Genomic DNA, 52,868 nt, shown 5'->3' with positions numbered 1-52,868 from the left:
GTATTAAAAATCGAATCATTCGTTGGCTAGATCGCTACTTTCCAGAATTTACTCAAGTCTTTCCGAATTTCGGGAAGATGGCACTTGCAACACTGGAAATGACGCCATTACCAAAGGATATTCAAGGGAAAACAGCTGAAGAGCTTGTATTTCTTTACCGTCAGGTAGAGGGGATGAGAGTTCCACAGTTACCTAAAGCAAAGCTTCTTATTGAAGTAGCGAAGAACTCTATCGGATTATCAGAAGGGACACAGATGGCACAACATGAAATCGCCACGCTCCTACGTCAGTATCGCTTATTAGAAAGCGAAATTGAATCTGTAAACAATGAATTAGCCGAAATGGCTAAAACAACGATGGAATATGATCTACTTGCATCAGTTCCTGGTTTAGGAAATGCGACAATCGTTGATTTACTATCAGAAGTAGGTAGCTTTTCACTTTATGAAAATCCACGCCAACTTATCAAACTAGCGGGATTAACATTAAGAGAAAGCTCGTCTGGTCAACATAAGGGACAAAAACATATCTCTAAACGTGGACGAAAGAAACTTAGAAATATTCTTTTCAAAGTAATGGTACCACTGATTCGTCATAACGCAGCGTTTAAACTGCTTCATGAATATTACACCACACGCCAGCAAAATCCCTTACGGGGAAAGCAGTCGATGGTAGTACTCTGTGGTAAATTACTGAAGGTATTACATGGTATTTGTAAAAAGAAAGTCCATTTTAACGAGCAACATATGATGAACGACCTCTACTGTCTCGAAGAGGCAGTGTAAACTTTTTTCATCGAACTATAACAAGAAGGATGACACGGAGAAGCCAGCAAAATAACTAAACTCAGACTATGAGTCTCCGGGGCAGCTTAGCAGGCCTCTGCCTTATGAATAGACCGAACGAAGGAATGTAAGCGCATTGACGCTAAGAGACATGGGAGGGTACGTCGTCATAAGCATCGCAGAGATCCATTGTGCATCACATAATGGATAAAAAAGCTAATTATTTCCATTAGTTTTAGCGAAGCGTACGCTTTATTTGGTAATAAAAACTATAAATTCAATCATCTGTCTACAAAAGAGATGAAAAAATATTTTTCTTACATCAAGAAGTGATGAAAACCGTTGATACTTCAATGTTTATAGAGGGAGGTTAGTTGAAGAGTATTGTTGAATTGTTATAGGTAAACAGATAATTGTGTGCGTTATACAAGGGGGTTTTGAGGTGAATGTAATTGCGTGGCTGATCGTTGCTTGTGAAATAGGGTTTTGGGTTATTATCGCTTTAGGTCTATTCACACGATATATTCTAAAAAGAAATAAATTAGGATTATTTTTCCTAGCTTTAACACCTGTTATTGATTTAATTTTATTAGTTGCCACGGGTATTGACTTGTATCGTGGTGCGACTGCTACCCAAGTGCATGCAATTTCTGCTGTATATATTGGAATCTCAATCGCATTCGGTAGGAGTATGATTGAATGGGCTGATATACGTTTTCAATATTATGTGATGAAACAAGGAGCGAAACCATTTAAGAGATTTGGCATCGATTATGCGAAACACTATTTTAAAAGCTGGGGACAACATGTGCTTGCTTTTCTAATAGGTGCCGGGGTTTTATTCACCTTAATCTATTTAATTAACGATTCAGCTCGAACAGAAGTGTTGGCTGGATTTTTAAAAATATGGACACTTGTGTTAGGTATCGATTTTTTGATTGCCATAAGCAATTTTATTTGGCCGAAAAGGGCAAAGGGATAACAATATCATAATACCGCAATCGGGCGCGATTGTTTAATAAGCGTCGCTGTTCTAATTCAACTAACGGGTGCTTAGTTCAATAACTGAGTTAGAAAAATCATCTTATCTAAGGTGGTTTTTTTATGCTGTTTTATTGGGTTCTTCATTTCGTGATACACTAACATACAAAATATGTACGAAAATGTATGAAGTGAGGGGTTTAGATGGCCAAAGAAAAAAACGTGCAGCCATTGCGCACGAAGGCAGAAATTGAAGATTTTCGGTGGGCGCTGTCCAAGTATGCGAGCGCTCGGGATCTGTTTCTTTTTAATTTAGGGATTAACGTTGGACTGAGGGTGAGTGATCTGGTTCCATTGAAAGTGGACGATGTACGAGGGAAAACGCATTTGGTCATCACTGAGCAAAAGACGAAGAAAACAAAACGCTTTTTGATTCCACGTGCCACAAGAGAACTGATTGAGTCGTATACACGTGATATGAGTCCGTCAGCGTGGTTGTTTCCCAGCCAGAAGGGGAACGGACCGGATTTCCACGACACAAGCGTATAGAGTCCTGCAGAAGGCTGCGGAGGCGTTAGGGCGTGAAGATATTGGCACGCATACGATGCGCAAGACGTTTGGGTATCATCATTACAAGCAGCATAAGGATGTCGCGGTGTTACAGCAATTGTTTAATCATTCTGCACCCTCGATCACGATGCAGTACATAGGGGTCACAGAAGATGAAGTAGATGCGACCATGGAGGGTTTTTCTTTATAATAATTTTTACATATGTTACTGATGTAGGAAAAAAACATTAATTAATGTTTTTGAGAGTTAGAAAAAAGTGAGCAAATAATATATATTTGCTCACTTTTTTATTTTTTAGTGATGTAATTTATAAAATTAATTTTCATTTTTTTTAAATTTATTTCTATCTAAAAACATTAAAAATAATGAACCTAAGAAACTAATAATTAATAAAACTAATGCCCAAGTTGTTTGATAGTTTACTATGATTCCAAATAGAGCAACTAAAGATAAACAAAGGTATGAATAGGGTGTTTTAAGTAATTTCATAATATTTAAGCTTCCTTTCTTTTTAAAAGTATATTTTGATTATATTGTAAGAAGAAAATTTTTACAAAAATGGGAGATAGGGTGAATTTAATAAAAATGATTGATTCTTTAAAGAAATTTGTTTTGATAGGTTGCTGTTCTATGTTGTTATTAGGAACTTTTGCTTTAAGTGAAACTAGTGCAAGTGCGGAAATTATTAATGAAAATTATTCAGCTTATCAATATGATCAAACTTTAAATGAATTAGGTTTGAATAAAGAAAGTGATTCTTATAAATTATTATTGGCAGTTGATAAGCTTCCTTCTGATATAGAAGAACAGGGTGCTGAAAAAATTGCGAAGTGGCTTTCTAATGAAACGGGTATTAATATTATAGCTGAAAATGATAATTTGGTTTTTCCGGATTATCAAGAAAAAGCGGCTGGAATTGAAAATGATAGTTTGGTTTCTATAAGAAGTTATTCAGCTTATCAAATTGCAGCCTGTGTTGGCGCAGTTGGTGTAGCAGTATTATCAACAGCGATTCCTATAACAAAGATAACAAAGCTAAAATCTATTTTTAAGGCATTAGGTGGTGTTACTGACAGTATTAGTATGATTCATATGAATTATAAATACTATAGAATTGAGAAGAAGTTATCAGTAAACAAATCATTGGATAAGGCCATTAATGATATTGTGAATAAAAATAAATTAGGTGCTGACGCTAAAAACTTATTACTTGATTTCTTTAATCTTAGTTTAGTAGCTGGTTCATGTGGACCTTTATTTGAATAAGTCTGTGAAAAGTTCACTCACTTTTTTTCTACCTGTCAATTTGTAATTTAAAGGATACGTGCGTAGTTTTTTAGCTATTGTACATTTGAAAAGTCGATAAATTCCCAAATGGGGGCAATCGGCTTTTTTATTTTTAAAAACTAAACTGAAAGGAGTAGGATTTCAAAAGAGAATGTTATTTGGTTGATTGCTAGTAAGAAATGGTTAAGAGGTGCTTTTTTTGCGTCAAAAACGAATGAAGGGAACTTTTTTTGTTTACATTATAATTTTCCTTCTTTAAAATGGGGTTATACTATTTTATTAGCTTTCAAATACGTAATTAGCGGATGATTTTTAAAATTATTCCGTATTTGTTAAGAAGTCGTCAAACCAAATTTATTTGGAGATTCGGCATAAAAACCAAGTGTCTATATACTCGTTTACGAGAAAATAGATCGGCATAAAAGTATGCCAAAAACAGTGTTTTTTGCTATGCGAAAAAACATTCATAGAGGTATTTACGCTATGCGTTTTATAATACGTACGTTGAGTGGGTAGAAATGTATCATAGGGAGAGTACACCCCTAATTAGCAATTGGCTGATACAAAAACAAAATAAGAGGACAGATCAGGTAGGTCACTAACCAAGTAAGGGATGGTTAAGAGGGCGTGCTTTTTTTTGCGTCTCAAAAAACGGATGGAGGAAAAGTAAAAATGAGAGATGAGGAGAATTAGCAATCGCTGAGCGATTGCGTGCAGCTGAAAGCTGCACATAGAATTTGCTTTGCAAATTCGTTTGCGCGTCCCAGCGCAAAATGGGCGGAGATTGATTGATGGCATACTCCGATAACAAAGTGCGGAAGGTTGAATTGGATTTACCAGGCACATTGATAATTACATATTTCGTTCGAAGAATGAATCCGACACCTTATTGCATGAACGAGCTTGCTCGTTGGTGCAATAAGGTGGATGCGTAGCGCAGCGGAGCACGAAATTTTGAAGGAATGGGGTGTTTAAATGGAAAGACGAGGACGTACATCGATCGTAAGAGAGGTCAAAGAAAGCATTGAGGCGATTGATAAAATCGGTATTTCAAAGCGTGCAGCAACAGAAAGCCATTGTACTACAGAAAAAAATGGATGAAATTTTTCTTTAAACTATAATTAAAGGTTCCCTAACTATTAATTTAGTCGGGGTCCTTTAAAGATAAGATTCAACATTATATATCGAGCTGATGTTATTTTACTGAATTTCCGATCTGGAATATGTAATCCGAAAGAATACTACTAATAATTCTTTGATTCTGCTGTGTTTTTCGTAAGAAGTAATTAGTCACATATACAAAGTTGTCCTATTTTAAAAATAGAGTCTCTATTTTTTAAAAGGTTCTATGTAATCAATCTCTTTTTCAGATATTTTATTTAATATACTCTTTATTTGTTCGATAGATATGTTTGTTTGTTGTTCTTTTAGTAAAGCAATATAGCCTGAAATAATTGCTGTAGCTTGGGATGTTCCACTTGATGTAAATTCATCATTATTTGTATCTCTAACAGTCACATCTACTCCAGGGGCATTAATATCTACTTTATTTTTAGCATTGCTATTTTTCCAAATTACATCATTTTTATCAATAGCACCTACTGATATTACCTTTTCCATGTTAGAGGGGAAAAGCGTTTCTGAAGTACCATAGTCACCAGCTGATGCTACGATAACAATGTTTTTTTTAATTGCTTTTTCCAATGCTTTTTTAACCATTTTATTTTGGTTGTATGACCCTAAACTAAAGTTGATAATATCTACATTTTTTTTAATTGCAATATCTAATGCTTTAACTATGGTATTAGGGTTTATTGATTCATCGTTATTCATAATTTTTATTACTAGTATTTCGCAACCTGGACATATTCCTACTCTTTTTTCGCTTCCTTTAATCAAACTATACATCATGGTTCCGTGGCCATTTTCATCAAATCTTTGACTACTATTAGATAGGTTAATATTGTCTATTAGATTTGTTGATTGATCTTGTGCTACTCCGCTGTCTATTATTGCTATTTTTTGGTTTTCGCCAGTAGAAAAGTTGTGTAATTTTTTATAATTTAGTTTTTTACTTTCCCATGTTGCTGTAAATTTTTCAGGTTCTATAGTATCTGTAGTTTTTTGATAAAAAAATATTATTAAGATTAGAGTAATACAAATAATAGGGATTAAATAAAATAGTTTTTTTTCAAAAAAATTCTCCATTCTAATATAAATAAAAAGAAACGCCCCTAAAGAAATTGGGACGTTCTGTACAATGACTAACTAAAAATGTACCTTCACATGATTTTTATTATTGAGTTTTTACGTTATAAACAAAAGCTTTTGTGATAGATGCTACAATTCCTCGTTTTGATAGACCATTATAATAATTAAGGCTATTAGCAAACATAAAGTACCAGCTACTAGCTACACCGCCAACTACAAAACCAAGACCTCCTGAAAAGAAACCTATAGCTCCACCAGCTACAACATGTCCGATAGCTAGTTGATTTGCTTCATATGCCCATTTATTTGCATTTGCAGTACTCTTATAGTAATCAGTACCCCACCAGTGGTTCACTGCTTTTGTTGAGCCACCTTGAACATAAAAATTCTCATCATTTTTTTCAATTAATTCACCATTAGTTAAGACTGTAAGTTCATTATTACTAATAGATTCATTTAACTCATCAATGCCTTCAGTAAATTTTTCTACTAATGATTCTTTAGTGTAAACTACGTTTACATTTTGTTGCTTAGCTAATTCATTTATCTTTTGAAGATCTTCATCACTAATATCATTGGATATTTTAGCAACATCTTCAACTATAAATTCTTCATTAGCGGCATCAAACTGAATATTTTTACCTATTGTATCAATTACTGTATCAATTACATCTGTCTCTGGAATAGCAGTCATTTGAGTAGAGCTTTCAGCTGCTGAAACAGGACTAGTTACAGTAAATACAAGCATAAAAGACAATAAAATAATAACAGGTACGACTTTCTTCATATGTATTACCTTTTCCGATTTTTTAATATTACTATACAATAATAACAAAACTTCCAATATATTGATAGATTTATATTATAAAAAGTTATAGAATTTAAATAAAGGGAGGGATTCTATGAATAAGATGTTTTTATATTTTCTTATCGGCATTATTGTTTTTCTATCTATTATTATGGCAAGATATATTGGGTTTATCAGTGATATAGCGTTCTTTATCATTATGTTGTTGTTTATTGGTGGATTATCTATTTTGAGAAAGAAACTAAATATTTCATTTTTTTCTTAGTTATTAGTGAATTTAGATTATCTAAGGATAAAAATGTGATGTGTTTTCTCTAATGAAAATATTCATGCTAAATAGTATATTAAATTCATAAATTCAAATTCTTATCTTATTATCTATCAAATTTCATGACAAATATCATGCATGTTCAGTAGTTCAGTTCACATCGGAAAAAAGCACAGTCATTCGGGACTGACCCCTGTATTTAAGACAGAGATCAAAAAAGCATTTATCCAACCAGTTGTCGGTATTGTACCGGCGACTGGTTGTTTAGTTTCGGGAAGAAAGAGCATAAGGGAAAAATGCCCCCAAATTTATTGTGGGGTTAGGCAGAGCCTAGCTTTCCAATGGGTACACGATTTTCTCTAAAATCACATGTTATGTACACGTTTTTTATATGAAAAACGTGCGAATTTGCTTGTTAATAAATTTAAAATCGATCCTAGTAGTTGAGTAGAAACATTGGGGTGAACGAGTTATATTCAGGAGCGTTCTGCAGTTAAATAAATATGTACTAGAGGGGAAAATATACCGAGTAAGGAGAATAATAGTTTCCAATTTGAAGTAGTAATGTTACTATTTATGTAACTTAATCGAACGAAATCAAAAAAGTCAGCATCTATAACAGTACGCCAATACTGAAATAGACCGCCAGATCACATATAGGGTGTGATTGACGTTGCTAACTTCTTTAGATATATTCATATGTCATTATTTTATATGATGAATATCAATTTATCAAGGAAGTATTATTAGGTCAATTTAATTAATTGTCATTGATAAGAAGCATAGTCATTCACTACACAGTGTTTGATTATGCTTTTTTTGTTTTCTTAAAGGGAGAAGATAAAAATGACAATTAAAAATACACTAACAGCAACTCAACAGAGAACACAATTTTATATGACATACAGCGGAAATAAACCGAACCGATCTGTAAAAGAAAGCCGTTTAAAACAATTAGAAGTAGATTTGTTGCAACAAAATATATTTATGGATGAACTATTTCCACAAAAACAATACTTAGTATTAGAACAGATTGCATTCTGGTTGTCTGCTAATGGCTTATGTAAGGTCGGGACTGACACGTTGGAAGAAAAGCTTGGTGTATCAGTTAGAACGGTTAGAAATGCTATTAAAGCGCTTAAATCAACGAATCAATTTGTAGTTGGCCGTTTACAATCGACTAAAACAAATTGTGGTAAATACATAATTGTAGATAAGAAACATGAGAATTTTAAATCCATTATGAAGGAAGTATTCTTGTTGTCTGAAGTATCTATTACACAACTAAATGCACAACAGAAAATATTGAAAGACCTTGATATGTCTACGTTTGAACAAGAAAATAAGAGTCCTAACCTTTATTTATCTTTAAGTAATTCAAAACAAGCTATTTAATAAATATATTCATAGTTTTGATATGTAAGAAGCAATTAAGAGAGAAACTGAATCTCAACAGCCGAAAACAGCCGAAGAACAACGTATATTGCTTTTAACGTACACAGACAACGAGTATCAGCGTTTGTTTTTCGATTTCTTACAGGAGAGTAACTACGAAGCGGCTAGGCGCCCGTCCGCGGTAAGTTTCGGAAAACCTAATCTATCCTATATAAAAATAAAAAGACTGTAGAAAACTCGTTTTTTCGAGTTTGCCTACAGTTTGAAAGGGAATACCTCTAAATTAAAGAGGTATTTCCTTTTTTCTTTTTTTAGTTAAAATAATTAATTAAACCATTTGTAATTCCATTTGCAGCAGAATTACGGAATGTAGCCGTTTTTAAAGTTTGTACTTCTTGTAGATTCGTGATAAATCCTAATTCAACAAGGACTCCGATTTGTGGATTTTCTCTTAATACATATAGATCTTGATATTTTTGTCCACGATTAATCATGTTCGGTAGAGAGTTACCCATTCCTTGTTTGATATACGAGGCAAGAGTACTATCTTTACTTTTTGTATATAGGACGCTGAAACCGCGAGCTGAAGCTGTAGCTGAATCATGATGGATACTTATAAAAGCATCAGGCTTCATCATATTTGAAAAGGCAACACGGTCATATAATGTTGGGAAAATGTCCGTAGTTCGTGTCATTTTCACTATAGCACCAGCAGCTTGTAATTTTGATCGCAAAGCTAATGCAGCTTGGAGATTTAGATCTTTCTCAAGTACGCCATTTGAGACTGCACCTGAATCTGATCCTCCATGACCTGGATCAACGACAATAACTTTACCATTTAAAGAACCACCAGATGTATCTGTACCATCATTTGATACTGGCTTTGTTGGTTTAGATTGCGTAATTTTACCGTAGCTACCAGAAACCCAACCGGTTTTACCTGAAGTATATGTAATTTTAATCCAGTTATTGCTCGACTTATCTAAAATTTTAAATGAGTTACCGTATTTAACAGCACCCAATTTTGTTGCAGTTGCTGAAGCGCTTGTACGTACATTTAAAGAATCAGCTGTAATAGTAAAGTATTTTCCAATGTCAGTTGAAGGTACTACTGACCCAGTATTCGAATTACCGTTAGATGAAGTGGTTGTTGGCTTTGTTTTAGTGATTTTACCATAGCTAGTACTTGCAGACACCCAACCTGTTTTGCCTCTAGCATATGAAATGTTAACCCAATTATTGCTAGATTGAGCAAGAATTTTAAATGAGCTATTTTTATTAATTACTGCTAATTTTGCGGAACTAGCTGAAGTGCTTTTTCGAACGTTTAAAGAATCAACTTTTACAGTAAAGTATTTACCAACATTAGCAGTCGAAGTTGCAGCAGGTTTTACTGTTGAAGCATTCGAACTGTTAGTAGATGTGCTTGGTTTAGTCGTAATAGTGACATACGATTTACTAACCCACCCTGTATACTTGCTCGTTTTAATTTGTACCCAGCCATTTTTTTCGGCAAGGACTGTGCCGATTGTTCCTTTAGATAACTTCCCAAGACTTTTGTACGATGTACCGGCTCCGTTACGAATGTTCAAATTACTAACATTAGCGACGGCTTTTTTCGTATTACTTGAAGTGACTGTAGTTGAGACTTTGTTGACATACTTAGAAGAAACCCAACCTGTTGTATTACTAGATTTCACTTTTGTCCAAGTACCCTTTGTAGAAATCTTTGTAACCTTGTTACCTTTTTTTAAAACTTTAACAACTTTGTAGTTTGTACTTGGACCTGAGCGCATATTGAGTGTTTCAGCATTCACTTTCATAGTAACGGTAGATGCAGCGCTTGCTTGTTTTGTACCGGCAAAGGAAGGAATGATTATTATGCAACATAGGAGAAGTAAAAACATGAATTTAAATCTATTCTTTTTCATTCTATACCTCCTCATTCGCTATATTAATGGTTATTTAGTAAAAAAGGCGTATTTTAAATGAAGTGTGACGTTTTTTTATTATTTGTTACACAAATGTAATGAATATTTAATGAAATTAATCGATATATAACTATGAAATTATAATGAAAAGTGATATATAAAAATGAATATATATAACCAAGTAAATATATAAAGGTGACTAAAGTATTGATTATGGTTAGAGCGTTTTGGTAAGTAAATAGAATCATTTGACTTAAACTTTTTATATGGAATTATTTATTTTTTGGAGGCTTTTTGATGAAATAAAAAGTTAAATTTGAAGACGTCTAGAAACAGATGATTTCAGCGTATAAATGTAGGATGTGCACTATCCATATCTGTGCAATATAGTCTACAGTGCAATACATGAAAAGAGGATAGGTATGAGAATAAGAGTCAACATCGCGGTTGTATTTTAACGAAAAAAGGAAATGTTTTAATCGCTATACGCTAGGGGTTAAAGTGCAGTGACTCACTGGAATTGTTAGTGGAATATGGAAGCTATCATTATTTTGTAAACTATATATAATAGTAAATTCTTATTTTACAACTGATTACATACTTTATTTTTTAACATACTACATTACAGAAAAAATAGCACTATAATATTATTGGTAACTTATTCCGGCCGTGAAAATAATACATATTTTGAAATGAAAAAACACTTAAAAGAGCGTACCGAGACTCGGTCTAAAACTATAAAAAGTTGCTATTTAGGTTTACGTTGAAATAATATAGGGAAAGCATTTTTGTTGGTTATAATTTGAAAATAAATAGGTGAAAGTACTTTTTGAAATTAAGTAGTTATATTTATGAATAAATAGAGAGTTTACTATAAAATGCTAGAAGCAGTATAGAAGTAACGTGATTTAACTAATTAATAATTATAATTTTTTTGAAGAAAAAACAATATTTTAAAAACTATTCTTTTGATTAATTCGTCAAATATAAATAGATAACAGTGTTGCGTATTAGGGGGTAGTGTAATGCCAAAGCCAGTGAAAGATAATCGCAGATATATAAGTGGTTTGGACGGACTAAGGGCTTTGTCGGTGTTGGCGGTCATTTTATATCATCTACATTTTAAATCAGTAGAGGGTGGATACTTAGGTGTAACCATTTTCTTTGTTTTGTCAGGTTATTTAATAACAGATTTACTAGTGAGCGAATGGGATAAGACAGGTAGGATTGATTTGAAAGGGTTTTGGATTCGACGATTTAGACGGTTAATTCCTGCATTGTTTATAATGTTAATCTTAGTCGGAACATGGATTACTCTTTTCCAAGAAGAACTATTAGTAGGGTTACGGTCAGAAATTGTAGCTGCTGCAATATATTTTAGCAATTGGTTTTACATAGCACAGGATCATTCGTATTTTACATCGTTTGCACCGCCATCACCATTGCAACATATGTGGTCATTGGCAGTAGAGGAGCAATTTTACATAGTATGGCCAATTATTATTATGGTTGGTTTAAAGTTAGTTAAGAATAGAGGAACCCTTGCTTTAGGCATTTTCGTAGCGGCACTTGTATCTGCTATTTTAATGTTCGTAATGTATGAACCAGGTGTGGATCCAAGCCGTGTTTATTATGGTACGGACACTCGTGCATTTTCGGTTTTAATAGGGGCTGCGTTGGCGTTTGTATGGCCTAGTAGGAAACTTGCTAAGAATGTCACGAAGGATGCTGAAAAATTTCTTAACATTATAGGAAGCATTAGCTTTGCTTTATTAGTATTGATGATGATGACGATGGATGAGACAGGTTCATTTTTATATATGGGCGGTATGTTATTTGCTTCAGTTGTGACTGCTATTTTAATTGCAGTTATAGTACATCCGGCAAGTTATATAGGTAATCTATTTAGCTTTAAGCCACTTATTTGGATAGGAGCTCGCTCTTACGGCATCTATATTTGGCATTTCCCAATCGTTGTTTTAATGGGAGCAGGGGTTGGAAATGAGGCAATTGGTTTTACTAAATTGTTAATAATTATTGTTCTAACACTTCTATTCGCCGGTTTATCTTGGCGATATGTGGAGGACCCGATTCGCAGAGGACAATGGCGAGTTTGGCTAAATAAATTTCAATCAAAAGAATGGTCTTGGTCGTGGAATCAGTGGGATTTACCTTATCGTATAGGCTCAGCAATAGCTGGATGTGTAATAATTATTTTCATCATGGGGATGATTTTCACGCCAGATAAGCAGTCTGCGAGCCAACAATTGGAAGACCATTTAATAGCAGAACAAAAAAAACTTGAAAAAGTACAGCAGGAACAGAATAGAGAAGCAGAGAAAGCTAATGAAGAGAAAATGATAGAGGAAGAAGAGCAACGCGAAGAAGCAAAGGCGAAAGCTGAAGCTGCAAAAGAACACGTTGAAGCTTTAGAAAAGGAAAAGGCTAAAAAGGCTCAAGAAATACCAAATGAAGTAACGGTTAGTGCAATTGGTGATTCAGTTATGTTAAGTGCTGCTACAGAGTTACAAAAGAAGATACCTCAGATTGTCATTGACGCACAAATAGGACGTCAAGTATATGATGCTTCGAAGGTTGTTACTAACTTAAAAGGCCGAGGAAAACTTGGACAAGTTGTCGTGATAGGTCTTGGCTCTAATGGTGATTTTAGTACAACACAATTAGATACATTATTAAAAGCTATTGGTAAGGACCGTACAATTTACTTAATGAATACAAGGTTGCCAAGGGATTGGCAAGACGGGGTAAATAAAAAATTAAGTAAAGCTGCAGAAAAAAATAGTAATGTAACATTAGTAGATTGGTATAGTGAAACAAACAATGATAAAGACATTTTCTATCCTGACAAGATTCACCCGAATGAAAAAGGTGGGGAATTTTATGCAACACTTGTACGTGAAGCTATAGCGAAATCTGTGAACAATTAATAATAAAGAAAAACGCGCTTTTAAAAAAGGAGCGTTTCAGTATGTCAATAAAAGACATCCTGAATGTCTTTTGTTATTTTTATATATTTTGATTATTTAAATCCTCTTTTATAGATAAAATACTCTTTGAGTGTTAACTTTTATGCTATTAAATTTTTGCCAAGTCCAATTGGCGAATTTCTTTAAATTTATAGCAGCAATAGTAAGCATCACCTGCATGAATACTTTTTTAAGACCTTTTTAGCTTGTCCACCGCATACTCAATATTTCATAAGATGTTCTTGAAGTACTAGTTGATCCAAAGCAGCAGAAGTTTTGTTTATATTACATATGTAGTTGATTGGAGCGAAGGTGGCGCGCGCCTGCGGAAAGCGTCCACCTTAGCGAAAATCACCGGTCTTATCTAATTGTCTACATCTAAAACGCTCCTATAAAAAAAGGAGCGTTTTTCTATTCTACTACTTCATACAAAGATATGCTCTCAATATAATTTACAAATCGGCGTAGTTCTTTTTCTTCTGCTCGGTCAATCTCACCGGCTTCGTACATCTTTTGGATTTCTAAACGTTCCGTTTCAATTAAAAGAGCTCGTAATTCCTCTTTAATTTCATCATGGCATTCAGAATTTTGAGTGACGGACTGCTTCATTCTGTCCATAATTTTGCGATATTCATAAATAATAGTATTAGCAAGGTCAGGATTTTCTTCTGATTCAGCGTGTTGTTCTAAAGCATCCATACCTGCCCCAAGAGCACGCATACGTAACTCTTTCTTTTGACGGAAATAATCAAAGCGTTTTTCTTTATTTAGACCGTATTTTTTTCGGGTACTTCGCCAGTGAAGTAAAATTCTATAGAGAATGGAGATTACTTTAGACGATTTGGATTATTAATATTCTTTTCGCGTTCTTTAAAAGCAGCTTGGCATGCAGAGTATATATCAGGGTCTAAGTTTTGCTCCTTTTGAGTCTTTTCTATATAGTCCTGTTCTGCTCTTAAACCGATTAAACGTAGTTTTTTTATTTGATTCTTTCGTTCTTTAGAAGCTAATTTTTCTGCATTAAGCTCTACATCAATTTGATTAAACATCATTTTATATTCGTCTATTAATTCAAAAGCGACAGTTTGATTTTCTTCAGTCATCACTGTATTGATTTTACGCACTGAAGTAAGCAGCAATCGTCTTTTGGCTTCATTGAAAGTGAGTTTACCTTCTCGCATTTCTAGAATTTCTTCTTCATCAATTAATAGAGGTAAGAAAATTGTAGCAATTATCAAAGTAAATAAAATAACACTAGATGCTAAAAATAATATCAACGAGCGCTCTGGAAATAAATCACCATTATCAACTAGCCTGCCATCGTTACAGCACCGCGTACGCCTGTTAAGCTCGTCAGTAAACTCGTTTTCAGACTAGGCTTTTCCATTTCTTGAATAGCGTCTTTTTTATACTCGTAGTGAGAAAAAGCATAAGACCAAATGAAGCGAATACCTAATATAACGAAGCCAATCGCAATAGAGTAGCCGATAATTTGCCAGTTATTCATGGATGGATTTTCAAGCGTTTCTGTCATAGAAAGTGGAATATTCAATCCGAGTAATAGGAATACGACCCCGTTTAAAATGAACAGTACGATAGACCAAGTATTTTCAGTAATTAGTTGTTCCTCTGCAATTAAAGTCTCCGTATGATCTTTTACAAGTGCGTGTACAATTCCTCCTACAACAACAGCAATAACTCCGGATGCATGGAAGACATCCTCTGCAATGAAATAAATGATAAAAGGTGTTAATAGCTGTAATAGTGAATGAAAAACGACATCATGAATGCCTTTTTTCCTAAGTGTAAAGCGCAGTTGTGTAATAATGATACCTAAAATTAGACCAAGAATAGCTCCAGCTAAAAATGTATAAGTAAACTCAAAAAAAGTTTCCTTAATTGAAAAATAACCTGTCACAACAGGCTGCCACGGCGAATTTGAAAGCAACTAAACCAGAAGCATCATTGATAAGTGATTCACCACGAACAAGATTTAAAATCTTCTCCGGTATTTGTATACGCTTTGCAATACCGTTTACTGCTACAGGATTAGTGGGCGATAAAATAGCTGCAAGTGCAAATGTAGCAGCAAGTGGTATCTCCGAAATTAACCAGTGAATAAAGTAGCCACCACCGAGTGTCGTTAGAAGGACTAATATAATAGCATTCCCGAGAATTGGAGCGCGCATTTTCCATAGTTCTTCTCTAGGGAAATTGCGCCCATCATTATACAAAAGTGGAGCAACAAAAAGTAATAAAAACCACTCAGATTCAAGCTGAAGTGTCATCTCATTAGCAAATATAGCTAGTGTGAATAAGTGCTGTAGGTATAAATGATATATAATGTCCAATTACATTCGACAACAACAAGCAAACTAATAGTAAAAGTATTGTAATTAATAAATCCATAATAAGCTCCCTTCAAAAAAAGTATCGATATAAAAGTAAGTATTTATTCATTACCCTTTTACAGAAATAAATGTGTTGTGTAAAAAAATCATGAGTATGAATGAAAAGTTCATGTTAAATTTGACAAAGCTGTAAACGTTCGAAAATATGTACGTGAATATGTGATGGATATCATGACAGTTTTGAAAATGAAAGTTTATACTAGAGCTACAAACAATTTAAATAAGACAGAATCCTTTGTGAGGAGTGAACATATTGAAAACAGTTGTTGTAGTCGGTGGCGGTATAACAGGCCTGTCTACTATGCTTTATTTACAAAAGGAAAAAGTAAATAAAGGCTTAGATATAAATTTAATGTTAGTTGAAAAGAATGACTTCTTAGGCGGTAAAATGCTTTCTGTAGAACGTGAGGGCTTTATTTTGGAGACGGGGGCAGATTCGATTGTTGCTCGCCATGCAAGTGTTATGCCTTTAGTAGAAGACTTAGGGTTACAAGATGACCTCGTATATAATGGTACAGGTATTTCTTATATTTACACAAATAATACATTGCACGCGATTCCAGCGGACAGCGTTTTTGGCATTCCTACAAGTGTAGAGTCTCTTGAAAGTAGTACGTTAGTTTCAGCGGAAGGAAAACAAGAGGCGTTAAAAGATTTAGAGTTGCCGAACGAGCATTTTACAAAGGACAGTTCAATTGGTTCTTTCCTTGAGTATTTTTTAGGAAAAGAGCTTGTTGAAAAGCAAATTGCTCCAGTGTTATCAGGGGTCTATTCAGGGAAATTAGATACATTGACAATGGCATCGACTTTACCTTATCTACTCGATTATAAAGATCAGTATGGAAGTATTATTAAGGGGTTTGGCGCACATAAAGAGAAATTTCAAAAAGCGGCAAATAAAAAATTCATCTCTTTTAAAAATGGTTTATCTTCATTATTTAATCGTTTTGAGGAAAAGTTAACAGACGTTACAATACTAAAAGGCATTTCAACAAATGATATCGAAAAAAATGGCGATAAATATAGAATAACATTTAATAATCATGCAGCAATTGAAGCTGATTTTATCGTGTTAACAACACCCCATGATGTAACTCAAAAGCTATTAAAGGATCCAAATTTGGACGAGGACTTCAACGAATTTAGCAATGCATCACTAATTACGATTTATTTAGGTTTTAATATTCCTGATAGCCAATTACCTGCAGACGGTACAGGATTTATCGTGTCTGAAAATAGTGATGTAAAATGTAATGCTTGTACATGGACAAGTCGTAAATGGAGCCATACTTCAAAAGACGGTAAATTACTTGTACGATTATTTTATAAAAATTCAAACCCAGCTTTTGAAGAGATGAAGCATTTAAGTAAAGCAGAATTAACTAAAATCGCATTAGAGGATATTGCAAAAAGCTTAAAAATAGAAGCAGAGCCCACTGTTGTAGATGTGACAAAGTGGAATGATTTAATGCCAGTTTACCATCTTGGACATGCAAAAACAGTAGAAGCTTTATCAACTAAAATGGCTTCTTCATATGAAAATATAGTACTTGCAGGTTGCTCTTATTACGGTGTAGGTATTGGCTCTTGTATTAAAAATGGAAAAGAAACCGCAGAATCGATACTAAATAAAATACAGTAAAGAATGATCATTAGATTGGAAAGAGCTATTAGAAATAACAATTTCTTTAGCTCTTTCTTTTTGCACAAATTTTTAGTTTAAACAAATTGGAAAACTACTTGAAAGTGCTAAATGAATTGTTACTATAAAATGAATGAGTAAAAAAAGGGAAGTTTGATTATAGGTATTCTATTTTTGGTAATCGGGTTGGTTAGTATTTATTTTCTATAGACCAATCATGGGTTATTTCATCTCGCAAAAGCAACGATCGAACAACAAGACATAGAGATGGCTATAATAAACCTAGATACGTATTTATTTTGAGTAAGTAGCTGATTTAAATGTCAAAGATGTTGTCAAGGTACAATTCAATCAAAGGAAACTTAATGCAATTGGAGCTAGTAGTATACATCATGTGAATATGCGATTGCCCCATTTTATATGTGTCGAATACAAACGTAGCAGTTGGTGCAGGCACGATGAGCCAAATCAAAAGATGGGGAAAGCTAACTATGCGCTAGCTGGACATAATATGAATAATGGGAAGGCACTCTTTAGTCCTCTTACAAATGCAGAAGAAGGTATGGAAGTTTATTTGACTGACTTTTAAAAAATCTATGAATATAAAATTGAAAAAATACATATTGTACAACCGGAGCAAATTGATGTGATTGATGAAAATGAAAAAATGATAACTCTTGTTACATGTAATTATGATGGCTCTAAACGCATGATCATTCAAGGTAAACTGGTTGAAACAAAGGGTTATGATAAAGCAGAAGGTAATGAAGTTTTTTCAAATAAACAGCAACGATAGAAAGGTCAATCTTTTAATACGAAGTCTTCAAAAGTCCTCTTTTTTTGTTTTGTAGTAAAAATATACATATAATACTGAGTTTTGCTGCAATTGCGAAAATCCACTTGACGATATTCATCTCAGGGGTTATGATTCTTTTAATTATTCTAACAATTAAATAAATATTTCTTATCAAGAGAAGCTGAGGGACTGGCCCTTTGAAGCTTCAGCAACCAGCCATTTGGTCAGGTGCTAACTCCAGCGGATTTACTGATTGTCCGAAAAGATAAGAAGGAGCGAACTTCGTAATCGTCAAGCCTTCTTATTCATAAGAAGGCTTTTTTATATAGAAAGGAAGGGATTTTAATGGGATTACTTGAAAAACTACAAACACAAGTGTTAACGGCTGACGGTGCGATGGGCACTCTATTATATTCTTACGGAATCGATTATTGTTATGAGGAATTGAATATCACTAAACCTGAAGTGATTGAAAATATTCACCAACAATATATTAAAGCTGGTGCTGACATTATTCAGACTAATACATATACAGCGAATGCCATTAAATTAGAACGTTATGGTTTAGAGAGTTCAGTAAGAGAGTTTAATGAATCGGCAATCGCAATTGCAAAACGTGCTGCGGCACCAGGAGGACAATTCGTCTTAGGGACAATTGGCGGTATTCGCGGTATTCGTAAAAGTGAAGCGACACTAGATGAGATTATAGTTGCACTTGATGAGCAGGCTGGGCATCTACTGTCGGGTAATCCAGACGGTTTATTACTTGAGACGTACTATGATTTTGAAGAGCTTTCATCCGTAGTGAAGCATTTGCGCAAAGTAACAGATATACCAATCATCTCGCAAGTATCCATGCACGAGCCAGGAATTTTACAAAACGGCTTACTACTAAATGATGCACTACACCAATTAGAAGCTTTGGGTGCAGATATTATTGGAGTAAACTGCCGTTTAGGCCCCCACCATACAATCCAAGCGTTTGAAGATGTTGAATTACCATCAAAGGCATTCTTATCTGCGTATCCAAATGCAAGTCTACTAGATGTAGAAGATGGCAAAATTGTTTATGAATCAGAGGCTGATTATTTTGGTCGTGCAGGTGTTTTACTACGTGACCAAGGTGTTCGCTTAATCGGTGGGTGCTGTGGTACAACACCGAAGCATATTGAAGCGGTTAAAAAACGTATTGCGGACCTACCACCAATTGAAAATAAAATTGTAAAAAAGAAAAAAGTGGTTGAGATTAAAGAGGCGATACCAGATCATCATGAGCCACTCCATGAAAAGGCGAAAAAGGAACGTACAATTATCGTAGAGCTTGATACACCTCGCCATCTTGATACTGCCGCCTTTATAGAAGGTGCGCAAATACTTAATGCAACAGGAGTTGATGCTGTCACTATGGCTGATAATTCGTTAGCATCTCCTCGTATTAGCAACATGGCAATGGGCTCTATTTTGAAAATGCAAAATAATATTCGTTCCCTCGCCCATATTACTTGTCGTGATCGCAATCTAATTGGCTTACAATCACATTTAATGGGCCTAGATGCATTGGGCATTAATGAGATTCTTGCAGTTACTGGAGACCCTACAAAAGTAGGTGATTTCCCAGGTGCAACTAGTGTTTATGATGTTTCAAGCTTAGAGTTACTTCAGTTAATTAAACAATTGAATGAAGGGATATCATTTTCTGGTAAACCTCTTCGCAAAAAGGCTAATTTTTCTATTGCAGCTGCATTTAATCCTAACGTTCGAGTACTTGACAGAGCTGTAAAACGATTAGAAAAGAAAATTGAGTGCGGAGCAGATTATTTCATCACACAACCTGTATATACAAAAGAAAAAATAATAGAAATCTATGAAGCTACGAAACATTTAGAAACCCCTATCTTCTTAGGGATTATGCCATTAACCGGTATCCGAAATTCGGAGTTTTTACATCATGAAGTACCAGGTATTAAGCTCTCTGAGGAAGTACTTGAGAGAATGCGTGCAACAGGTGACGATAAAAACCTTGCAACTGCAGAAGGTATTGCGATTGCTAAGGAATTAATCGATACAGCTGCAGAGTTATTCAACGGCATTTATATTATTACACCATTCACTCGTTACGACATGTCGGTGGAATTGATTCACTATATTCAAGAGCTAGACAAACGGAAAGTAGGAGATCACAACTATGCTAAAACAACCAATTAAAGAACGACTCCAACAACATATTCTTATTTTAGACGGTGCGATGGGAACTATGCTCCAAAACGCTAATTTAACACCTGATGACTTTGGTGGAGATGAATATGATGGCTGTAATGAATATTTGAATATTACAAGACCTGACGTGATTGAAAATGTACACCGTGCTTATTTAGAGGCCGGTTCAGATATTATTAGTACAAATACATTTGGTGGAACACCCGTTGTATTAAATGAATATGCACTTGGTGATCAAGCATATGAAATCAACTTATTAGCAGTACAGATTGCTAAAAAAGTAGCAGATGAATTATCAACCCCTGAATGGCCACGCTATGTTGCTGGTGCAATGGGACCGACGACTAAAACCCTTTCAGTGACTGGTGGTATTACATTTGATGAGCTATTGTATGACTTTTATGTGCAAGCAAAGGCATTAATCGAAGGTGGAGCGGACTTATTATTACTTGAAACAAGTCAAGATATGCTGAATGTTAAGGCGGGTACTTTAGGTATTAAACAAGCATTTGAAGAACTAGATAAGGAACTTCCAGTGATGATTTCAGGGACAATCGAACCGATGGGAACAACTCTGGCAGGGCAAAGTATTGAGGCGTTTTATATTTCAATTGAACATATCAATCCTTTATCAGTTGGATTGAACTGTGCTACAGGACCTGAATTTATGACGGATCACTTACGTTCGCTTTCAGAATTAGCGACAAGCTATGTTAGTTGTTATCCGAATGCTGGTTTACCAGATGAAGAGGGGCATTATCACGAAACTCCGGAATCACTGTCTAAAAAGCTTGAAGGTTTTGCAGATAAAGGTTGGTTAAATATTGTTGGGGGTTGTTGTGGTACGACACCAAATCATATTAAAGCAATTCGTAAAGTGGTGGAAAATAAGCAGCCTCGCCAAATGCCCGAAACGGAACATGGGCATGTAGTCGCAGGAATTGAACCGCTTGTTTATGATGATTCAATGCGCCCGTTGTTTGTAGGAGAACGTACAAATGTTATTGGTTCACGCAAATTTAAGCGTCTAATTATAGAAGGTAAATTTGAAGAAGCAGCTGAAATTGCACGTGCCCAAGTAAAAAATGGTGCGCACGTCATGGATATTTGCTTAGCAAACCCAGACCGTGATGAACTTGAGGATATGAAAAACTTCATGACAGAGGTAGTGAAGAAAGTTAAAGTTCCTCTTGTAATCGATTCGACGGATGAAAAAGTAATAGAAGAAGCTCTGAAATATTCCCAAGGTAAAGCAATCATTAACTCTATCAATTTAGAGGACGGTGAAGAACGTTATGATGCGGTTTTGCCTATCGTAAAAAAATACGGTGCATCTATCGTCATCGGAACAATCGATGAAAAAGGGATGGCTGTTGACCGCCATAGTAAATTGAAAGTTGCTGAACGTTCATATGATTTACTAGTTAACAAATGGGGAATTGCACCAGAAGATATAATTTTCGATCCTCTTGTATTCCCGGTAGGCACTGGAGATGAACAATATATAGGTGCAGCTGAAGAAACGATTGAAGGTATTCGCTTAATTAAGGAAAAAATGCCACGTGTACTAACTATTTTAGGTGTTAGTAATGTATCGTTTGGTTTACCTCCAGTTGGACGTGAAGTATTAAATGCTGTGTATTTATACCACTGTACACAAGCTGGATTAGATTACGCAATTGTAAATACCGAAAAATTGGAGCGCTATGCTTCAATTCCAGAGGCCGAGATTAACTTAGCAAATGATTTAATCTATAAAACAAATGATAAAACACTTGCTGATTTCACTGATTTCTACCGTGACAAAAAGAAAGAAAAGACCGAAGATGATATTCCGAAAACAGTACCAGAGCGACTAGCTTATTACATTATTGAAGGTACAAAAGAAGGACTACTTCCTGATTTAGAAGCTGCTATGAATATGTACGATTCACCGTTAGAAATTATTAATGGACCATTGATGACGGGGATGGCTGAGGTTGGACGTCTATTCAATGACAACCAGTTAATTGTAGCAGAAGTATTACAAAGTGCAGGGGTGATGAAAGCATCTGTTTCTTTCCTAGAACAGTTCATGGAAAAAAATGAAAATGACACTGGTAAAGGGAAAGTTATTTTAGCAACTGTTAAAGGTGATGTACATGATATCGGAAAAAACCTTGTCGATATTATTTTAAGTAATAATGGCTATAAGGTAATTGATGTCGGTATTAAAGTTACACCGCAAGCACTGATTGAAGTTATTAAAAAAGAACATCCAGATATCGTTGGTTTATCTGGATTACTCGTAAAATCAGCTCAGCAAATGGTTATTACGGCGCAAGATTTCAAGGATGCGGGTATCATTACACCGATGCTCGTAGGTGGAGCGGCATTATCAAGACGTTTTACAGAAACAAAAATTGCAGCAGAATACGATGGTCCAGTTATGTATGCAAAAGATGCGATGCATGGGCTTGAGTTAGCTAATAGACTGCAAAGCGTCGATAAAGGTGAATTGCTAGATGAATTAGAAGACGCAATTGAAAAACGTGTAGCATCGGAGGCAAAACGTGCTGCAAGACCAGCTATTGCAGTAGCTGAAAAACCTGTTAAAACAGTGCGTTCAGATGCACCTATCTTTGTACCTGCTGATTTACGACGCCACGTTTTAAAGGACTATTCTGTATCACATCTGTATCCGTATGTGAATATGCGAACATTAATTGGCCATCACTTGGGTTTAAGAGGATATAGCGATGAAATGCTTGAAAAAGGTGAATCCCGAGCAGTTGAGTTATACGAATTAGTAACAGAATTTCTGGAATCAGGTATGTTGAATCCATCAGGTATGTATCAGTTTTTCCCTGCACAAGCAGACGGAGATGATGTTATCATTTATGATCCAGCAGATAGTAAAACCATTATTGAGCGTTTTACTTTCCCGCGTCAAAATAAGACACCATACTTATGTTTAGCTGATTTCTTGAAAACAGTTGATAGTGGTGAAATGGATTATGTTGCTTTCATGCAAGTAACGGCAGGTCATGGTGTACGTGAAGCAGCAGCGCGTATGAAGGAGCAAGGGAAATTCCTTGAAAGTCATGCATTCCAAGCGACAGCTCTTGAGTTAGCTGAAGGTTTTGCAGAACGTATCCACCAAGAAATAAGGGACCAATGGGGGTTCCCAGATGCCACCGATTTCACAATGCGCGATCGTTTTGCGGCAAAGTATCAAGGACAGCGTTTCTCATTTGGCTATCCAGCGTGTCCAAACTTAGAAGATCAATCGAAGCTATTCGGTTTGATCAAGCCAGAAGATATAGGTGTACATCTTACAGAGGAATTTATGATGTCGCCAGAAGCATCCGTTTCAGCAATTGTCTTTGCACATCCTGATGCACGATATTTCAATGTAGAATAAGAAAAAGCGAGATGGTTTTATACCGTCTCGCTTTTTGCATTTATTTTAGATAGATTTATGTGTCATTTAAAGTGTAATAACGAAAATCCATTACTATGGTTAAATGATAGATGGTCAACAAAGTAAGTATTATCAAGTGTATATTAGATTTATTACCAAGTATTAAGACTTACTATATGACAGATGTCATATGTTAATCATGACAACTATATCTACTATCATTTTTCGATAAGTTTTAAGATGATAATATCTAAAGCGAAGAAAAGTGAGGGACATCACATGAATAATATAGAAAAGACGAAGCAATTACGTAAGGACGTTGCACCGTTCGCTAAGTCTCATTTGAAGAAAAGTATTATGCAATTGGTTAATACTTTATTGCCACTATTCAGTTTATGGACAGCTGCCTATCTATTATTCCCAGTATCTGTATGGGCGTCAGTTGGATTGAGTGTTATCGCAGCAGGATTTGTAGTTCGTACATTCATTATATTCCATGATTGCACTCACGGTTCATTTTTTAAAAATAAAAAAGCAACGGATATTGTTGGTACATTGACAGGAGTATTAACATTGTTTTCTTATGAAAAATGGAAACGTGAACATGCTATTCACCATGCAACAAGCTCAAACTTAGACAAACGTGGTGTTGGCGACATTTGGGTAATGACAATTGATGAATACATTGCAGCATCAAAAATGGTACGTTTCAAATATCGTGCTTACCGTAACCCGCTTGTAATGTTCGGAGTTGGACCACTTTATTTAGTTTTAATTTCAAGTCGTTTTAATCGCAAGGATGCAAAACGAAAAGAACGTATGAATACGTATCTATCAAATATTATTATCTTAGCATTAGCAACTACGCTTGTAATGACTGTCGGATGGGCTGCATTTTTAATCGTCCAGGGTACTACGATGTTTGTAGCAGGTTCACTAGGTATTTGGTTGTTTTACATTCAACATACATTTGAAGACTCATATTTTGAAGAAGAGTCTGAGTGGGATTATGTAAAAGCTGCAATTGAAGGAAGTTCATATTATAAATTACCACTTGTTTTACAATGGGTAACTGGTAATATTGGTTTCCATCACGTGCATCATTTATCACCACGAGTACCTAATTACTTGTTAGAAGAAGCGCATGAAAAAGTGCCACCACTTCAAAAAGCAACAACAGTAACTATCAAAACGAGTTTAGAATCATTGCGTTATAAATTATATGACCCATCACATAAAGCCTTTGTGACTTTTAAATCTGTACAAAGGTTAGTTGATGAACATGATCGCTTGTCAAAAGATCAAGATGTAACTATGAAAAAAGCAAGCTAAGTATGAAAAACGGTCATTTCTTTAACCAGAGATGGCTGTTTTTGTTTGGATGACATTTGATATAATAGGGGCAATTAGATGGGACGGTGAATAAATTTATGCTGAGCTGGTTTAGTATTTTCCCTAAAAGCCCTTGGCTAAGTATTTATGCTTGGGTTATTTTCTGTTTACTACCATTCTTTTTCATATTTAGCTCATCTTCGTTTATAGAAATAGCGATAGGAATTTCAATTTTATTATTATATTTTATTTCGTATCGTTTTTCACATAAATCACAAAACGGACTCGTGTATATGTGGGTATCTTTTGAAATGCTAATTAATGTTGCTATGACATTACTTTTTGGTTATGTATATCTGTCATTATTTACTGCGTTTTTTATCGGGAATATCCGTAATACGGTAGGGTTTTACATTATGTATGGCTTACATATCGCTTTTACAATTGGCGCGATAGTAGCAGGTTTTTTCATTGAAATTGATTTGTTTCTTCCTCAAATTCACTTTGTCATTATTTCGGTTATTGGAACGGTCCTATTACCGTTTAATTTATATAACTGGAATAGGCGTGAAAAGCTTGAAGGACAATTAGAGTCAGCAAAAGAACGTATTTCTGAACTTAGCGTTTATGAAGAGCGCCAGCGTATTGCGCGAGATTTGCATGATACGCTCGGACAAAAGCTTTCAATGATTGGTTTGAAAAGTGATTTGGCCGCACGTTTAGTGGAAAAAGATCCACAAGCAGCAGTGATAGAATTAAAAGATATTCGCCAAACAGCAAGCATTGCTTTGAAGGAAGTACGTGAACTTGTCGCAGATATGCGTACAGTCAAGTTACGTGATGAACTTGTCCGCATTCAACAAATATTAGTTGCTGCCGAAATGGAGTTGACTATTGTAGGGAATCCTAGTTTCGATAAGATTCCAACAATTGTAGAGAATGTACTAAGCATGTGTTTAAAGGAAGCTGTTAATAATATAGTAAAACATAGTGATGGAACGAAATGTGAAATTACTTTCGTCCAAAATAAAAATGAATTACAGATTATCATTGCAGATAATGGCGTAGGTCTATCAACAAAAAAAGTAAAATCAGAAGGTAATGGCCTGAATGGTATGCGAGAACGATTAGAGTTCGTCAACGGCAATCTGCAAATTACTGAACAAAATGGCACAGTGCTTAATATTACTGTACCAGTCGTCATCACACATCAAAAGGGAAGTGACCAACATGATTAAAATCGTCATAGCTGAAGACCAAGGTATGCTTCTAGGTGCTATGAAATCTTTACTCAATATGGAAGATGATATGGAAGTAGTCGGCATTGGCAAAAATGGCGCAGAAGCTGTCGCGCTTGTCGAGGAGCATAATCCTGATATTTGTATTATGGATATTGAAATGCCCTTGAAAACCGGATTAGATGCCGCTGAAGAATTACAAAATCATCCTTGTAAGATTATCATCCTAACAACTTTTGCTCGTCCTGGATATTTTGAGCGTGCACGTAAAGCTGGCGTGCGTGGTTATCTATTAAAAGACAGCCCCATAGAAGAACTTGTAAATTCTATCCGTGTAATTATGGAAGGCAGACGCTTATATGCACCAGAGTTAATCGATATTGTCTATGAAGAGGCCATTGAAAATCCGCTCACAGAACGCGAAAGCGAAGTACTTGAGCTAGTAGCGGAGGGTAAAACGACGAAGGAAATAGCGGGGGAGCTTTTTCTTTCGCCCGGTACCGTGCGAAACTATATTTCAACAATCTTAGACAAACTAGAAGTAAGCAATCGAATTGAAGCAATCGCTCGTTTTAAGGAAAAAGGATGGAATAAATAGAGCTGTGAAAATGGCTTGGCTAAGTGATTTCTATATTTTAATTTTATTAGCATCTCCTTGTGAGGTGCTTTTTTTGTTGGAAAAATTGTGGGGATAGGAGAGTTGAAGAGGTTGCATAAGAGCCCGAATGCGTTTAAAGGAAGAGCGAGTAGGTTAAATGAGCCCGAGTGAGTTAAAAGAAAGAGCGAATAGGTTAAATGAGAGCCCGAGTGAGTTAAAAGAAAGAGCGAGTAGGTTAAATGAGCCCGAGTGAGTTAAAAGAAAGAGCGAGTAGGTTAAATGAGAGCCCGAGTGAGTTAAAAGAAAGAGCGAGTAGGTTAAATGAGAGCCCGAGTGAGTTAAAAGAAAGAGCGAGTAGGTTAAATGAGCCCGAGTGAGTTAAAAGAAAGAGCGAGTAGACTAAATGAGAGCCCGAGTGAGTTAAAAGAAAGAGCGAATAGGTTAATTGAGCCCGAGTGAGTTAAATGAAAGAGCGAGTAGTCCAAATGAGCTCGAGTAACTTGTAAATCAAATAAGAGATTAAGAAACCCCCGCATATGTTTAATTCCACAAAATACAGGACAAAATAGATTGAGAAGATACTCAAGGAGGCTATTTTATGACGCATAATGATAATCATATTGAAGAGGAAGACACTCTTACCAATAGACAAGGGCATCCAATTACGAACAATCAAAATTTGAGAACGGTTAGTAATCGTGGACCGGCTACCTTAGAAAATTATGATTTCTTAGAGAAGATGAGTCATTTTGATAGGGAGCGTACACCAGAACGTGTAGTACATGCTCGTGGTGCTGGAGCACATGGCTATTTTGAAACGTTTGGAACAGTAGGTAATGATCCTGTTTCAAAATATACAAGAGCGAAAGTTTTCCAGGACAAGGGAAAGCAAACGCCCGTTTTTGTTCGATTCTCAACTGTAATTCATGGTAATCATTCACCTGAAACTTTGCGAGATCCTCGAGGGTTTGCAGTGAAATTTTATACCGAAGATGGTAACTGGGATCTAGTAGGGAATAATATTAAAATTTTCTTTATTCGCGATGCTATGAAATTTCCAGATATGATTCATGCATTTAAGCCGGATCCAATTACTAATATACAAGATGTTGAGCGCTTTTTTGATTTTTGTGCAAGCTCACCAGAAACATTCCATATGGTCACTTTTATCTATTCACCATGGGGAATCCCTGCTAATTATCGAATGATGCAAGGATCTGGAGTGAATACGTATAAATGGGTAAATAGTGATGGAGAAGCTGTTTTGGTCAAATATCATTGGGAACCAAAACAAGGAATAAAGAATTTGACGCAAGAAGAAGCTGAAGAAATACAAGCTAAGAATTTTAACCATGCAACACAGGATCTATATGATGCGATTGAAAATGGCGATTATCCTGAGTGGGAATTAAATGTTCAGATCATGTCTGATGGAGAACATCCAGAACTCGATTTTGATCCATTAGACGATACGAAACTATGGCCTAAAGATCAATTCCCTTGGCATCCTGTAGGAAGAATGGTGTTAGATAAAAATCCTGAAGATTTCTTTGCGGAAGTTGAGCAAGTATCATTCGGAACGGGCGTATTAGTCGATGGCCTCGATTTCTCTGATGATAAAATGTTACAAGGCAGAACATTTTCTTATTCCGATACACAGCGCCATCGTGTCGGAGCAAACTATTTACAACTCCCAATTAATGCACCAAAGAAACGCGTAGCTACAAACCAAAATGGTGGTAAAATGTTGTATAAGCGAGATTTAGCTTCAGGACAGAATCCGCATGTTAACTATGAGCCATCCATGCTTGGCGGCTTGCATGAAGCTAAGCAAAATGCAAAAGAGTATACTCCATTTATTGAAGGTAATCTTGTACACGAATCCATTGATCGACAAAGTAATACAAAACAAGCAGGAGAAACGTATCGCAATTTTGAGGACTGGGAAAAAGATGAGCTTCTAGAAAACCTTATCGGTGATTTATCAAGTTGTGATGAAAAGATTCAAAAGGCAATGATTGCATTGGCAGAGGATGCTGATGAAGACTACGGACGTAGATTAAAAGAAGGGCTACAAAATTCGAAAAAGCACTTGTCTACGCACAAACCGCTAGCGAATATTGATGGAGATAAAGCACCTGATAAGGCGGTTGAAAAGGGGCATGATGCAGAACCATATTAAAAAAGAAATGTGAGGTTTATAAATCTCATGTTTTTTATTAGTGTTTTCTTCCTATTGAGGTATTTTTAGTAATATAGTTAAATTGTTGGAACTTTCCATTTTAGGGGTATATGCTTTACTTGTTACAAAATTTTAAAATCCCTAATACACCCATTGATGAACCTACAATGAACCCCGGTTTATCTTTGATTGTGTAGTCACCACCACGTGATAACCAGTCAATTGCATTTTTTAATGCACCTGGAATAGGCAGTGTACGAGCACAAATTCATCTACGTGAAATTCTATCCAATCCAGCTTTAGGACCAGTATTACTACCAGGTAATGAAGTATATATTGGAGCAGTCCACACGAAATTAGACGAAGCTGGTGTATTAACAGATGAAAGAACAATTGCGTTCCTTGATACAGTAGTAGACAACTTCATCGCTTTTTACGATAAACATACTAAATAAATATATAGCTTCCCAGTACAATTATTATGCCAAAAAAGCTTCTTCTCTAGGATGTATAGAGAAGAAGCTTTTTAATTAAAATTTTCCTTTTAACATTTGCATACGATTATTAAATAACGTTGGATAAGACAAAAATCCAAGGAAAATGCTCGATACAGCTGCTGTTGTAAGCAGGATGAAAACAATTAGTAATTGAAATTGTACTGCCTGAATAGGATCAGCACCAGCGATGATTTGACCACTCATCATGCCTGGTAGCTGGACAAGTCCAATAGTTTTTTGACTCTCTATTGTTGGAATCATACTTGCTTTAATGGCATTAATTAATTGTTGATGAATGGCCTGTTTTGGTGTACCACCTAATGATAAAATAAGCTCTACTTGATCACGATGAGCGTGCATTTCAGCTGTGAAACGATTTAAAAATAAAATAGATAATACCATGGAGTTTCCTATTATCATACCGCTAATTGGAATAATATATTGTGCAGTTGCAGGTACTATTTGAAAGCCTAGTAAAATGGCTTGCGTCAATGTTTCAACAGTTAGTAACGTGACGGCGATTTTCCATGTAATTCCGTCAATGGACTTCCCTTTTTTACGCGCATTTAATGTAGCAGTTCCAATCATCAAAGCAATCATTAAGAATATATAGATAAAATGATTGGAATCAAAAACAAATTTTAATACATAGCCGATAGCAAGCAATTGAATAATGGAGCGTATCGTTGCAATAAATGTATCTTTTTCTAATCCGAGTTTTAAAGTTTTTGATAAAAATAAAGGAATCAGTACAAAAATTAATGTTAAGGATAACGCTAAATAGCTCATTTAATCACCCCTTGTACAAAGCGCCTTACAAGCTCATTTTGAGGATCTTCTAATAGCTTACTTTCACCGGTCTCAATAAGTTCACCTTTCATTAAAACCCAAGCAAAGTGACCAATTTTTAATGCTTGATCGAGGTTATGTGTAATCCAAATCATCGTAACGTTATATTTTTTGTTGATTTTAACGATTAGATCTTCGATTTCCTTGACTGACGCACGGTCGAGTGCAGAGGTAATTTCATCTAATAACAATATTTCTGATTGATTGACGAGGGTTCTAGCAATTGATACTTTTTGACGTTGCCCTCCTGATAATTCATCTGCATCTTTATGTAAAAAAGAACGTTCCAGACCCACATCTTCTAAATATGAGATAGCGTTTTCTTCAAGTAGTTCCTTATTTTGTAATGCTAACGGAAGCTCTAAATTTTCAAAAACTGTGCCTTTAATCATAGGCGCAGCTTGCAAAGCCATCCCAACATTTCTGCGTAAATCAATCGGATCATAAGTAGTAATGAGTTCGTTATGAATAAAAATTTCACCTGCAGTAGGTGAGATTAAGCCATTACACATTTTTAGTAAAGTAGTTTTGCCTGCACCAGATGGGCCAACGAGTGTTGTGATTTTTCCTCTAGGGAAAGAGCCGGTAACGTCTTTAATTATTTTAGTATCACCAGTTTGGAAATTGACGTGGCTAAAATGTATAGCTGGCTCATATACATTATCCATTTGTAAGCCTCCTGAATAAAAGTTTTTACTATAAATGTACCATAGTTCTAGAGTAATCATCTATATTAGTTCCGGTGGGTATTTATTAATATAATAAACGTCATAAATAGAAAGTTGAATATATGATTCTCATTCCGAACAGCGCTTTGCGTAATCTTAAATCCCTTTATTTGTCGGCCTCGTATTAGATTTTCGATATGTTGCTCTTTTATATACCCAATTTGTCCTTTAATCTAGAAATATTGGGTATATTATAATTACACTAAAAAGTAAGGGCTGATGTGATGAGGAGAAATGATATACTACGTCCAACTAAAGAACAAAGGAAAGCTCTTACGCATATGATAAAAACTCAATTGTCGAAGAAAAAGGAGCAATGCTAGCATGATAAAAGAAATATATTGGGCATCTTTTCAATATGAAGATTGGGAAATTTATATAGCTGCTACTAACCATGGACTTAGTTATGTAGGCATTAGTATAGATGAGTTAAAGACTATAACTGCAAAAAGGTTTAAAAAGTATAGCTTAATAGAGGCAGATGAAAAGTTAGAGGCTTATAAAAAAGAGTTGATAGATTATTTAAAAGGTGAGAATAAGGAATTTACGATGTCTCTTGATATAGGTGGCACAGAGTTTCAACGATCTGTTTGGCAAGCATTACAGGGAATTCCTTATGGCCAAACAACAACATATTCAGCAATCGCCAATCAAATTAAAAATCCAAAGGCAGTTCGAGCTGTAGGTACCGCAATTGGTGCAAATCCAATTTTGATAATCGTACCATGTCATCGTGTTATCGGGAAAGATGGCAAGCTTACCGGTTTCCGTAGCGGTATTCCTATGAAAGTGGCGCTACTTGCATTAGAACAATAAAATGTATGAAAAATAAGAATGTAAAAAATATTACCAATTTGATGCAAAAAAATTGAGTTTCTTCCTATATAAATAGTATTAATAAAATAGAATAATAATACCTGCGGAGTGCTTACATCATTTTGCATGCATTTATAGTTCACATAACTGAATAATCTCAGTCTGTTTTAAATTGTTTCGAAAAATAATATGTCATTAATTAATATGTGAAATTCTTATTTAATTTAATATGAAAATCGAATATTTTATTAGCGCTTATTTTATTTGATAAAATAAAAAGCCAATTCAAAAATGATTGAATTGGCCTACGGATTTAAAAATTATAAGGGATGAGGAAAGAGCGGCAATTCCTCTAAGAAAATAATGTCACTTCGTTGAGTAGCATCGCCTTCTGCTAAAATAGCAGCTTTTGCAATAACTCGACCACCGGCTTTTTTCACAAGCTCTTCTAAGATCTTGATAGATTCGCATGTGTTAATAACATCGTCAATGATTGCAACTCGTTTATATTTTATAAAAGCTGAGTCTTGGAAATCTAGACATAAGATTTGTCTTTCTTTTGTCTTAATTGATTTCACTTCATGGATAAGTGGTTCTAGCATATAGGGTTTTACTGATTTACGCGCTACGACATAACGTGGTAATTTTAACCGCTTTGAAAGCTCATACACTAAAGGAATTCCTTTTGCTTCTGTCGTAATGAGTAGATCTACATCAGGTAGCTTTTGGGCAAGGGCAGTAGCTGCTGCATCTACCATTTCTATATCACCTGATAAAACAAAGCTAGCAATGGATAGATTTTCTTTAATTTGAATAATGGGCAAATGGCGCTTTAAACCTGCGACATGTAATTCATAATTTTTCATTGCATAAAATCCTCCGATTTAAAATGACTAATGAGACAAATTCAAAAAATACCCGATGGCTTATAAAAATAGGTCTCTAATAGTCTTTACATTTTCAGATGATTTAAATCGTAATAATGCGCATCATCAAAAAAATTACGTGACTCATTCCTTAATATAGCAATTCACGATGACTATCTAGATACTTTCAATACACATTACTGGAAGTATACGGGATTGTTCGATTTAAAAACAATGTTAACACCTTTAAAACTATTGTTCAAACTAATAATTTATGGATTACTAAGAAAATTGAGAAATTTGCAGTGGAATTAATGAAAAAATATAAGGTTCCCGAGATAGAATAGCGTTTTCAAAACATGTTTGAAGGTAAATAGTGTATACTATGACTAATTACGATGGTGGAAGAAGGGACTAAGTATGAAATCGAAATATCCAGATGATAGCTTAGCGCTGCATACAGACTTATATCAGATCAACATGGCAGAATCTTATTGGGCAGATGGTATACATAATAGAAAATCAGTGTTTGAGCTGTATTTTAGAAAATTACCATTTGGTAACGGTTTTGCAATTTTTGCTGGTCTAGAAAGAATGCTGGACTATTTACGTGATTTCCGTTTTAGTGAAAGTGATTTAGCGTACTTGCAAAATGATTTAGGTTATAGCGAAGATTTCATTGAGTATTTAAGTGATATCCGTTTTACCGGAGATGTGTTTTCGATGGTAGAAGGTGAATTAGTCTTTGGCAATGAACCTATTGTTCGAATTGAGGCACCTTTAGTAGAAGCACAATTAGTTGAAACTGCTCTCCTGAACATTGTTAATTACCAAACATTGATTGCAACAAAAGCTAGCCGTATTAAGCAAATTGTAAAAGATGATGTGGTTATGGAATTTGGTACACGCCGTGCGCAAGAGATGGATGCAGCCATTTGGGGTACACGTGCAGCAATTATAGGTGGATTGGAATCGACAAGTAACGTGCGTGCAGGTAAGTTATTTAATTTGCCAGTTGCAGGTACACATGCTCACTCACTTGTTCAAGCTTATAAAAACGATTACGAGGCATTTCATGCTTATGCAAGACGTCATAAAGACTGTGTATTTTTAGTTGATACGTATAATACATTAAAATCAGGAGTTCCAACTGCTATCAAAGTAGCAAAAGAACTTGGTGATAAAATTAACTTTTTAGGTATCCGTTTAGATAGTGGTGATATTGCCTTTTTATCAAAAGCGGCACGTAAAATGTTAGATGACGCTGGATTCCCGAATGTCAAAATCGTTGTATCAAATGATTTAGATGAATATACAATATTGAATTTAAAAGCTCAAAATGCAATGGTTGATATATGGGGAATCGGTACAAAATTAATTACGGCATATGATCAACCCGCTTTAGGTGCTGTGTACAAAATAGTATCCATTGAAAAAGACAATGGACAAATGGAAGATACTATTAAAATTTCTGCTAACGCTGAAAAAGTGTCTACGCCTGGGATGAAAAAATTATACCGTATCATCGATAGAGAGAACGGTAAAGCAGAAGGTGATTACATTACGATGGTTGATGAAGAGCCGCAATTGGAGGAACGTATTAAAATGTTCCATCCGGTTCATACATTCATCTCCAAATTCGTCACTAATTTTGAAGCTAAAAATTTACACACGAAAGTAGTAGAAGATGGACAAGTAATTTACGAAAGTCCATCTGTCCAAGAAATGCGTGAATATGCAAGCAATAATCTAGACTTACTATGGGATGAATATAAGCGTTCTTTAAATCCAGAGGAATACCCAGTAGATTTAAGCCAAAAATGCTGGGATAATAAAATGCGAAACATTCAAGAGGTTAAAGATATGGTCGAAGAAATAGAGCTTGGTTAAGGAGATAAGTAGTATGGCAAATTTACAACAACAAATTATTGAAGAGCTACGAGTGTTACCAATAATTGATGTACAACAAGAAATTCGTCGTTCAGTAGATTTCCTAAAAGCCTACGCACTTAAGCACTCTTTCGTAAAAGGTTTTATATTAGGTATATCTGGTGGTCAGGATTCCACTTTGAGTGGTAAATTGGCACAAATTGCTGTAGATGAACTGAATGCACAAGTAGGTAAAGAGCAATACTCTTTTTGGGCAGTGCGTCTTCCATACGGAGTACAAGCTGATGAACAGGATTGCCAGGACGCGATTGATTTTATCCAACCGACAAAAGTTTTTACTGTGAATGTTAAAGCAGCTGTAGATGCTGGTGTACAAGCATTGGCTGATGCGGGAGTAGTACTTTCTGATTTTGTAAAAGGGAATGAAAAAGCACGCGAACGTATGAAAGTTCAATTTGCAATTGCTGCAACAAATGCTGGTATTGTCATAGGGACAGATCATGCTGCAGAAGCCATAACAGGATTTTACACTAAATTTGGTGATGGTGGAGCGGATGTTGTACCAATATTCCGTTTAAACAAGCGCCAAGGTAGAGCGTTACTTGCAGAGCTTGAATGCCCAAAACATCTGTACGAAAAAACACCAACAGCGGATTTAGAAGAAGACCGTCCGTCATTACCTGATGAGGTTGCACTAGGTGTAACATATGACCAAATTGATGATTATTTGGAAGGTAAAGAAATTCCTGAAGATGCACGTAAAGTATTAGAAGAACATTATTTACGTTCACAACATAAACGCCATTTACCGATTACGGTTTATGATGATTTTTGGAAGTAATTGAATAGATTGAATGAGCCGAATGCCTGAGTATGCATTCGGTTTTTTTATTTGATAAATTCTCCAAAATATGAACAATTGTATTAAAATTGTCACACTTATTCTACGGATTTTTCACAGTAACTTTCATCTTTTATCACATTTGTTAGATATAGTTATAGGTATATTGAAGGGAGAGAGTTAAGTGAAAAAGCTATCATGGTTATTATTATTATTGGTTGTTGCAGTGTTGACTGCATGTGGACAGAATGACAAGGAATCTAATTCAGATTCAGGGAAACAGAAAGAAGCTGTAGAAACAGAAACAAGTGACAAAGAAATTACGGTCACAGCAAGTAATGCAGTAGACAAGCGTTTGAAAGAACCAACTGAAGATTCGCTTTGTGAATACTGCAATATGAAAGTATATGAAGCAACACATGAATTCGGTGCATTTAGTGTGCAAGGTATAAAAAAAGACGGTGCAACTGCATTTTATGATGACATTGGTTGTATGTTAAACCAAGAGCGCGTAGATGGCGCTAAGATGGATAAATTCGTACGAGATTTTACATCAAAAGATTGGTTGAAATTAGATGACGCTGTCATCGTCCAAGGAGATATAAAAACACCGATGAGTTATGGTTTTGCTTTCTTTAAAGATCAAGAAGGTGCTGATGCGTTTATCGCTGATAACAAAGGTGCAAAGGTTGTTGATGTATCAGTAATTGATGAAATAGCACACGTGCGTTATAAAAAGAGAATGGAAAAAATGAAAAATAAGGATTCTGAAAGTAATATGGATATGGGTTCTCACGGACATGATAAATCTAAGTCGGATTCCGATAAACATAACCATTAATAATACGTCAAAGGCTAGGGAAACCTCTAGCCTTTTTGTCGTTTCAATGGAGGTGGATGATTCTTGGTGAAAAAGTGGCTTTTAGTAAGTGCATTGTTTCTGTTAGTAGCACTCCCTACGAAAGCCGAAACGATAGACTTACAGTACTTAATCGACGCTACACCAGCTGGAGGTGAGCTACATCTTCAGGATGGTATCTATAAAGGCTCTTTTCTAATAAATAAACCTATTAAAATAATTGGTTCAGAACATACGATTTTGCAAGGAACTACAAAAGAAACATTGCTAAGAATCGAAAATACTAATGATGTGAAACTTGAAAATCTCCAGCTAAAAACGGCAGAAACTGGTATCTCTGTAAAGAAGGTAAAACGTTTATATTTGAGTGGATTAAAGTTAACATCAATTTATAGTGGTATCCAGTTTTACTATGCAGAGGGTGCCAAGGTTGCTAAGACAGAAATTCAAGGGGTAGAGGGACATTATTCCAAAAAAGGTAATGGTGTAACGATTTTTAATAGCAAGCGACTACAGATGAATGGTCTCAAAATTAATCAAGTACAAGATGGCGTTTATATTGAAAACGTCTCGCAAATTGAGTTACAAAACAACATAGTAAGTAATAGTCGCTATGGCATTCATTTTATGTATACGGAAGGTGCCAAAGCTATTGAAAATACATTCAATAAAAATGTTACAGGTATAATGCTGATGATGACAAAACAGACTGATTTGCAGCGTAATGAAATAAACGAGCAAAACGGTTTGAATGGTTTTGGTGTTGTATTGTTTGATGCACAAAATATTGATGTTAAAGGTAATATTTTTCGGAATAATAGAACGGCTATTTCAGCGCAAAAGCTACAACAATCTACTTTGAAAGAAAATAGATTTCAGATGAATCAAAATGCTGTTGAACTTATTCGTTCTAATACTGATAATAGCGTCATCGAAAATGATTTTATTGGCAATATCGTCAATTTACGTTCAGATGGTTCGGAAACGACGGTTCAACATAATTATTACGATGATTATGATGGTATTGATGTAGATGGTGATGGTATTGGAGATCGTTCTTATGTAGCGTTGCAGAGTTTCGGTCAATGGATGGTCAGACAGCCGGTTTATCAATATTTTATCGAATCACCAAGTGTCGTTTTATTAAATGAAATAGATAAACAAACGAATAAGATAGAAACAGATCAATTAGTCGACAAAAAACCGAGGATGATGAGTTTGCAAAGTGTAGAGCAACCTCGTAAACAGAATATAGGGCGAATTGTAATGGGCGTTGCAATTATATTATGTGGATTATGGCTATGGAGAAGGGAAGTGACGATTTGAAAGTGAAATTGATAATATTAGTGGTGATGGTGGTCGCCATACTACAAGCATGTACTGATAAAGAATATAAACCTAAAGAAATCGTCAGTGAAACGGATGTATGTGAAGTTTGCAATATGAGTATTGTACACGAGGATTATGCAGGGCAAATTGCGTTGGCAAATGGCGATTATAAAATGTTTGATGACTTAGGTTGCTTAATTGAGTATATGAAGGAGATGGACGATGGCGATTTAGGCAAAGCTTTTATCAAAGATGAAGGTGGTAAGAACTGGGTCGATGTGAAATCAGCTAACTATGTCTATGATAAAGAAATCTGGACGCCGATGTCTTATGGGGTTATCGCATTTAAATCTGAAGCGGTGGCAAAAGATTGGACAACTAAGAACAAGGGTGGCACTCTACTAAGGTTCAATGATTTAGAAGATTTTAAGTGGGGAGTTCATAAGTGATGAATGCGCTATTTATAAGGCTTGAGTGGAAGCAAATGCTAAGAAGTCGTTGGATGCAGTTAGTTGCCGCTTTATTTGTACTGATTTTCGCAGCAATTTCATTGATTCAGCAAATTGCTCTACCAGATGTAGAAAGTTTTACGAGACAAACGGCAAGTTATTTAAATTTACTATTGTTACTATTGCCTTTGTTTATATTAACAATTGGTAGTATGGGGGTAGCTAGTGATCTAGAGTCTGGCTGGTTCTCACTGTTAAAAACGTATCCGATGACAGTGGCACAATACATTGTTGGTAAATATGTGGCATTACTATTATCTTTCTTTATGATTTTGATATTAGCATTTAGTGTTGTATTAACAATGAGTGGATTTGCAGGGCAATTGGGTTTACCTCCTGTTTTTGTAGGTGTAGCTTTTATGACGGTGTTTATTTTCGCGGCGCTTGCGGTACTTTGTGGTGTCATGGCGAAAAGTCGCTTGCATGCATTGGCGTTGTCATTGGTTGTCTGGGCTTTTGCATTATTGTTACTATCCTACGTGTTAATGGCTGTAGGGACTCTTGTTGCAGGGCATATATTGCAAAAGTTAACGATTGTTATGATTCATTTAAATCCTGCTGAGTGGATTCGCTTCGGCTATTTTATATTCTCAGGTCAATCGTCTGTTTTAGGGCCATCATTTTATAGCTTTACGAACTTCTATAGTTCAGTGTCAGGATTTATCGTGTATGCTGTTGTAACTATGTTCTGGATTGCCTCACCATTAGTGCTTGCTCAATTTTTCTTGAATAGAAGGGGGCGTCAAGTGTGATTGTTGAAGGAAAAGAACTTGTGAAGAAATATTCCGAGCATCAAGGATTGCAAGATGTATCCTTTTCTTTAAATGAAGGTCGGATTATTGCACTTGCTGGTGGTAATGGGGCAGGGAAAAGTACGCTTATTCGACTATTGATTGGCCAAGAACAGCAATCGAGCGGGGAAATTTTTTTCTCAGGCGAACGTTCGATTAGTTATATGCCAGATGATATTAATTTTCCATCTGCACTTACAGCAGAAGAAATCTTGCAGTTATTAGCCGGGCTGAAAAAGGTGTCGGTAGGTGAACGTGAAAAAGTGTTGAAGCGTGTTGGTTTGTGGGAATTTCGTAAACAAAGAGTAAGTCAATTTTCAAAGGGGATGCGCCAACGTTTAAATTTAGCTCAGAGTCTGCTTGGTGATGAGCGGTTAATTATCTTAGATGAGCCAACAAATGGACTAGATTTACTATGGATTGCAGAGTTGAAAATAATTTTACAAGAGCAAAAACAATTGGGTAAAACAATATTGTTCTCCACTCATTTATTGTCCTTTGCTGAAGAGCTAGCGGAAGATGTGCTGTTGCTACATGAGGGGAAGGTGCTAATGCAAGGTTCCATTCATAAAGTTTTAAAAGAAGCAAAATACAATCATTTAGAGGAAATGTTTATAAAGAAAGTAGGGTTAGCAAATCGAAGATAAGTGTAATACTAATGAAAGCATGGCTTATTATAGTCATGCTTTTAAATTTTGTAAAAGGGTTGTAAACGAAAGAGAGTACATGTCCATGGTATAATAAGTCCAATTGTATAAAACATTTCAGTTCATAAGACTTACTTATTGTCTAATGGCTAAAAATAATAGACTTTGTAAAGTGGAGGTTCAATTGATGGAAACACAAGAAAAGCTTCAAGAGGTCGTACGTAATATTGAAAAAGTTATGATAGGTAAAAAGCATATAGCAGAATTGAGTGTAGTATCATTGCTTGCTCAAGGGCATGTTTTACTAGAAGATGTACCTGGTGTTGGTAAAACGATGATGGTGCGTGCTTTAGCAAAATCAGTAGGAGCACAATTTAAGCGTATTCAATTTACACCGGATTTATTGCCTTCTGATGTTTTAGGTGTATCTATTTATAACCCAAAAGATATGGAATTCCATTTTCGACCGGGGCCAATCATGGGCAATATCGTATTGGCTGATGAAATTAATCGTACATCTCCGAAGACGCAGGCTGCTTTACTTGAAGGCATGGAAGAGGCTGCTGTAACGATTGATGGCGAAACTTATAGTATCCCAAAACCTTTTTTTGTAATGGCAACACAAAATCCGATTGAGTATGAGGGCACTTATCCGTTGCCAGAAGCACAACTCGATCGATTTTTGTTGAAGATGAAAATGGGATACCCATCTTATGATGATGAAATTGAAGTACTGCGACGTGCTGAACGAGGTAAGCCAATCGATTTATTAACATCTGTCATTACCTTAGAAGAGTTAATCACTTTGCAGCAACAAGTGAAAGATGTGTTTGTTGATGAAGTAGTGAAAGGTTATATTGTAGATTTATCTCGTGCAACGAGAGAAAACCAATATGTGTATTTGGGAGTTAGTCCACGAGGCTCTATTGCACTAATGAAAGCCGCACAAGCTTATGCATTACTACGAGGTCGCAGCTTTGTCACACCGGATGATGTACAGTTTTTAGCACCATTTGTATTCTCACATCGTATAATGCTACGTCCTGAAGCGCGTTATGACGGTGTTTCACCAGAAGAAATTATTGGACGCATTTTAATTAATACAGTTGTGCCCATTAAAAGGTCTGCAAATCAATGACAATAAGTAGATTACGATACGTTTCGGGAAGAATTATGCGCCTGATGCTAGTCGTTTTGCTACTGCTTACTACACTAGCATTTGGCTTCATAGAAGGCGGTTTTGTAATTTGGTTTATCTTTTTCATGTTACTTCCTTTCTCAATGTATTCATTGTTGTTGGTTTTTACACCTTTAAAAAAAATGAAGGTAGAGCGCAGTATTGAACAGGAAAATATGAGAAATGGTGATTCATTGAAGATGACAATGACTCTAAGGCGCAATAATAGATGGCCTATTGTATATGCAGTAATTCGTGAAGCGATGCCAAGTGAAGTATTGGTAAATGCAACGACGAAACCAATGCAAAGGTTACTGATAATTGGATTTAAAAAGCAAGTTAAGTGGACATATGAAGTTGAAGAAATACCGCGCGGGGAACATTATTTACATGGTGTTGAAATAACAGTAAGCGATTTCTTTGGTTGGAATAAAAAAACGCAATTCATTTCCGCAAAGCGTACTGTCGTAGTGTATCCGAATGTGACTAAAATGATTTTTAGACCACTTAATATGAGCAAGCAAACGGGAAATGGACCGGTATCTTCCGCAATTGTACGAGATACAACGATGGTGTCAGGGTTGCGCGAGTATCAAGCAGGAGATCGCATGTCTTGGGTACACTGGAAGACATTTGCGAAAACGGGAGAGCTTCGTTCGAAAGAATTTGAAGATCAACAATCACAAGATTTATGCCTAGTGCTAGATTGTACGCCATCAGCATTATTTGAAGATCAGGTTGAATTTGTTGCCTCTATTTTGAATGCGAGTGTTCGTCAGCAAATAACGATGGCATTTTTATCCGCGGGTAGAGAGCGCATATATTTTGAAGCAGTTCAAACAGAAAGCCAATTGCAACAAGCAATGTTCCATTTGGCGAGTGTACAAGATGATTTAGTAGATTCAGTCAATCGTTTGTATGGACAAGATCGTACGTTAGCGAATGCAGCTCAACTTCTTTTTGTAACAAGTAAGCTTACAACCGAGTGGCTTGATATTTTAACAAAGGCTACAATGTCATCTCGTGCCTGTCTTTGTTTTGTTATACGAAGTAAAGGACAAGCCACGTCTACCCAGGAACAGGCTATGGAAAAATTGGCTCGCATACGTGGTATAAGAGTTATTACGATTGGTAAGGAACAATTTACAGAAGCCTTTATGGGGGGATTGAAATGACAAATCACCCTATTAAGAGAATGATTGGATTAGTGGCACTTTATATAGTGATCTTCTTCATGTTAAGAGAATGGCTTCTGCCTGTTGTTGTTTTGACTAATACAGGTCATCTAAACTTATTCTTATTATTCGTAGCTATCTGTCTACTGGCGAATATAGTCCATTTAAATGGTTGGCTATCGGCTATTATTAAATTTGCCTATGTACTATGGTTTTTAATGTACGTATATACAGGTACGAAAGTATTTTCAATTGAGAGTGTACTAACATTAAGTAGTGAAATTCAAAATAGTTGGTTAGCGTTGATGCAAAGCGATTGGAATGGTGTGACGAATTCGTTCCGAAGTATCTTATTCTTTATCTTACTTTGGATGACAATTTATCTGATTCACTATTGGGTAACGGTGAAGCATACTATTATCCATTTCCTATTCGTAACGATCATTTTTTTAGCTTTGTTAGATACTTTTAGTGATTATAATACTAAGTTTGCGATTATAAGAGTTATGTTTTTAGGACTACTTTTACTTGGCACTTTATATGCTAATCATTTATTTGAGACAAATGATGTAGAGAGAAAAGGGATGAAATATATTGCTGTTCTAGTTCCATTAGCAGTTATGCTTATTGCAAGCACTATATTTGCGTATGCGATGCCCAAAAAAGGCCCTATAATAACTATACCAAAATCAATTTCTGCACTAATGGAAAAACAGGGGAAAGGCAGTTCTGCTATTGGGAGAATTGGTTATGTTGAGGATGATAAAAAGTTAGGTGGTCCATTTAAAATGGATGCTCGTATCGTCTTTAATGCAACAGCAGATAGTAAACAATATTGGAGAGTAGAAACAAAAGATATTTATACCTCTAAAGGATGGGAACGTAAAAAAGGGGACGTTTATGTTGAAGCTTTTAATCAAAATGAGAACATTCCTCTCACTATAAAGCCAGGAAGTAAGAAAGATCAAACTACTGCGGAAATTGAAATGAAAAAGGATTTTAAATTTATCATGCAGCCATATGGTTTGATGTCAGTTGGAAATGTAGCATCAGGAGTATCTTTCTACCGAGAAATAGATGGGGAAAAAATTCGACCTTTAAAGGACGAATATGAAATTGCATTAGAAGCGTATACGATAACCTATAGTTCACCAAAGTATAGTTTACAGTCCCTCAAGAAAACACGCCCAAACGATTTAGACAAATTATCGAAGGATTATAATACTTATTTACAATTACCTAAAACATTACCAAAACGAGTGAGGAACCTTACAAAAGACATTACGAAAGATGAAAAGAGCTTATACGGTAAGGCAAATGCAATTGTAGATTATTTTAAATATAACAATTATGTCTATAGTCGTGACGAAGTGGCGATTCCGGGGAAAAATGACGATTATGTTGATCAATTTTTGTTCGATACAAAAATGGGCTATTGTGATAACTTCTCAAGCTCAATGGTTGTTATGTTGCGTTCTATTGGTATTCCTGCACGTTGGGTAAAAGGTTTTTCTGAAGGTGAAGAAGTACAGAATGTTGCTGGTGAACGGAAGGAATTTGTCATTACAAATAATAACGCTCATTCATGGGTAGAAGCATATTTACCTGGAATAGGCTGGATGTCTTTTGAACCTACAATAGGCTTTGAAGGTTTTGATAATGTATTAGATGATGTAAAAAACCAACAACAACCTTCACCAATCAATCCTAAAAAAGAAGATAAAAAAGAAGATAAAGAAGAAAAGCAAAAACAACAGGAAGTTGAGAAGAAGAAAGAAGAACAGCCAAAAGAAAAGAAACAGAAACAAGAAAAAGAGAAAAAACAAGGTCAAAAAGAAAAAACAGAAGAACCTGTAATGAGCAAGAAATCTGCAATTATGATAGCAACAATAATAGGTACTTTAATAATACTTACCTTAATTGCAGTATTATTACGTAGAAAATGGATACCTAAAGCAATGATTGGTTATTATCGTATGAAGAAGCCAGAAAATATTTCGATAGACCATGCTTTTCATCAGTTGTTGAAGCAATTAGAGCATGCTGGTCTGAAAAAAGGGAATGGGCAGACATTGCAAGACTTTGCTCGTTATGTAGATAAACGCTTAGGTACGTCACATATGAGTAAAATTACTGCTTTATATGAGCAACAAATTTATAGTAATAATTATACTCAATTAGATTGGTTAGATATTAAAGAAAGTTGGGAATATTTAATCAATCGTACAAGCAGTTGATTTTAGGCGGTACAACATGTAAAATTGAGAAAAATTATATATACTGATTACCCTCATATATGTTCGAAAATAAGGTTCGGATGTCTCTACCAGGTTACCGTAAATGACTTGACTATGAAGGTGAATGACAGCGCGGATACCCGTGTGCTAGCATTCACCTTTTTTGATGAGCATAAGGACGCGTAGGATATTATTTCAGACGCGTTCTTTGCGTATATTAATGTTAAAATGAGTAGGTAAACAGTTATTAATATTAGAAGAGGTGGAAACATTGTCAGCTAGTTCAATTTTACAAGATCAAGAAAAGATTATCGTTCTTGACTTTGGTAGCCAATATAATCAGCTAATTACTCGTCGTATTCGTGAATTCGGAGTTTACAGCGAATTGCATGCGCATACTATTACTGCAGAAGAATTAAAAGCAATGAACGCTACAGGAATTATTTTCTCTGGTGGTCCTAACTCTGTATATGATGAAAATGCATTCCATATCGATGAAGAAATCTTCAATTTAGGTCTTCCTATTTTAGGGATTTGTTACGGTATGCAATTAATGACACATGCTTTAGGTGGGAAAGTTGAAAAAGCTGCACACCGTGAGTATGGAAAAGCAGAAATTCAAGTATTGAATGACAATGCTTTATTCGGCGAATTACCGAAAGAGCAAGTTGTTTGGATGAGTCACGGTGATTTAGTAACTGTAACTCCAGAAGGCTTTGAAACAATTGCAACAAGCGCTTCATGTCCAATCGCTGCAATGGCAAATGCTGAACGTAAATTCTACGCAGTTCAATTCCACCCTGAAGTACGTCACTCAGTTTACGGAAATGACTTATTACGTCAATTCGTATTCGACGTATGTAACGCTAAAGGCGATTGGTCAATGGAAAGCTTCGTAGAAATTGAAATTCAAAAAATTCGCGAACAAGTTGGCGACAAGAAAGTTCTTTGTGCACTTTCTGGCGGTGTAGATTCATCAGTTGTTGCTGTTCTTATCCACAAAGCTATTGGTGACCAATTAACTTGTATGTTCGTTGACCACAACTTAAACCGTAAAGGTGAAGTTGAACAAGTTATGAAGACTTTCACAGAAGGTTTCAACATGAACGTTATCAAAATTGATGCTCGTGAACGCTTCATGAGTAAATTAGCTGGCGTTTCTGATCCTGAGAAAAAACGTAAAATTATCGGTAACGAATTTATCTATGTATTCGATGAAGAAGCTTCAAAATTAGAAGGTATGGATTTCCTTGCACAAGGAACTCTTTACACTGATATTATTGAATCTGGTACAGCAACTGCTCAAACTATTAAATCTCACCATAACGTAGGTGGATTACCTGAAGATATGCAGTTCGAACTTATCGAACCATTAAAAACATTATTCAAAGATGAAGTACGTGCGCTAGGTTCAGAGCTTGGACTATCTGATGCAATCGTATGGCGTCAACCATTCCCAGGTCCAGGTCTTGCAATCCGTGTACTTGGCGAAGTAACAGAAGAAAAATTAAATATTGTACGTGAATCAGATGCTATCTTACGTGAAGAAATCGCTAACCATGGCCTTGATCGCGACATTTGGCAATACTTCACAGTGCTTCCTGACCTAAAAAGCGTAGGTGTTATGGGAGACCAACGTACGTACGATTACGCAATTGGTATCCGCGCTGTAACGTCAATCGACGGAATGACTTCTGACTGGGCACGTATCCCTTGGGATGTCCTAGAAAAAATCTCAGTACGTCTAGTAAACGAAGTTGATCACATCAATCGCGTACTGTATGACATTACGTCTAAGCCACCAGCAACTATCGAGTGGGAATAATAATATTAAAGCTTGGAGAGCCTACATTAGTAGGTTTTCCAAGCTTTTTTGTTTGTCTGATACCAATATACTTCATGACCTAGTCTATCTGAAAATGTTCATAGTTGTCTTCTCAGTAAAAGTAGAAAATACTTTTTCGAATTCTTTTTTCGTACAGAATTCAACTTGTGTTTTTGTTTTTTTTATATTGCCTACTTGTTTGGCACATTTGTACTTAATCATACAAAGACTATTGGCTTTTTCTAATGTTTGTGCGAATAAGCAGTAAACCATACGAGTGTAGTTTTTAGCTTAATCTCTTGTTAGTTCATTTTTCTGTATTCAAATATAAATATTTTTGGTGGGCATTAAAACCAGAGCGTTTCCATGACTCTATTGAATTTAAAGATGTAGTGAATGCATATGTAGAAAAAAATAAGGAAAACTATAATTGACAACGGAAGGATTTTTATAAAATAGATGAAAAATTCTATAAACTTTTAGCTTATCAGAAAAATATTAAGAAATATGTCGAAATTACGACTGAATTATAAATGCTGTGTAAAGAGCATGTTAAAACTCTGTAAAAAGTCAACGCAGAAAGTCAGTATTTTTTATAATAAATGTGATAAAACATAAAGGAGTGGCAGTATGGAGTTAAATTGGCAGGAAATGATTTTTCAATTCTTGGGAGGTCTAGGACTCTTTTTATTTGCAATTAAATACATGGGTGATGGTCTGCAAAAAGCAGCCGGAGACCGTTTAAGAGATTTATTAGATCGTTTTACGACAAATCCATTTATGGGTGTCTTAGTGGGGATTTTTGTCACAGTACTTATCCAGTCGAGCTCAGGGACAACCGTTATCACGGTCGGTTTAGTCAGCGCAGGCTTTATGACATTACGACAAGCGATTGGTGTCATTATGGGGGCAAATATCGGGACGACGGTTACAGCCTTTATCATTGGGATTAATGTAGGGGAGTATGCATATCCTATTATGGCACTTGGGGCAGTTCTGTTATTTTTCTTTAAGAAAAGTAAGATTCAAAATATTGGTCAAGTATTATTTGGTTTTTCAGGTTTATTTATCGGGTTAGAGTTGATGTCGAGTGGTATGAAGCCATTACGTGATTGGCCGGCCTTTATTGATTTAACATTAAATATGAGTGATTCTCCGATACTTGGTGTTATTGTTGGTACAATATTTACGCTAATTGTACAATCATCTTCTGCAACAGTTGGTATTTTACAGGGCTTGTATGCAGAAAACTTAATAACTCTTCATGGTGCGTTGCCAGTACTTTTCGGTGATAATATTGGGACAACGATTACGGCGATACTGGCAGCATTAGGGACTTCTGTTGCCGCAAGACGTGCAGCGGCAACACATGTATTATTTAATGTTTTTGGTTCAATCATTTTCTTGCTCGTGCTTGGGCTATTTACGAATTATATTGAATGGATTTCTGGTATATTAGGATTAGAACCTAAAATGCAAATTGCCTTCGCGCATGGAACGTTCAACGTTGTCAATACGCTTATTCAACTACCCTTAATTGGAGTATGGGCTTATGTCGTTACCAAGTTGATTCCGGGTGAGGATACTATTGTTGAATATAAACCGAAGTATTTAGATTACTCGTTAATTACAAAATCACCAGGTATTGCGTTAGGACAAGCAAAGCAGGAAGTGATTCGTATGGGAGATTTTGGTGTACAAGGATTATCGGCAGCTAAGGACTATTTAAAAACGCTAGATGTGAAGCAAGCAAGTACAGCGGCACAATTAGAAGAGGCGATAAATAATCTCGATCAGAAAACAACGGATTATTTAGTAAGCTTATCAAAACAATCATTATCAGGTGTAAATTCTCATATCCATCATGCATTACTTGAGAATATTCGTGATATTGAACGTATTGGTGATCATGTAGAAAACCTAATTGAGCTTATTGATTATAAAGAATCAAATCGCATAAAACTTAGTCAAGAAGCGACGCAAGAGCTAGAAGGAATGTTTGAGCTTGTCATTGAAACAGTAAAAATAGCAATGCATGCGCTTGATGCACGTGATGTGTCGTTGGCGCAACAAGTGAGAGCTCAAGAAGAACGTATTGACGAAATGGAACGTAGTTTACGTAAACATCATATTCGCCGATTGAATGAAGGTGTTTGCTCGGGTTCAGCAGGCATTGTATTTGCGGATATTATTAGCAATCTTGAACGTATTGGCGACCACGCCAACAACATTGCTGATACGATTTACGAACAAGATTAAGGTAAAGAGCATTCTTTCGGGAATGCTTATTTTTTTGCCCTAGAAGACATAAGGTATCCAAATTCTTCTAAACAACATTTTGTAGTATACTGTATGATAATACATCTAAGCCATCATCTATTCGTGTGATTTACGAATAAGAAGGGAGTTTTTTTATGTTCAAAATTAATAAGATTTGAGCTGTTTAGAGATACTAAAGTAAATGTTGCTGAAAAGAGGAAAGTTTTATTAAGAATCGTGTTTATAGTTAAGAACAATAACTGGTTTTATTGTTAGATAATCAAATAAGTATCGGGAGATACCAGATTGACAACTTACTTTATTTAATGATTTAATTTACTTAACGATAGGTAAAAAGAGGTGCGATGTGAATAAAGGTAAAGAAACTTATCAAAGGGTAATAGATACGGCTATTTATCTATTCGCGAAAGATGGAATACATAAAACGAGTTTTGCAATGATTGCGAAAGAGTTGGGAATGACAAAGCCGTCTCTTTATTATTATGTTGAATCGAAGGATGAACTGATTAAAAAGGTTTTTGTTTATATTTTTGAAGACTATTCATTTGAGAATTATTTTAAAGTAGAAGATATGACAAAAGATAATTTGATGGATCAACTATATACAGGTGGTATGAAGTATTTAAATGAGATTCAGGAGCAGGAAGTTTTGTTGAACTTATTAAGTGAATATACTTTGTATGCAAATCGTATTAAAGAAGTAGACGAGACTTATATTCAAAAGATAAAAGAAGTACAGAAAATTTTTATTGACGGCTTTGTTCATGTATTACAGAAAGCTACAGAGTTTGGCTTAATGGAGGAAAATAATATTCAAGCAAAAGCTGGAGTGTTGGCTTTAATGTTGGATAACATTCTGAATTATAAAATGCTAGATATGAAAATAGAGGAGGCTGCTATTTGGAAGCAAACAATTACAGATGTAATAAAGTGATAGGAGTGTAAATGTATGAATCATACAACCGTGCATTTGAATTTTTCTAAAGGGGATAAATTATTTCTTTGGTTGATTTTACCGCTCATTGGTTTAGTAATAGGTTATTTTTTGCCTCCAATATCAGAATGGGCAAGTAAGTTAGAGTGGATTCCATTTCAAGGACCGTTTAAGTTGGTCGCTAGTCTCAATGCGGGGTGGGTTATTTTTGCTACGATGGCATTTGGATTAGTCGCGAGCATAATTTTGACTCTACTCATTTATGATGAAATATTGAATATTTATATTAGTGAAGATACATTAGCTTTTAAAATTGGGAAAATTGATATGAGTTATGACAAAGATAATATTAGCTATATTTATGTAGATCACAAAGATTTAGTTGTAATTGGGCATGAAGGTCATGAACTTTTCAGATATAAAAAAGAACTTAGCACTAAAATATTAAAAGAAGAACTCGGTGAACGGGGTTATCTTTTTAAGGACGGAAATCCATATAAGGAACAATTTAAGAAATGGGTACCTGGATTAACTGATTTACCGCTTGAAGCAAATGCGTTGTTAAAGGCAAGAGATGTGGCGCTTAAAAATGATGATAGTGAAGAGGCTTTGCAAATTGTATTTGAATTGTGGAAGCTCCATGTTTCGGTAAAAGAGATTGAATCGAAGCAATATTATAGAGTCGTGTAAGAAAAAAATAGCCGTACCTCCTAATCGAAGGAGGTACGGCTATTTTAAAGTTTTTATTGAATATTAATGCCAAGAATAGCGACGATAGCAGTAGCTTGATCATGGCGAATAGATAAACCCTTTGCTAATGTTGGATCTAAATTGATTTGTTCGAAATAACAAGAAGATAAATCGATTCCTTTTAAATTTGTATCAGAAAAGTCAGCTGCGTTTAGTTCCATTCCTTGGAACGTTACTTGAGTTAAATTAACATCTTGTAAAGTACTTTCGTTTAATTGGCCATCTTTAAATGCAACTGCATTCATTTTCGATTCGGAAAATGTGCCATAGTTCAAAAGACAATCGAGTAATTCAACATTTTTGAGCTGAGTACGGAAGAAGCTAGAACCAATTAGTTTGCAAGTATCAAATTTGACTCGATAAAAAACGGATTCGGCGAAATTACAATTTGATAAATCGCATTTTGAGAAAATGACATCTAAAAATTCCATTTTAGTGAAATCCTCTGTAAGGAACACGCAGTTCTCGAATTTAACTTCGTTTAATTGGCGAGTACCAAACCGACAATCAATTTGACATCCTTTAAGTAATGAGTTCGCTTCAATTTCTTCTAGTATTATCTCTTCATTTTCGATAGTTGATAAATAATGTTGCGAAGGTTCTATTATTTTAGGCATGTTATAAATCCTCTCCAATCCACTTTGTATCATTTTATCAATAATACACTAGATAAACACATAATAAACTGCTGAAATATGTATTGTAATAATAAAGTGATTAGGGATAAAGCGGCTTATACACGAACTATAATACAAAAAAATATAAAAACGTTCGGAAAAGTATTGAAAGTAATGAGCGAGAGTGATATATTAACTACTATAAATAAATAACGTCGTCGTATAATCACGGGAATATGGCCCGAGAGTATCTACCAAGTTACCTTAAAAAACTTGACTACGATTAAAAGAATTGGCTTTGCCGATACTTTTATTAACTTGTGAGTATAAATACTTAGCAAGAATCGTAGACATTCGACTATTTTTAACTAGTTGCATGTCTTTTTTATTCTCAAAAATGTATGAGACGACATACGGAGGATTATCATGAAAAAGTATTTCCAATTTGAAGAACTTGGAACAAATTACCGCCGCGAGATCATAGGTGGTATCACAACATTCTTAGCAATGGCGTATATTTTGGCGGTGAACCCAGGGATTTTAGGGGACGCTGGTATGGATAAAGGTGCTGTGTTTGTAGCTACAGCATTAGCAGCAGCGACTGGTTCATTGGTGATGGGGGTTTTCGCAAAGTTTCCGATTGCATTAGCGCCAGGTATGGGGCTTAACGCATTCTTCGCTTATACAGTAGTAATAACATATGGTATTCCATGGCAAACAGGTTTAACTGGTGTATTCTTCTCAGGTATTATTTTCATTATCTTATCTTTAACAGGTGTTCGTGAAACAGTTATTAATGCTATTCCAACACAATTAAAATATGCAGTATCAGCAGGTATCGGTTTATTTGTAACATTTGTTGGTTTAAAAGGAGCAAAAATTATTGTTTCTGATCCAGCTACCCTTGTTACATTAGGTGAATTTAAAGGTGAAACATTATTAGCAGTTTTCGGTATCGTTATAACAGTCATCTTTATGGCTAGAAATATTAAAGGGTCGATTTTCTTAGGTATTATTATTACAGCAATCGTAGGTATGATTTTTAACTTAATTGATGTACCAACTGCTGTTGTATCAAGTATTCCTGACGTATCTACAACATTCGGGGTAGCGTTAGATCCTATTTTTGATGGATTCTCAAATGGATTCAAAGAATTATTCAATGTTCAATTCTTAATCGTAGTACTAACATTTTTATTCGTAGATTTCTTTGATACAGCTGGAACATTAATGGCAGTAGCAAACCAAGCAGGTTTAGTTAAAGATGATAAATTACCACGTGCAGGTCGTGCTTTAATGGCAGATGCTATTGCAACAACAATCGGTTCTTTGTTCGGTACATCAACAACAACTGCTTATGTTGAATCTTCATCAGGTGTTGCTGCTGGAGCGCGTTCAGGTTTCTCGGCAGTTGTAACAGCAGTACTATTCTTACTAGCAATGTTCTTCTTCCCGCTATTGGATGTAATTACATCAGCAGTAACTGCGCCAGCACTAGTGATTGTTGGAGTGTTGATGGTTTCATCATTACGCCTAATCGAGTGGAATAAATTCGAAATTGCAGTGCCAGCATTCTTAACAATGATCATGATGCCGTTAGGTTATAGTATCGCAACAGGTATTGCAGTAGGTTTTATCTTCTACCCGATTACAATGTTATTAGCAGGTAGAAAGAAAGAAATTCATCCATTGATGTATGTACTGTTCTTTGTTTTCCTTGCTTACTTCATTTGGGTACGATAAATAAAACAGTATTATATAGAAGAAGCTCCCTCCAAATGGTAGGGAGCTTCTTCTATATATAAAGAGAGTTGTAGAATCTTTTGCTAATTAATAAAACTTTTAATAGAAAACTATTGCAACATATCACTTAAGGTGATATATTAAGTAACGTTGTCACTGAGACAATGAAATTACAACTTAAACACTTTGTTAAAATACTTTATACAAAGGTGTTGACAACAATCTATTAAGTTGTTATGATATAAAAGTTGCTGAACGAGCAACGTTGTTATATTCAGATGAACAACTTAAAAAGAAATTTTAAAATAGTTGTTGACAACGAAGAGTTATACTGATATAATAAGTGAGCTACTGATAAGGTAGTGAATATAATGAACCTTGAAAACTGAACAAGCAAGACGTTAATCAATAAATGTTTTTGGACACCAACTCTGTTGGTGGGTCAAAACGAAAAAATAGATATCA

The 52,868-nt window shown here is 35.3% G+C and carries 42 protein-coding genes, 2 pseudogenes and 4 riboswitches; of the genes and pseudogenes, 31 read left to right on the top strand and 13 right to left on the bottom strand.

Annotation, left to right across the window (positions count from 1 at the left end; all coding sequences use genetic code 11):
* The 3 genes and pseudogenes from ACQKMD_RS15345 to ACQKMD_RS15335 form a co-directional block, all read left to right on the top strand.
* On the top strand, window positions 1-785 hold a 785-nt coding region (locus ACQKMD_RS15345), incomplete at its 5' end, for a transposase (protein WP_427753015.1).
* Window positions 786-1,227: 442 nt separating this feature from the next.
* Complete coding sequence (locus tag ACQKMD_RS15340; protein ID WP_053418064.1) at window positions 1,228-1,767, top strand: hypothetical protein; 540 nt, start codon at window positions 1,228-1,230, stop codon at window positions 1,765-1,767.
* A 203-nt stretch (window positions 1,768-1,970) separates the two neighbouring features.
* Window positions 1,971-2,526: pseudogene (locus tag ACQKMD_RS15335) on the top strand (site-specific integrase).
* Window positions 2,527-2,652: 126 nt separating this feature from the next.
* On the opposite strand, the gene ACQKMD_RS15330 reads toward ACQKMD_RS15335, so the two are convergent.
* On the bottom strand, window positions 2,653-2,826 hold the full coding sequence (locus tag ACQKMD_RS15330) for a hypothetical protein (RefSeq protein ID WP_427753014.1): 174 nt from the start codon (window positions 2,824-2,826) through the stop codon (window positions 2,653-2,655).
* 81 nt (window positions 2,827-2,907) lie between these two features.
* Here ACQKMD_RS15330 and ACQKMD_RS15325 point away from each other — a divergent pair, with 81 nt between their 5' ends.
* Window positions 2,908-3,603 (top strand): hypothetical protein, encoded by a 696-nt coding sequence (locus ACQKMD_RS15325; protein WP_427753013.1) that lies wholly within the window; start codon window positions 2,908-2,910, stop codon window positions 3,601-3,603.
* A 996-nt stretch (window positions 3,604-4,599) separates the two neighbouring features.
* Window positions 4,600-4,725 (top strand): hypothetical protein, encoded by a 126-nt coding sequence (locus tag ACQKMD_RS15320; RefSeq protein WP_427753012.1) that lies wholly within the window; start codon window positions 4,600-4,602, stop codon window positions 4,723-4,725.
* A gap of 228 nt (window positions 4,726-4,953) precedes the next feature.
* Here ACQKMD_RS15320 and ACQKMD_RS15315 read toward each other — a convergent pair whose 3' ends face one another.
* Together ACQKMD_RS15315 and ACQKMD_RS15310 are read right to left on the bottom strand one after the other, a co-directional pair.
* Window positions 4,954-5,832, bottom strand: coding sequence for a S8 family peptidase (locus ACQKMD_RS15315; RefSeq protein WP_427753011.1), 879 nt, complete (start codon window positions 5,830-5,832; stop codon window positions 4,954-4,956).
* Window positions 5,833-5,920: 88 nt separating this feature from the next.
* On the bottom strand, window positions 5,921-6,622 hold the full coding sequence (locus ACQKMD_RS15310) for a hypothetical protein (RefSeq protein ID WP_427753010.1): 702 nt from the start codon (window positions 6,620-6,622) through the stop codon (window positions 5,921-5,923).
* Between the two features lie 1,135 nt (window positions 6,623-7,757).
* Between ACQKMD_RS15310 and ACQKMD_RS15305 the strand changes: the two genes are divergently transcribed.
* Entirely contained in the window at window positions 7,758-8,306 is a 549-nt protein-coding gene (locus ACQKMD_RS15305) for an HTH domain-containing protein (protein ID WP_427753009.1), read from the top strand.
* Between the two features lie 311 nt (window positions 8,307-8,617).
* Here ACQKMD_RS15305 and ACQKMD_RS15300 read toward each other — a convergent pair whose 3' ends face one another.
* Entirely contained in the window at window positions 8,618-10,237 is a 1,620-nt protein-coding gene (locus ACQKMD_RS15300) for an SH3 domain-containing protein (RefSeq protein WP_427753008.1), read from the bottom strand.
* A 1,025-nt stretch (window positions 10,238-11,262) separates the two neighbouring features.
* Here ACQKMD_RS15300 and ACQKMD_RS15295 point away from each other — a divergent pair.
* Window positions 11,263-13,185, top strand: a complete 1,923-nt coding sequence (locus ACQKMD_RS15295) for an acyltransferase family protein (protein ID WP_427753007.1) — start codon at window positions 11,263-11,265, stop codon at window positions 13,183-13,185.
* Between the two features lie 450 nt (window positions 13,186-13,635).
* Here ACQKMD_RS15295 and ACQKMD_RS15290 read toward each other — a convergent pair whose 3' ends face one another.
* From ACQKMD_RS15290 to ACQKMD_RS15275, 4 genes are all read right to left on the bottom strand, one after another.
* The gene (locus tag ACQKMD_RS15290; protein WP_427753006.1) at window positions 13,636-13,944 is read right to left on the bottom strand and encodes a hypothetical protein; all 309 of its coding nucleotides are present in this window, start codon (window positions 13,942-13,944) and stop codon (window positions 13,636-13,638) included.
* 107 nt (window positions 13,945-14,051) lie between these two features.
* On the bottom strand, window positions 14,052-14,501 hold the full coding sequence (locus ACQKMD_RS15285; RefSeq protein ID WP_427753005.1) for a hypothetical protein: 450 nt from the start codon (window positions 14,499-14,501) through the stop codon (window positions 14,052-14,054).
* Between the two features lie 32 nt (window positions 14,502-14,533).
* Window positions 14,534-15,142: a cation:proton antiporter gene (locus ACQKMD_RS15280; RefSeq protein ID WP_427753004.1), complete on the bottom strand. Its 609-nt coding sequence runs from the start codon at window positions 15,140-15,142 to the stop codon at window positions 14,534-14,536.
* Window positions 15,120-15,575 (bottom strand): cation:proton antiporter, encoded by a 456-nt coding sequence (locus ACQKMD_RS15275; protein ID WP_427753003.1) that lies wholly within the window; start codon window positions 15,573-15,575, stop codon window positions 15,120-15,122. Before ACQKMD_RS15275 ends, ACQKMD_RS15280 begins: the two co-directional genes overlap by 23 nt.
* Before the next feature lie 313 nt (window positions 15,576-15,888).
* Here ACQKMD_RS15275 and ACQKMD_RS15270 point away from each other — a divergent pair, with 313 nt between their 5' ends.
* The 8 genes from ACQKMD_RS15270 to ACQKMD_RS15235 all read left to right on the top strand — a co-directional run bounded on the left by ACQKMD_RS15270 (window position 15,889) and on the right by ACQKMD_RS15235 (window position 29,043).
* Window positions 15,889-17,277, top strand: coding sequence for a protoporphyrinogen oxidase (locus ACQKMD_RS15270; RefSeq protein ID WP_427753002.1), 1,389 nt, complete (start codon window positions 15,889-15,891; stop codon window positions 17,275-17,277).
* Between the two features lie 592 nt (window positions 17,278-17,869).
* Complete coding sequence (locus ACQKMD_RS15265; RefSeq protein WP_427753017.1) at window positions 17,870-18,073, top strand: sortase domain-containing protein; 204 nt, start codon at window positions 17,870-17,872, stop codon at window positions 18,071-18,073.
* A 165-nt stretch (window positions 18,074-18,238) separates the two neighbouring features.
* A riboswitch (SAM riboswitch) is annotated at window positions 18,239-18,345 on the top strand.
* Between the two features lie 73 nt (window positions 18,346-18,418).
* Entirely contained in the window at window positions 18,419-20,278 is a 1,860-nt protein-coding gene (locus ACQKMD_RS15260; protein WP_427753001.1) for a bifunctional homocysteine S-methyltransferase/methylenetetrahydrofolate reductase, read from the top strand.
* Window positions 20,259-23,693, top strand: a complete 3,435-nt coding sequence (metH, locus tag ACQKMD_RS15255; RefSeq protein ID WP_427753000.1) for a methionine synthase — start codon at window positions 20,259-20,261, stop codon at window positions 23,691-23,693. Before ACQKMD_RS15260 ends, metH begins: the two co-directional genes overlap by 20 nt.
* 279 nt (window positions 23,694-23,972) lie before the next feature.
* Window positions 23,973-25,025, top strand: coding sequence for a fatty acid desaturase (locus ACQKMD_RS15250; RefSeq protein WP_427752999.1), 1,053 nt, complete (start codon window positions 23,973-23,975; stop codon window positions 25,023-25,025).
* Between the two features lie 98 nt (window positions 25,026-25,123).
* Complete coding sequence (locus ACQKMD_RS15245) at window positions 25,124-26,263, top strand: sensor histidine kinase (RefSeq protein ID WP_427752998.1); 1,140 nt, start codon at window positions 25,124-25,126, stop codon at window positions 26,261-26,263.
* Complete coding sequence (locus tag ACQKMD_RS15240; RefSeq protein ID WP_427752997.1) at window positions 26,256-26,861, top strand: response regulator; 606 nt, start codon at window positions 26,256-26,258, stop codon at window positions 26,859-26,861. Before ACQKMD_RS15245 ends, ACQKMD_RS15240 begins: the two co-directional genes overlap by 8 nt.
* 598 nt (window positions 26,862-27,459) lie before the next feature.
* Entirely contained in the window at window positions 27,460-29,043 is a 1,584-nt protein-coding gene (locus tag ACQKMD_RS15235; RefSeq protein WP_427752996.1) for a catalase, read from the top strand.
* Window positions 29,044-29,173: 130 nt separating this feature from the next.
* Here the strand turns inward: ACQKMD_RS15235 and ACQKMD_RS15230 are convergent.
* From ACQKMD_RS15230 to ACQKMD_RS15220, 3 genes and pseudogenes are all read right to left on the bottom strand, one after another.
* A pseudogene (locus ACQKMD_RS15230) lies at window positions 29,174-29,290 on the bottom strand (NADPH-dependent FMN reductase); the annotation flags it as partial.
* Between the two features lie 283 nt (window positions 29,291-29,573).
* Window positions 29,574-30,329, bottom strand: coding sequence for an ABC transporter permease (locus tag ACQKMD_RS15225; RefSeq protein ID WP_427752995.1), 756 nt, complete (start codon window positions 30,327-30,329; stop codon window positions 29,574-29,576).
* Entirely contained in the window at window positions 30,326-31,057 is a 732-nt protein-coding gene (locus ACQKMD_RS15220; protein WP_427752994.1) for an ABC transporter ATP-binding protein, read from the bottom strand. The genes ACQKMD_RS15225 and ACQKMD_RS15220 overlap by 4 nt, the downstream gene beginning before the upstream one ends.
* Window positions 31,058-31,441: 384 nt before the next feature.
* On the opposite strand from ACQKMD_RS15220, the gene ACQKMD_RS15215 reads away from it, so the two are divergent.
* Window positions 31,442-31,933, top strand: coding sequence for a methylated-DNA--[protein]-cysteine S-methyltransferase (locus ACQKMD_RS15215; RefSeq protein WP_427752993.1), 492 nt, complete (start codon window positions 31,442-31,444; stop codon window positions 31,931-31,933).
* Window positions 31,934-32,253: 320 nt separating this feature from the next.
* On the opposite strand, the gene ACQKMD_RS15210 is transcribed toward ACQKMD_RS15215, so the two are convergent.
* Complete coding sequence (locus tag ACQKMD_RS15210; protein WP_427752992.1) at window positions 32,254-32,799, bottom strand: phosphoribosyltransferase family protein; 546 nt, start codon at window positions 32,797-32,799, stop codon at window positions 32,254-32,256.
* A 132-nt stretch (window positions 32,800-32,931) separates the two neighbouring features.
* A riboswitch (purine riboswitch) is annotated at window positions 32,932-33,033 on the bottom strand.
* 186 nt (window positions 33,034-33,219) lie between these two features.
* Here ACQKMD_RS15210 and ACQKMD_RS15205 point away from each other — a divergent pair.
* From ACQKMD_RS15205 to ACQKMD_RS15140, 14 genes are all read left to right on the top strand, one after another.
* The gene (locus ACQKMD_RS15205; RefSeq protein WP_427752991.1) at window positions 33,220-34,689 is read left to right on the top strand and encodes a nicotinate phosphoribosyltransferase; all 1,470 of its coding nucleotides are present in this window, start codon (window positions 33,220-33,222) and stop codon (window positions 34,687-34,689) included.
* Between the two features lie 13 nt (window positions 34,690-34,702).
* The gene (nadE, locus tag ACQKMD_RS15200) at window positions 34,703-35,530 is read left to right on the top strand and encodes an ammonia-dependent NAD(+) synthetase (RefSeq protein WP_427752990.1); all 828 of its coding nucleotides are present in this window, start codon (window positions 34,703-34,705) and stop codon (window positions 35,528-35,530) included.
* A gap of 184 nt (window positions 35,531-35,714) precedes the next feature.
* Entirely contained in the window at window positions 35,715-36,371 is a 657-nt protein-coding gene (locus tag ACQKMD_RS15195; protein ID WP_427752989.1) for a nitrous oxide reductase accessory protein NosL, read from the top strand.
* A gap of 66 nt (window positions 36,372-36,437) precedes the next feature.
* On the top strand, window positions 36,438-37,715 hold the full coding sequence (locus ACQKMD_RS15190) for a NosD domain-containing protein (protein ID WP_427752988.1): 1,278 nt from the start codon (window positions 36,438-36,440) through the stop codon (window positions 37,713-37,715).
* Window positions 37,691-38,167, top strand: coding sequence for a nitrous oxide reductase accessory protein NosL (locus ACQKMD_RS15185; protein ID WP_427752987.1), 477 nt, complete (start codon window positions 37,691-37,693; stop codon window positions 38,165-38,167). The genes ACQKMD_RS15190 and ACQKMD_RS15185 overlap by 25 nt, the downstream gene beginning before the upstream one ends.
* Window positions 38,167-38,979: an ABC transporter permease gene (locus tag ACQKMD_RS15180; RefSeq protein WP_427753016.1), complete on the top strand. Its 813-nt coding sequence runs from the start codon at window positions 38,167-38,169 to the stop codon at window positions 38,977-38,979. Before ACQKMD_RS15185 ends, ACQKMD_RS15180 begins: the two co-directional genes overlap by 1 nt.
* A complete protein-coding gene (locus ACQKMD_RS15175) occupies window positions 38,976-39,665 on the top strand; it encodes an ABC transporter ATP-binding protein (protein WP_427752986.1) in 690 nt (229 codons plus the stop codon). The genes ACQKMD_RS15180 and ACQKMD_RS15175 overlap by 4 nt, the downstream gene beginning before the upstream one ends.
* Before the next feature lie 187 nt (window positions 39,666-39,852).
* Window positions 39,853-40,803, top strand: coding sequence for an AAA family ATPase (locus ACQKMD_RS15170; RefSeq protein ID WP_427752985.1), 951 nt, complete (start codon window positions 39,853-39,855; stop codon window positions 40,801-40,803).
* The gene (locus ACQKMD_RS15165; RefSeq protein WP_427752984.1) at window positions 40,800-42,017 is read left to right on the top strand and encodes a DUF58 domain-containing protein; all 1,218 of its coding nucleotides are present in this window, start codon (window positions 40,800-40,802) and stop codon (window positions 42,015-42,017) included. Before ACQKMD_RS15170 ends, ACQKMD_RS15165 begins: the two co-directional genes overlap by 4 nt.
* On the top strand, window positions 42,014-44,254 hold the full coding sequence (locus ACQKMD_RS15160) for a DUF4129 domain-containing transglutaminase family protein (protein ID WP_427752983.1): 2,241 nt from the start codon (window positions 42,014-42,016) through the stop codon (window positions 44,252-44,254). The genes ACQKMD_RS15165 and ACQKMD_RS15160 overlap by 4 nt, the downstream gene beginning before the upstream one ends.
* A 33-nt stretch (window positions 44,255-44,287) precedes the next feature.
* A riboswitch (purine riboswitch) is annotated at window positions 44,288-44,389 on the top strand.
* A 136-nt stretch (window positions 44,390-44,525) separates the two neighbouring features.
* Window positions 44,526-46,079 carry a glutamine-hydrolyzing GMP synthase gene (gene guaA, locus ACQKMD_RS15155; protein ID WP_427752982.1) on the top strand — a complete coding sequence of 518 codons (1,554 nt, stop codon included), beginning with the start codon at window positions 44,526-44,528 and terminating at the stop codon, window positions 46,077-46,079.
* A 630-nt stretch (window positions 46,080-46,709) separates the two neighbouring features.
* Entirely contained in the window at window positions 46,710-48,338 is a 1,629-nt protein-coding gene (locus tag ACQKMD_RS15150) for a Na/Pi cotransporter family protein (RefSeq protein ID WP_427752981.1), read from the top strand.
* Window positions 48,339-48,705: 367 nt separating this feature from the next.
* Window positions 48,706-49,293, top strand: coding sequence for a TetR/AcrR family transcriptional regulator (locus ACQKMD_RS15145; protein ID WP_427752980.1), 588 nt, complete (start codon window positions 48,706-48,708; stop codon window positions 49,291-49,293).
* 15 nt (window positions 49,294-49,308) lie between these two features.
* Window positions 49,309-49,983 carry a YqeB family protein gene (locus tag ACQKMD_RS15140; protein ID WP_427752979.1) on the top strand — a complete coding sequence of 225 codons (675 nt, stop codon included), beginning with the start codon at window positions 49,309-49,311 and terminating at the stop codon, window positions 49,981-49,983.
* A 53-nt stretch (window positions 49,984-50,036) separates the two neighbouring features.
* Here the strand turns inward: ACQKMD_RS15140 and ACQKMD_RS15135 are convergent, their stop codons facing one another.
* Window positions 50,037-50,660, bottom strand: coding sequence for a pentapeptide repeat-containing protein (locus tag ACQKMD_RS15135; protein ID WP_427752978.1), 624 nt, complete (start codon window positions 50,658-50,660; stop codon window positions 50,037-50,039).
* Window positions 50,661-50,858: 198 nt separating this feature from the next.
* A riboswitch (purine riboswitch) is annotated at window positions 50,859-50,960 on the top strand.
* 126 nt (window positions 50,961-51,086) lie between these two features.
* Between ACQKMD_RS15135 and ACQKMD_RS15130 the strand changes: the two genes are divergently transcribed.
* Window positions 51,087-52,403: an NCS2 family permease gene (locus ACQKMD_RS15130; RefSeq protein ID WP_427752977.1), complete on the top strand. Its 1,317-nt coding sequence runs from the start codon at window positions 51,087-51,089 to the stop codon at window positions 52,401-52,403.
* Window positions 52,404-52,868 lie beyond the last annotated feature (465 nt).

Origin of the sequence: Viridibacillus sp. NPDC096237, assembly GCF_050278625.1 — a bacterium.
GTDB lineage: Bacteria > Bacillota > Bacilli > Bacillales_A > Planococcaceae > Viridibacillus.
The sequence above is the reverse complement of the archived record's forward strand: the minus strand, read 5'-3'. Positions and strand labels throughout refer to the sequence as shown.

Excerpts from the sequence above, each read along its gene's own strand:
- ACQKMD_RS15240 (WP_427752997.1), top strand. The coding sequence starts at position 26,256 with ATGATTAAAATCGTCATAGCTGAAGACCAAGGTATGCTTCTAGGTGCT.
- ACQKMD_RS15310 (WP_427753010.1), bottom strand. The coding sequence starts at position 6,622 with ATGAAGAAAGTCGTACCTGTTATTATTTTATTGTCTTTTATGCTTGTA.
- nadE (WP_427752990.1), top strand. The coding sequence starts at position 34,703 with ATGGCAAATTTACAACAACAAATTATTGAAGAGCTACGAGTGTTACCA.
- ACQKMD_RS15180 (WP_427753016.1), top strand. The coding sequence starts at position 38,167 with ATGAATGCGCTATTTATAAGGCTTGAGTGGAAGCAAATGCTAAGAAGT.
- ACQKMD_RS15290 (WP_427753006.1), bottom strand. The coding sequence starts at position 13,944 with ATGCGTGCTCTTGGGGCAGGTATGGATGCTTTAGAACAACACGCTGAA.
- ACQKMD_RS15205 (WP_427752991.1), top strand. The coding sequence starts at position 33,220 with ATGAAATCGAAATATCCAGATGATAGCTTAGCGCTGCATACAGACTTA.
- ACQKMD_RS15245 (WP_427752998.1), top strand. The coding sequence starts at position 25,124 with ATGCTGAGCTGGTTTAGTATTTTCCCTAAAAGCCCTTGGCTAAGTATT.
- ACQKMD_RS15330 (WP_427753014.1), bottom strand. The coding sequence starts at position 2,826 with ATGAAATTACTTAAAACACCCTATTCATACCTTTGTTTATCTTTAGTT.
- ACQKMD_RS15320 (WP_427753012.1), top strand. The coding sequence starts at position 4,600 with ATGGAAAGACGAGGACGTACATCGATCGTAAGAGAGGTCAAAGAAAGC.
- ACQKMD_RS15185 (WP_427752987.1), top strand. The coding sequence starts at position 37,691 with ATGGAGAAGGGAAGTGACGATTTGAAAGTGAAATTGATAATATTAGTG.
- ACQKMD_RS15305 (WP_427753009.1), top strand. The coding sequence starts at position 7,758 with ATGACAATTAAAAATACACTAACAGCAACTCAACAGAGAACACAATTT.
- ACQKMD_RS15220 (WP_427752994.1), bottom strand. The coding sequence starts at position 31,057 with ATGGATAATGTATATGAGCCAGCTATACATTTTAGCCACGTCAATTTC.
- ACQKMD_RS15215 (WP_427752993.1), top strand. The coding sequence starts at position 31,442 with ATGATAAAAGAAATATATTGGGCATCTTTTCAATATGAAGATTGGGAA.
- ACQKMD_RS15135 (WP_427752978.1), bottom strand. The coding sequence starts at position 50,660 with ATGCCTAAAATAATAGAACCTTCGCAACATTATTTATCAACTATCGAA.
- ACQKMD_RS15300 (WP_427753008.1), bottom strand. The coding sequence starts at position 10,237 with ATGAAAAAGAATAGATTTAAATTCATGTTTTTACTTCTCCTATGTTGC.
- ACQKMD_RS15140 (WP_427752979.1), top strand. The coding sequence starts at position 49,309 with ATGAATCATACAACCGTGCATTTGAATTTTTCTAAAGGGGATAAATTA.
- ACQKMD_RS15295 (WP_427753007.1), top strand. The coding sequence starts at position 11,263 with ATGCCAAAGCCAGTGAAAGATAATCGCAGATATATAAGTGGTTTGGAC.
- ACQKMD_RS15225 (WP_427752995.1), bottom strand. The coding sequence starts at position 30,329 with ATGAGCTATTTAGCGTTATCCTTAACATTAATTTTTGTACTGATTCCT.
- ACQKMD_RS15235 (WP_427752996.1), top strand. The coding sequence starts at position 27,460 with ATGACGCATAATGATAATCATATTGAAGAGGAAGACACTCTTACCAAT.
- ACQKMD_RS15210 (WP_427752992.1), bottom strand. The coding sequence starts at position 32,799 with ATGAAAAATTATGAATTACATGTCGCAGGTTTAAAGCGCCATTTGCCC.
- ACQKMD_RS15260 (WP_427753001.1), top strand. The coding sequence starts at position 18,419 with ATGGGATTACTTGAAAAACTACAAACACAAGTGTTAACGGCTGACGGT.
- ACQKMD_RS15315 (WP_427753011.1), bottom strand. The coding sequence starts at position 5,832 with ATGGAGAATTTTTTTGAAAAAAAACTATTTTATTTAATCCCTATTATT.
- ACQKMD_RS15170 (WP_427752985.1), top strand. The coding sequence starts at position 39,853 with ATGGAAACACAAGAAAAGCTTCAAGAGGTCGTACGTAATATTGAAAAA.
- ACQKMD_RS15160 (WP_427752983.1), top strand. The coding sequence starts at position 42,014 with ATGACAAATCACCCTATTAAGAGAATGATTGGATTAGTGGCACTTTAT.
- ACQKMD_RS15130 (WP_427752977.1), top strand. The coding sequence starts at position 51,087 with ATGAAAAAGTATTTCCAATTTGAAGAACTTGGAACAAATTACCGCCGC.
- ACQKMD_RS15250 (WP_427752999.1), top strand. The coding sequence starts at position 23,973 with ATGAATAATATAGAAAAGACGAAGCAATTACGTAAGGACGTTGCACCG.
- ACQKMD_RS15150 (WP_427752981.1), top strand. The coding sequence starts at position 46,710 with ATGGAGTTAAATTGGCAGGAAATGATTTTTCAATTCTTGGGAGGTCTA.
- metH (WP_427753000.1), top strand. The coding sequence starts at position 20,259 with ATGCTAAAACAACCAATTAAAGAACGACTCCAACAACATATTCTTATT.
- ACQKMD_RS15165 (WP_427752984.1), top strand. The coding sequence starts at position 40,800 with ATGACAATAAGTAGATTACGATACGTTTCGGGAAGAATTATGCGCCTG.